This is a genomic window from Saccharothrix sp. ST-888 (genome assembly GCF_000955975.1).
Lineage (GTDB): Bacteria > Actinomycetota > Actinomycetes > Streptomycetales > Streptomycetaceae > Kitasatospora.
In genome coordinates this window covers 1-56718 of record NZ_JYJF01000025.1, presented here as the reverse complement: position 1 = coordinate 56718, position 56718 = coordinate 1, and the positions used below count along the sequence as shown (strand labels likewise).

50 protein-coding genes and 1 tRNA gene (1 of these 51 only partly in view) are annotated in these 56718 nt (G+C 72.9%); 31 read left to right on the top strand and 20 right to left on the bottom strand.

The features are described from left to right. From pheT to UK12_RS11680, 3 genes are all read left to right on the top strand, one after another. On the top strand, positions 1 to 825 hold the 3' portion of the coding sequence (gene pheT, locus UK12_RS11690; protein ID WP_045302595.1) for a phenylalanine--tRNA ligase subunit beta. It extends 1671 nt beyond the left edge of the window; only the last 825 of its 2496 coding nucleotides appear in the window; its start codon lies beyond the left edge, outside the window; it ends in the stop codon at positions 823 to 825. A 357-nt stretch (positions 826 to 1182) separates the two neighbouring features. Beyond that, complete coding sequence (locus tag UK12_RS11685) at positions 1183 to 2019, top strand: chitosanase (RefSeq protein WP_045302593.1); 837 nt, start codon at positions 1183 to 1185, stop codon at positions 2017 to 2019. Positions 2020 to 2216: 197 nt separating this feature from the next. Further along, on the top strand, positions 2217 to 3008 hold the full coding sequence (locus UK12_RS11680) for a DUF4328 domain-containing protein (protein WP_197084763.1): 792 nt from the start codon (positions 2217 to 2219) through the stop codon (positions 3006 to 3008). 64 nt (positions 3009 to 3072) lie between these two features. On the opposite strand, the gene UK12_RS11675 is transcribed toward UK12_RS11680, so the two are convergent. The 3 genes from UK12_RS11675 to UK12_RS11665 all read right to left on the bottom strand — a co-directional run bounded on the left by UK12_RS11675 (position 3073) and on the right by UK12_RS11665 (position 6002). Next, entirely contained in the window at positions 3073 to 4071 is a 999-nt protein-coding gene (locus UK12_RS11675; RefSeq protein WP_045302591.1) for a phospholipase D-like domain-containing protein, read from the bottom strand. A 265-nt stretch (positions 4072 to 4336) separates the two neighbouring features. Continuing rightward, the gene (locus UK12_RS11670) at positions 4337 to 4894 is read right to left on the bottom strand and encodes a DoxX family protein (protein ID WP_045302590.1); all 558 of its coding nucleotides are present in this window, start codon (positions 4892 to 4894) and stop codon (positions 4337 to 4339) included. A gap of 238 nt (positions 4895 to 5132) precedes the next feature. Beyond that, on the bottom strand, positions 5133 to 6002 hold the full coding sequence (locus tag UK12_RS11665) for a 3-hydroxybutyryl-CoA dehydrogenase (protein WP_045302589.1): 870 nt from the start codon (positions 6000 to 6002) through the stop codon (positions 5133 to 5135). A 338-nt stretch (positions 6003 to 6340) separates the two neighbouring features. Here UK12_RS11665 and UK12_RS11660 point away from each other — a divergent pair, with 338 nt between their 5' ends. Beyond that, a complete protein-coding gene (locus tag UK12_RS11660) occupies positions 6341 to 7159 on the top strand; it encodes an SDR family NAD(P)-dependent oxidoreductase (protein ID WP_045302587.1) in 819 nt (272 codons plus the stop codon). Between the two features lie 7 nt (positions 7160 to 7166). Here the strand turns inward: UK12_RS11660 and UK12_RS11655 are convergent, their stop codons facing one another. Then, positions 7167 to 8117 (bottom strand): LysR substrate-binding domain-containing protein, encoded by a 951-nt coding sequence (locus UK12_RS11655; protein WP_197084762.1) that lies wholly within the window; start codon positions 8115 to 8117, stop codon positions 7167 to 7169. 75 nt (positions 8118 to 8192) lie between these two features. On the opposite strand from UK12_RS11655, the gene UK12_RS11650 reads away from it, so the two are divergent. Continuing rightward, a complete protein-coding gene (locus tag UK12_RS11650) occupies positions 8193 to 9695 on the top strand; it encodes an aminotransferase class I/II-fold pyridoxal phosphate-dependent enzyme (RefSeq protein WP_045302581.1) in 1503 nt (500 codons plus the stop codon). Between the two features lie 35 nt (positions 9696 to 9730). On the opposite strand, the gene UK12_RS11645 is transcribed toward UK12_RS11650, so the two are convergent. The 7 genes from UK12_RS11645 to UK12_RS11615 all read right to left on the bottom strand — a co-directional run bounded on the left by UK12_RS11645 (position 9731) and on the right by UK12_RS11615 (position 17002). Continuing rightward, positions 9731 to 10741 carry a ketopantoate reductase family protein gene (locus tag UK12_RS11645; protein WP_045302579.1) on the bottom strand — a complete coding sequence of 337 codons (1011 nt, stop codon included), beginning with the start codon at positions 10739 to 10741 and terminating at the stop codon, positions 9731 to 9733. A gap of 40 nt (positions 10742 to 10781) precedes the next feature. Next, positions 10782 to 11627: a polysaccharide deacetylase family protein gene (locus tag UK12_RS11640; protein ID WP_082119517.1), complete on the bottom strand. Its 846-nt coding sequence runs from the start codon at positions 11625 to 11627 to the stop codon at positions 10782 to 10784. A 613-nt stretch (positions 11628 to 12240) separates the two neighbouring features. After that, positions 12241 to 13005: an alpha/beta fold hydrolase gene (locus UK12_RS11635; protein WP_045302578.1), complete on the bottom strand. Its 765-nt coding sequence runs from the start codon at positions 13003 to 13005 to the stop codon at positions 12241 to 12243. Then, complete coding sequence (locus UK12_RS11630; protein WP_045302576.1) at positions 12998 to 13855, bottom strand: arylamine N-acetyltransferase family protein; 858 nt, start codon at positions 13853 to 13855, stop codon at positions 12998 to 13000. The genes UK12_RS11635 and UK12_RS11630 overlap by 8 nt, the downstream gene beginning before the upstream one ends. 198 nt (positions 13856 to 14053) lie before the next feature. Beyond that, positions 14054 to 14461, bottom strand: a complete 408-nt coding sequence (locus UK12_RS11625) for a nucleotidyltransferase domain-containing protein (protein WP_052681808.1) — start codon at positions 14459 to 14461, stop codon at positions 14054 to 14056. A 58-nt stretch (positions 14462 to 14519) separates the two neighbouring features. After that, positions 14520 to 16007 (bottom strand): alpha/beta hydrolase, encoded by a 1488-nt coding sequence (locus UK12_RS11620; RefSeq protein ID WP_045302572.1) that lies wholly within the window; start codon positions 16005 to 16007, stop codon positions 14520 to 14522. Positions 16008 to 16078: 71 nt separating this feature from the next. Continuing rightward, positions 16079 to 17002, bottom strand: coding sequence for a DMT family transporter (locus tag UK12_RS11615; RefSeq protein ID WP_052681807.1), 924 nt, complete (start codon positions 17000 to 17002; stop codon positions 16079 to 16081). 311 nt (positions 17003 to 17313) lie between these two features. On the opposite strand from UK12_RS11615, the gene pdxR reads away from it, so the two are divergent. Next, positions 17314 to 18696, top strand: coding sequence for a MocR-like pyridoxine biosynthesis transcription factor PdxR (gene pdxR / locus UK12_RS11610; RefSeq protein WP_045302570.1), 1383 nt, complete (start codon positions 17314 to 17316; stop codon positions 18694 to 18696). Positions 18697 to 18729: 33 nt separating this feature from the next. On the opposite strand, the gene UK12_RS11605 is transcribed toward pdxR, so the two are convergent. Continuing rightward, the gene (locus UK12_RS11605) at positions 18730 to 19260 is read right to left on the bottom strand and encodes a GNAT family N-acetyltransferase (protein ID WP_045302569.1); all 531 of its coding nucleotides are present in this window, start codon (positions 19258 to 19260) and stop codon (positions 18730 to 18732) included. Between the two features lie 71 nt (positions 19261 to 19331). After that, positions 19332 to 19748, bottom strand: coding sequence for a VOC family protein (locus UK12_RS11600; protein WP_045302567.1), 417 nt, complete (start codon positions 19746 to 19748; stop codon positions 19332 to 19334). Positions 19749 to 19950: 202 nt separating this feature from the next. Between UK12_RS11600 and UK12_RS39600 the strand changes: the two genes are divergently transcribed. Together UK12_RS39600 and UK12_RS44355 are read left to right on the top strand one after the other, a co-directional pair. Next, positions 19951 to 20178 carry a hypothetical protein gene (locus UK12_RS39600; protein ID WP_156178668.1) on the top strand — a complete coding sequence of 76 codons (228 nt, stop codon included), beginning with the start codon at positions 19951 to 19953 and terminating at the stop codon, positions 20176 to 20178. 8 nt (positions 20179 to 20186) lie between these two features. Continuing rightward, positions 20187 to 20318 (top strand): hypothetical protein, encoded by a 132-nt coding sequence (locus UK12_RS44355; protein ID WP_269432009.1) that lies wholly within the window; start codon positions 20187 to 20189, stop codon positions 20316 to 20318. Between the two features lie 24 nt (positions 20319 to 20342). Here UK12_RS44355 and UK12_RS11595 read toward each other — a convergent pair whose 3' ends face one another. Further along, complete coding sequence (locus tag UK12_RS11595) at positions 20343 to 20726, bottom strand: hypothetical protein (protein ID WP_045302565.1); 384 nt, start codon at positions 20724 to 20726, stop codon at positions 20343 to 20345. 197 nt (positions 20727 to 20923) lie between these two features. On the opposite strand from UK12_RS11595, the gene UK12_RS11590 reads away from it, so the two are divergent. Next, a complete protein-coding gene (locus UK12_RS11590) occupies positions 20924 to 22078 on the top strand; it encodes a methyltransferase (protein ID WP_045302563.1) in 1155 nt (384 codons plus the stop codon). 79 nt (positions 22079 to 22157) lie between these two features. Here the strand turns inward: UK12_RS11590 and UK12_RS39595 are convergent, their stop codons facing one another. From UK12_RS39595 to UK12_RS11575, 3 genes are all read right to left on the bottom strand, one after another. Next, a complete protein-coding gene (locus tag UK12_RS39595) occupies positions 22158 to 22544 on the bottom strand; it encodes a hypothetical protein (RefSeq protein ID WP_045302559.1) in 387 nt (128 codons plus the stop codon). A gap of 271 nt (positions 22545 to 22815) precedes the next feature. Then, positions 22816 to 24039, bottom strand: coding sequence for a beta-ketoacyl-[acyl-carrier-protein] synthase family protein (locus UK12_RS11580; protein ID WP_045302557.1), 1224 nt, complete (start codon positions 24037 to 24039; stop codon positions 22816 to 22818). A gap of 290 nt (positions 24040 to 24329) precedes the next feature. Continuing rightward, positions 24330 to 24863, bottom strand: a complete 534-nt coding sequence (locus UK12_RS11575; RefSeq protein WP_045302624.1) for a GNAT family N-acetyltransferase — start codon at positions 24861 to 24863, stop codon at positions 24330 to 24332. Positions 24864 to 24988: 125 nt separating this feature from the next. On the opposite strand from UK12_RS11575, the gene UK12_RS11570 reads away from it, so the two are divergent. Next, the gene (locus UK12_RS11570) at positions 24989 to 25663 is read left to right on the top strand and encodes a TetR/AcrR family transcriptional regulator (protein WP_045302556.1); all 675 of its coding nucleotides are present in this window, start codon (positions 24989 to 24991) and stop codon (positions 25661 to 25663) included. Further along, positions 25660 to 27162, top strand: a complete 1503-nt coding sequence (locus tag UK12_RS11565; protein WP_197084760.1) for an MFS transporter — start codon at positions 25660 to 25662, stop codon at positions 27160 to 27162. Before UK12_RS11570 ends, UK12_RS11565 begins: the two co-directional genes overlap by 4 nt. Before the next feature lie 722 nt (positions 27163 to 27884). Here the strand turns inward: UK12_RS11565 and UK12_RS11560 are convergent. Continuing rightward, positions 27885 to 28607 (bottom strand): dienelactone hydrolase family protein, encoded by a 723-nt coding sequence (locus UK12_RS11560; RefSeq protein WP_045302555.1) that lies wholly within the window; start codon positions 28605 to 28607, stop codon positions 27885 to 27887. Between the two features lie 196 nt (positions 28608 to 28803). Here UK12_RS11560 and UK12_RS11555 point away from each other — a divergent pair, with 196 nt between their 5' ends. From UK12_RS11555 to UK12_RS11465, 19 genes are all read left to right on the top strand, one after another. After that, positions 28804 to 29496, top strand: a complete 693-nt coding sequence (locus UK12_RS11555; RefSeq protein WP_231591156.1) for an Lrp/AsnC family transcriptional regulator — start codon at positions 28804 to 28806, stop codon at positions 29494 to 29496. 384 nt (positions 29497 to 29880) lie between these two features. Further along, positions 29881 to 30909 (top strand): N-acetyl-gamma-glutamyl-phosphate reductase, encoded by a 1029-nt coding sequence (argC, locus tag UK12_RS11550; RefSeq protein WP_045302554.1) that lies wholly within the window; start codon positions 29881 to 29883, stop codon positions 30907 to 30909. After that, positions 30906 to 32075 carry a bifunctional glutamate N-acetyltransferase/amino-acid acetyltransferase ArgJ gene (argJ, locus tag UK12_RS11545; RefSeq protein WP_231591155.1) on the top strand — a complete coding sequence of 390 codons (1170 nt, stop codon included), beginning with the start codon at positions 30906 to 30908 and terminating at the stop codon, positions 32073 to 32075. Before argC ends, argJ begins: the two co-directional genes overlap by 4 nt. Before the next feature lie 76 nt (positions 32076 to 32151). Further along, a complete protein-coding gene (argB, locus tag UK12_RS11540) occupies positions 32152 to 33027 on the top strand; it encodes an acetylglutamate kinase (protein ID WP_045302619.1) in 876 nt (291 codons plus the stop codon). Then, on the top strand, positions 33024 to 34247 hold the full coding sequence (locus UK12_RS11535; RefSeq protein WP_045302550.1) for an acetylornithine transaminase: 1224 nt from the start codon (positions 33024 to 33026) through the stop codon (positions 34245 to 34247). The genes argB and UK12_RS11535 overlap by 4 nt, the downstream gene beginning before the upstream one ends. Before the next feature lie 18 nt (positions 34248 to 34265). After that, positions 34266 to 34814 carry an arginine repressor gene (locus UK12_RS11530; RefSeq protein ID WP_045302548.1) on the top strand — a complete coding sequence of 183 codons (549 nt, stop codon included), beginning with the start codon at positions 34266 to 34268 and terminating at the stop codon, positions 34812 to 34814. A 266-nt stretch (positions 34815 to 35080) separates the two neighbouring features. Then, complete coding sequence (locus tag UK12_RS11525; RefSeq protein ID WP_045302546.1) at positions 35081 to 36274, top strand: argininosuccinate synthase; 1194 nt, start codon at positions 35081 to 35083, stop codon at positions 36272 to 36274. A gap of 90 nt (positions 36275 to 36364) precedes the next feature. Continuing rightward, on the top strand, positions 36365 to 37789 hold the full coding sequence (gene argH, locus UK12_RS11520) for an argininosuccinate lyase (protein ID WP_045302544.1): 1425 nt from the start codon (positions 36365 to 36367) through the stop codon (positions 37787 to 37789). 387 nt (positions 37790 to 38176) lie between these two features. Next, a complete protein-coding gene (locus UK12_RS11515; protein ID WP_045302543.1) occupies positions 38177 to 39559 on the top strand; it encodes an FAD-binding oxidoreductase in 1383 nt (460 codons plus the stop codon). A 4-nt stretch (positions 39560 to 39563) separates the two neighbouring features. Then, on the top strand, positions 39564 to 40139 hold the full coding sequence (locus UK12_RS11510; protein ID WP_231591154.1) for an RNA polymerase sigma factor: 576 nt from the start codon (positions 39564 to 39566) through the stop codon (positions 40137 to 40139). A 231-nt stretch (positions 40140 to 40370) separates the two neighbouring features. Beyond that, positions 40371 to 40865, top strand: a complete 495-nt coding sequence (locus UK12_RS11505; RefSeq protein ID WP_197084759.1) for a GNAT family N-acetyltransferase — start codon at positions 40371 to 40373, stop codon at positions 40863 to 40865. Between the two features lie 495 nt (positions 40866 to 41360). Beyond that, complete coding sequence (locus UK12_RS11500) at positions 41361 to 42386, top strand: methionine ABC transporter ATP-binding protein (RefSeq protein WP_045302537.1); 1026 nt, start codon at positions 41361 to 41363, stop codon at positions 42384 to 42386. Next, the gene (locus UK12_RS11495; protein ID WP_045302536.1) at positions 42383 to 43123 is read left to right on the top strand and encodes a methionine ABC transporter permease; all 741 of its coding nucleotides are present in this window, start codon (positions 42383 to 42385) and stop codon (positions 43121 to 43123) included. Before UK12_RS11500 ends, UK12_RS11495 begins: the two co-directional genes overlap by 4 nt. Positions 43124 to 43220: 97 nt before the next feature. Continuing rightward, a complete protein-coding gene (locus UK12_RS11490; RefSeq protein WP_045302534.1) occupies positions 43221 to 44057 on the top strand; it encodes a MetQ/NlpA family ABC transporter substrate-binding protein in 837 nt (278 codons plus the stop codon). Between the two features lie 187 nt (positions 44058 to 44244). Continuing rightward, on the top strand, positions 44245 to 44901 hold the full coding sequence (locus UK12_RS11485; protein WP_045302532.1) for a GNAT family N-acetyltransferase: 657 nt from the start codon (positions 44245 to 44247) through the stop codon (positions 44899 to 44901). Between the two features lie 163 nt (positions 44902 to 45064). Next, a complete protein-coding gene (cbiE, locus tag UK12_RS11480; RefSeq protein WP_045302530.1) occupies positions 45065 to 46324 on the top strand; it encodes a precorrin-6y C5,15-methyltransferase (decarboxylating) subunit CbiE in 1260 nt (419 codons plus the stop codon). Between the two features lie 510 nt (positions 46325 to 46834). Beyond that, the gene (cobT, locus tag UK12_RS43170) at positions 46835 to 51034 is read left to right on the top strand and encodes a nicotinate-nucleotide--dimethylbenzimidazole phosphoribosyltransferase (protein WP_052681806.1); all 4200 of its coding nucleotides are present in this window, start codon (positions 46835 to 46837) and stop codon (positions 51032 to 51034) included. Between the two features lie 292 nt (positions 51035 to 51326). Next, positions 51327 to 52568 carry a uroporphyrinogen-III C-methyltransferase gene (cobA, locus tag UK12_RS11470; RefSeq protein WP_045302528.1) on the top strand — a complete coding sequence of 414 codons (1242 nt, stop codon included), beginning with the start codon at positions 51327 to 51329 and terminating at the stop codon, positions 52566 to 52568. Positions 52569 to 52820: 252 nt separating this feature from the next. Further along, positions 52821 to 53630: a TrmH family RNA methyltransferase gene (locus tag UK12_RS11465; protein WP_045302527.1), complete on the top strand. Its 810-nt coding sequence runs from the start codon at positions 52821 to 52823 to the stop codon at positions 53628 to 53630. A 71-nt stretch (positions 53631 to 53701) separates the two neighbouring features. Here the strand turns inward: UK12_RS11465 and UK12_RS11460 are convergent, their stop codons facing one another. Further along, positions 53702 to 55702, bottom strand: a complete 2001-nt coding sequence (locus UK12_RS11460; RefSeq protein WP_197084758.1) for a serine/threonine-protein kinase — start codon at positions 55700 to 55702, stop codon at positions 53702 to 53704. 471 nt (positions 55703 to 56173) lie between these two features. Between UK12_RS11460 and UK12_RS41155 the strand changes: the two genes are divergently transcribed. Next, positions 56174 to 56350 carry a hypothetical protein gene (locus tag UK12_RS41155; RefSeq protein ID WP_197084757.1) on the top strand — a complete coding sequence of 59 codons (177 nt, stop codon included), beginning with the start codon at positions 56174 to 56176 and terminating at the stop codon, positions 56348 to 56350. A 270-nt stretch (positions 56351 to 56620) separates the two neighbouring features. On the opposite strand, the gene UK12_RS11455 is transcribed toward UK12_RS41155, so the two are convergent. Beyond that, positions 56621 to 56692: transfer RNA gene (locus UK12_RS11455), tRNA-Val, on the bottom strand. Positions 56693 to 56718 lie beyond the last annotated feature (26 nt).

Sequence of the window (56718 nt, the reverse complement as noted above, 5' to 3'; positions counted from 1 at the left end):
CTGCGGACCTCGCTGCTGCCCGGTCTGCTGGGCGCGCTGCGCCGCAACGTCGGCCGGGGCAACACCGACCTGGCGCTGTTCGAGCTGGGCACGGTCTTCCTGCCCAGGGCGGAGCCGAAGGTCGCGCCGCGCCTGCCGGTCGACCGCCGTCCGACCGACGAGGAGCTCGCCGCCCTCGACGCCGCGCTGCCCGACCAGCCGCGCCGCGTGGCGGTGGCGCTCGCCGGCGAGCGGCTGCCGTCCGGCTGGTGGGGCAAGGGCGGTGCCGCCTCCTGGGCGGACGCCGTCGAGGCCGCCCGCACGGTCGCGGCCGCGGCCAACGCCGAGCTGACGGTCCGGCAGGCCCAGCGGGCCCCCTGGCACCCGGGCCGCTGCGCCGAACTGGCCGTCGGCGACCGGGTGGTGGGCTACGCGGGTGAGCTGCACCCGCGCGTCATCAAGGCGCTGAACCTGCCCGAGCGCACCAGCGTGATGGAGCTCGACCTGGACCTGCTGTTCGCCGACGGCGGGCGGCGGGTGAGCGGTCCGGCCGTGTCCTCGTACCCGGTGGCCACCCAGGACGTCGCCCTGATCGTGGACGCCGCCGTCCCGGCCGCCGAGGTGGAGGCCGCGCTGCGCCAGGGGGCGGGCGAACTGCTGGAGTCCATCCGGCTGTTCGACGTCTTCACCGGCGAGCAGGCGGGCGAGGGCAAGAAGTCGCTGGCGTACTCGCTGCGCTTCCGCGCCGCCGACCGGACGCTGACGGCCGACGAGGCCTCGGCAGCGCGCGAGTCGGCCGTGGCGGCCGCCTCGGCCCGTACGGGCGCGGTACTGCGCGGCGCTTGATGCGCAGGCACAGCGCCTGATGCGCCGATGCGGCGCCTGATCGGGTGTCGTCACGCCGAAGGGCCCCCGGAGCTTTCCGCTCCGGGGGCCCTTCGGCGTTCTCCGGCGCGGTGGCGCCAGAGCGGGTGCGGCGGGGTGCGAAGTGGCCCGACGGAGCCGGTGTGACCTGCGAACTCGCCATCTCCCAGGGGGTGTTGAGCCGGGGTGTCGACCGGTGCGGGCCAGCGGACGCGTTCGGATTCGATATGTCGTGCCCCTTGCGGTGAGCGCGTCAATCGGCGTAGAAATCCGTTAGGAAAGTTTCCTAATCCTCTCCTCGGGTACCCCTGTGCCCGGCGACAGAAGACGGAGTGTCATATGCACTCGCAGCACCGGGTCGGCCGTATCGCTCTCGCAGTCGCGCTTGCCGTGATCCCCGCATCGCTCGCCACCGCCGGGGTCGGGCACGCCGCGACTCCCGCCGCCGCGACGGTGAAGGCCGGGGTCGGCCTCGAAGACGCGCACAAGAAGGACATCGCCATGCAGCTGGTGTCCAGCGCCGAGAACTCCTCGCTGGACTGGAAGGCGCAGTACAAGTACATCGAGGACATCGGTGACGGCCGCGGCTACACCGCGGGGATCATCGGCTTCTGTTCGGGGACCGGTGACATGCTCGACCTGGTCCAGCACTACACCGACCTGAAGCCGGGCAACATCCTCGCCAAGTACCTGCCCGCGCTGAAGAAGGTCAACGGCTCGGACTCGCACTCCGGCCTCGGCACCGCGTTCACCAAGGACTGGGCCACCGCCGCCAAGGACACCGTCTTCCAGCAGGCGCAGAACGACGAGCGCGACCGCGTCTACTTCGACCCGGCCGTCAAGCAGGCCAAGGCGGACGGACTGCGCGCGCTCGGGCAGTTCATCTACTACGACGCCATGGTGATGCACGGTCCCGGCAACGACTCGGACAGCTTCGGCGGTATCCGCGCCGCCGCCATGAAGAAGGCCAGGACGCCGGCCCAGGGCGGCGACGAGGCCACCTACCTCAACGCCTACCTGGATGCCCGCAAGGTCGTCATGAAGAAGGAGGAGGCGCACAGCGACACCAGCCGGGTCGACACCGAGCAGCGGGTCTTCCTCAACGCCAAGAACTTCGACCTGAACCCGCCGCTGAAGTGGAAGGTCTACGGCGACCCGTACAGCATCAACAGCTGATCCGGGCCGGGCAAAGCGGTATCCAAGTCGGGTGGGATGATGACAATTCATCATCCCACCCGATGTGCTTCCCGGTTGGGAGAAATAATCAGCAGGCAAGACCATTGATGACTGTCATACTGTCCTCCTTTGTGCCCCTCCGATCCGGGGGGAATGAGCGGATCCGCTCACCTGTCCGTCCATGGGAGTTCACCACCGTGTTGTGCTCGAACTGCAGCACCGCGCCTGCCCTGCCGCACGGCCGCTGCCAGCCCTGCGCCGCCGGCTACCCGCCCGCGCCGGGGAACCGGCCGCAGCCGCCGTCCACCGCCGGGCTCAAGTCCCCGCGCGGGATCGGTATCGCGGCCTCGGTACTGCTGGGCGGCTGCGGTTTCGCCGCGCTGCTCGCGCTGCTCGCGGCGTTCAGCCTCTACCGGCAGGCGGACACCGACCGGCGCGACCTGGCCGAGGCGGCCGTGGTCATGACCGGCGGCCTGCAGCTGCTCATGATGGCGGCCACCGCAGTGGTGTTCATCATCTGGTTCTACCGGGTCAGGGTGAACGCCGAGATCTTCGACCCGGCCGGTCACCGCCGCGGCCGCGGCTGGAGCATCGGCGCCTGGTTCACGCCCGTGGTACTCCTCTGGTTCCCCCGCCAGATCGCCGGTGACACCTGGCAGGCGAGCGCCCCGGCCGACCGACAGGGCACCCGGGCGCTCATCTCGCAGGCTCCGGTCAGCCTCTGGTGGTCGGCCTGGATCGCAAGCGCGGCGGTGGGCCGGATCTCCGACCGGCTGTACGGCCGGGCGCTGACCCCGGGCGACTTCCGGGGCGCGGCCGGGATGATGGCGGCGGAAGCCGTTCTCGACCTCACCGCGGCGGTGCTGGCGATCCTCTTCGTCCGCAAGCTGACCGCCCTGCAGGAGGCCCGGATCACGGAGCGCTCCGCCTGGTACCACGGGGCGCCGCCTGCCGTCGGCAGCGCCCCGCAGCCGGGCCTGCCGGTCTAGAGCCGACCGGAGGTCGGGGGCCCCGCCTTCACCCCCATGTACCGGTCGGTCCAGCCCGACCGGCTCAGTACGCGGTGCCGTTCGCGAAGTCGTTCGCGAAGGTGCTCTCGACACTGCTGAGCACGGCCTGGTCGTCGATGATCAGGCCGAGCTCGCGGTTGTTGTTGAGCGAGTTGTCGGAGAAGTTCTCCGAACCGGCGAAGACCTTGGCGGTGGCGGTGCCGTAGTCCGCGACGATGGCCTTGGCGTGGATGTACAGGCCGGTGGTGGAGGAGTAGGTGACCACCGAGCCGCCGGCCGAGGTCACCTGGTCGAAGTTGCCGCCGTAGCTGCTCGGGTCCATGCCGACCACCCGGACGGTCACCCCGCGCTGTTCGGCCGCCACGATCGCGTTCACCAGGTCGGTGTCGCCGAACTCCAACTCCTGGACGTCCAGGGACTGCTGGGCGCCGTTGATCAGGTCGAGCAGCCGGCTCTCCGAGTCGGTCGGGGACCACACCAGGTGGTCGCCGTCGGCCGGGGTGACCGAGGTCTTGGCGTAGTCCGCGGCGAAGACCCGCTCGATCGCCGCGACATCGGCCGAGTCGTCGTCGAAGACCCCGTAGTCGCGGCTGGAGGAGTAGTACGTGGAGTCCAGGTTCCCGGTCAGGATCAGGGACTTGGCGCCGTCCACCGTGATCGTCTTCTGGTGCGTGTAGACGTACGCGGAGGAGGAGTACGTCACGCCGACACCAGCGGCCTTGAGGGCCTTGTAGGCCGAGCCGTTCACCGAGGTGTGCTTGGCGTCCAGGATCACCCGGACCTTCACCCCGGCCTTCTCGCGTTCCACCAGGGCGTTCACCGCGCTGGTGTCGCGCAGCTCGTACATGGTCACGTCGACCGAGCTGGTGGCCGAGTCGATGAAGCTGTAGACCGCGCTGTGGTCCTGGTCCGGGAAGGTGAGCAGCGCGTACGTCCCGCTCGCCGCGGATGCCTGGCCGGCACCCGTGAGCAGGGACATCGCGGACAGCAGCGCGGTACCGGCGAGAGCGCAGGACCGACGGGCGAGACCGAATCTGGACATGCTGAACTCCGGCTCCGGGAAAGGGGGATGGACCCCTGACGGTGGGGGCGTTGGGCCTTCTTGACGGTGCTCAGCCATGGTGGGGCCGTCGGAGTTTACGCGGGTAGATGCGGGAGGTTAATTTCTGACGGCGCGTAGGATCGGGGCCTTTGGGGAGCTCTTTAGCCGGGGCCGTCCGCCCGCCGCTCGACCCATCGGTCCGCCAAATCCGCGACGGCCGCCCGGGAGGATTCCCGAACGGCCGTCAGTGTGCCTGTGCTGCAGGTCAGTTGCGCAGCAGCAGAATGATCGCCGCGGTCACCAGGCCGAGCACCACGGCGGCGGCGCCGTACGCCAGCCGGTGCGAGCGCAGGACCGGCAGGAACCGGTCGACGGCTATCCGGCCGGGGCCGGTCAGGGCGAGTGCGGCGGCGCCGGCGGTCAGCAGCAGCTCGTACTCCACGCCCTTGGGGGCGAAGAATCCGCCGCCCCAGGTGACGGCGAGCGCGTTGACCATCGTGCCGACGACCGCCGCGCCCGCGAGCGGGGTGAGCAGGCCGACGGCCAGGCCGAGCCCGCCGCAGACCTCGGTGAGACCGGCGACCACGGCCATCGCCTTGCCGGCCGGGTAGCCGCTCATGGTGAAGAAGGCGCCGGTGCCGTCGATGCCGCCGCCACCGAACCAGCCGAACAGCTTCTGGCTGCCGTGGGCCGCCATGGTCAGGCCCAGGGCGAGCCGGAGCAGCAGCAGTCCGACGTCGTGCGCGTGCGGGGAGGTCGGCGACCGCCAGTCGGTCTCCCGGTCGGTGCGGGCGGCGGAAGCGGGGGCAGTCGGGTTCGGCATGCGTGTCTCCAGCGCTCGGGGGAATGATTCAAATTTGAACCAAGGGGAGGTTCGACCGTACCTGATGATTCAAATTGGAACAAATTCCGCACGTTGCCGCCGGAGAACTGCCGATCCGTCAGATCAACCTCGGTGGAAGGCCCTTGTCCGGTGCCTACACCGCTCCGGAGGCGAAAACACCACCGCCCGGACCGGAGAACCGGGCCGGGCGGCGGGAGGGGACTGCGGGGTCGGGAGGTCAGGCGCTCGCGGTGTAGTCGTAGAAGCCACGGCCGGACTTGCGGCCGAGCAGGCCCGCGTCGACCATCCGGGAGAGCAGCGGGGGAGCGGCGTACAGCGGCTCCTTGTACTCGTCGTACATCGACTCGGCGATGGAGACGATGGTGTCCAGGCCGATCAGGTCGCACAGGCGCAGCGGGCCCATCGGGTGGGCGCAGCCGGCCTCCATGCCCTTGTCGATGTCGGAGGCGGTGGCCACGCCCGACTCGAACATCCGGACCGCCGAGAGCAGGTACGGGACCAGCAGCGCGTTGACCACGAAGCCGGCCCGGTCGCGGGCCCGGATCGGCTCCTTGCCGAGGACCTGCACGGCGAAGGCCTCGATCCGCGCGGTGGTCTCGGCCGAGGTGGTGAGGGTGGGGATGACCTCGACCAGCTTCTGCACCGGCGCCGGGTTGAAGAAGTGCAGCCCGATGACCTGCTCCGGGCGCGAGGTCGCGGCGGCGAGCTTGACGATCGGGATCGAGGAGGTGTTGGAGGCCAGAATGGCGTCCCGGCGCTCGACGACCTGGTCCAGGGTCTGGAAGATCTGGATCTTGATGTCCTCGCGTTCGGCGACCGCCTCGACCACCAGGTCGCGGTCGGCGAAGTCGGCGAGGTCGGTGGTGAAGGAGAGCCGGGCGAGGGCCTCGTCGCGCTGCTCCTCGGTCAGCTTGCCGCGCCGGAGGGCGGTCTCCAGGGAGTTGGTCAGCCGGGTGCGGCCCAGTTCGAGGGCCTCGCCAGTGGCCTCGGAGACCAGGACCTCCAGGCCCGAGCGGGCGAAGACCTCAGCGATGCCCGACCCCATGAGGCCGCAGCCGATCACTCCGACGCGCGCGATGTCACTCACTCAGTTGCCCTTCATGGTGATGCTGGGGGTGACCCAGCGAGGTGCTGTGTTCAGCGGGCGGCGCACCCGGCCTGGTGGGCCGGGCACATCGCCTCGACGACGGTACTACTTGTGCTAACGCTCGTTCGCGTCCGGGCGTCCTCCGACGGGGCTGGGCCGATCGGATGAGATGCGCCACGTTCGCCCCAGCGGTGCGGTCGGCCGCCCGGCGGGGCTGGGCCGATCGGATGAGATGCGCCACGTTCGCCCCAGCGGTGCGGTCGGCCGCCCGGCGGGGCCGCCGCCCTCCCGCCAGAATCCAGGGGTCGAACCAACCGAAGCTGGAGCGGGGAGCAGGGATGCCGACAGGATCGCTCACAGGACAGGTCGCCCTGGTCACCGGGGCGGGGCGCGGTATCGGCCGGGAGATCGCGATCGGCCTGGCCGCCGAGGGCATGGCCGTCGGCTTGATCGGCCGCACCCACCAGACCCTGATCGACACCCTCAAGGAGTGCGTGCGCCACGGCGCGCGCGGCATCGCGGTGACCGCCGACGTGTGCCACCCGGGCGCCGTCCGCGAAGCCGTCCGGGCGGTGGAGCGGGACCTCGGCCCGGTCGACTTCCTGGTCAACAACGCCGGCCAGGTCGACCGCACCGAGGCGCCGCTGTGGGAGGTGGACGCGAACCAGTGGTGGCAGGTGGTGGAGACCAACCTGCGCGGCCCGTTCAACCTGATGCGCTGCGTGCTCCCCGCCATGGTCGAACGGCGCCGCGGCCGGGTGCTCAACCTCAACTCCGGCTTCGCACTGCGCCCGGACGGCCACTACACCGCGTACGCCACCTCCAAGGGCGCGCTGCTCCAGCTCTCCGACAACATCGCCGACTCGCTGGCCGCCCACCAGATCGTGGTGCTCGACATCAGCCCCGGCGCCGTGGCCACCGACATGACCGCCGGGATGCCGATGTTCGCGGACACGACGGAGTGGGAGAGCATCCCGTACATGGTCGCCGTCGCGGTGGACGCCGCCCGGGGGCGCTTCGACGGACTGCACGGCCGGTTCCTCCACGCGGGCCGGGACGACCTGGAGGAACTTCTCTCCCGGGCCGAGGCGATCCGCGAGGCGGACGCCCGTACGCTGCGGCTGCGCCCGTACGGCCCCGACGACCCGATGGCCTGACACCGGGTCAGCCGTTCCGCCCGGTGAGCCGGATCCGCCCGGCCTCCACCCGCAGCTCCGCGAGCAGCTGGTCGGCACTGCCCGCCGTGGTGGTCCTGAGCATCGCGACGCCGATCTGCCGGGCCAGCGCCGGGCCGTCGACCGGGCGGACGGCGAGGTCCTCCCGGGGGCTGCCCAGGCCCAGCCGGGGCACCAGCGCCACCCCGATCCCGGCGGCGACGAAGCCCTGCAGGACGCCGTAGTCGTCGGTGCGCATGACGTGCACCGGCTCGAAGCCCTCCTGTGCGCAGGCCCAGACCAGCAGGCGGTCGCACGGGTCCCAGTCGGTGGTGCCCATGATCCAGCCGTCCTCGCGCAGCGCGGCGAGCGGCACCCGGTCCAGCCCGGCCTGGGGGTGGTCGGCGGGCAGCACCAGCAGCAGCGGATCCTCCAGCAGCGGATGGACGACGAAGTCCTCCTCCAGATCGAGCCGGTCGCCCGGCTGGGAGAACACCAGAGCCAGGTGCAGCTCCCGGGAGCGCAGGCCGGCCAGCAGGGTCGGCAGCTCGCCCTCCCGCAGGGTGACGTGCACCCCGCGCTGGTGCAGGCGCCGGACCGCCGGCGGGAGCAGCAGCGCGCCGGCGGTGGGAAAGGTGCCGACCCGCAGGGTCGCGCTGCCGCGCCGCACCAGCCCGCGCACCTCCCGCTGCGCCAGGCTGACGCGCTCCAGCACCGCCTCGGCGTGCGGCAGCAGCGCCTCGCCGACCTCGGTGAGGGTGGTCCCGCGCGGTCCCCGGTGGAACAGCGGTGCGCCGAAGTGCGACTCCAGTGTGGCGAGGTGGTAGGTGACGGTCGGCTGGGTGTAGCGCAGCGCCCGCGCGGCGGCGGCGAGCGAACCCTCGCGCGCGACGGCGCGCAGGACCTGGAAGTGACGCAGTTCGAGCACCTGGGCTCCCGGCTCCACCTGGAGAGAAACCACCTATAGAGAATCTCTGGAGCCACCCATGGAAACAGAGTATTCCTCTGGCCGTCGCCGACTGCGACGCTGCTGCCTGTGACCGACCGAACCCCCGTGACCACCCGGGACGCCGCCCACCGCGCGGCGCACCACACCGCCCCCTACGCCGAGGCCGTCAGCGCCTGCGCCCGCCAGGACTGGCTCCGGCTGAACGTACCCGGGCACGCCGCCGACCCGGTCCGCTCCGACGCCCTCGCCCGGCTCGTCGGCGAGGCGCCGCTGCGCCTGGACGTACCGCCGCTGCTGGAGGGCATCGACCTGGGTGCGGGCAATCCGATGGACCAGGCGCTCGGCCTGGCCGCGCACGCCTGGGGCGCACGCCGGACCTGGTTCCTCACCAACGGCGCCTCCCAGGGCAACCGCATCGCGGCGCTGGTCGCCCGGGCACTCGGCGAGACCCTGATCGTCCAGCGCAGCATCCACTCCAGCGTGGTCGACGGCCTGGTCCTCTCCGGGCAGCGCGCGGCCTTCGTCCTGCCGTCGGTCGACGCCGCCCTCGGCATCGCGCACGGCGTCACCGCCGCCGATCTCGCCGAGACGATCGCCGCGCACCCGGACGCGGCCGCCGCCTACGTGGTGACGCCCAGCTACTTCGGCGCGGTCGCCGACGTACGCGCCCTCGCCGAGGTCGCCCACGCCGCCGGTATCCCGCTCATCGTCGACGAGGCCTGGGGGTCGCACTTCGGCTTCCATCCCGAACTGCCCGCGAACGCGCTCGCCCAGGGCGCCGACCTCGTGGTCTCCAGTACCCACAAGCTCGGCGGCAGCCTCACCCAGTCGGCCATGCTGCACCTCGGTGAAGGGCCCTTCGGCGACACCCTGGAGCCCCTGGTCCAGCGCGTCTTCCACCTGACCCAGTCGACCAGCGCCAGCGCACTGCTCCTGGCCTCGCTCGACGTGGCCCGCCGGACCCTGGTGAACGGCCGGGACCGGATCGCCGCCGCCCTGGACGCGGCGGACAAGATACGCTCCGCCGTCCGTGCCGTCGGCCGGTTCGCCCTGGTCGGCGACGGCTTCGACCGCTTCCCCGACATCGTCGCCGCCGATCCGCTGCGGGTGCCGATCGACACCAGGGCCGGTGGCATCTCGGGCCACGAGGCCCGGCGCAGGCTGATGCACGAGCACCGGATCCTGGTCGAGGTCGCCACCGACTCGGCGGTCGTCGCCGTGATCGGCGCGGGCGCCCAGCCGGACACCGACCGTTTCGTCGAGGCCCTGCACGCCCTGCCGGTGCCCCTCGGCGAGCAGGCCCCGCCGAGCCGGCTGCGGCTGCCCGAGCCCGGCCCGGTCGAACTGACCACCCGTCAGGCCTTCCTCGCCCCCTGCCTGGTCCTCCCGGCGTACCGGGCCGTCGGACGGATCTCCGCCGACACCCTCGCCGCCTACCCGCCGGGAATCCCCAACCTGCTGCCCGGCGAGGTCGTCACCGCCGAACTCGTCGACTTCTTCCACCGGACGGCGGCCGCACCGGGCGGCCACGTCCGAGGCGCGGCGGACCCGGCCGTGACGACCCTGCGCGTCGTGGACGAGAGCGCCTGAACCGCGCCGACGGCAGCGGCCGATCGGGCCCCGGCCTACCCGAGCGCCGCCAGCTCCTCCGCCGACAGGCTGCCGGGCGGGCGGCCGGTGCGGGCGAACTCGTCGGCCAGCCGTTGCAGGGCCTCGTTGACCGGCGTCGGGACGCCGTGCAGCCGCCCGAGCAGCACCACCTCGCCGTTCAGGTAGTCCGTCTCGATGCTCCCGCTGCCCCGGATCAGGCTCTGGGCCGACGACCCGCCGACCCGCCCCTCGCCCGCCACCGGTTGCAGCTCGACCCGATCGCCCCGGTCGGCCGTCTGCTCCTCCACGGTCGCGTACGGGATCCCGGCGGCCTCCAGCACCGCCTCGTACTCCTGCCGGGCCCGCCGGTAGAGCGCCGTCCGCTCCTCCCCGGTGACCGGTCCGGCGACGGCCTCCAGCGCGTTGCCCACGTTGCCGAGGAGCTTGCCGTACTTCCAGCGCATCACGTCCTCGCTGACGGGGGCGGCGAAGACCGACTTCTCCAGGTCGGCCGCGATCCGCCGGGCGTTGTCGTCGCTGCCGCAGGGGTAGCGCCCGAGGCGCAGGACGCCGCTCAGCGGTGCGCCGGAGGCGGACACCCGGCCCGGCTCCAGGTGACTGGTGGGCATCCAGACGTACATCCCGTAGACGTGGCGGAAGCGGCGCAGGGCGATCCGCTCGTTCTCCACGCCGTTCTGGGCGCAGACCACGGGCAGCAGCTCGGCGGCCGTGCGGCCGCCCGCCGGATCACCCTCGTCGGTGGCGACCGGGCGGGGGGCCCACTCGGCCAGTACCCCTTCGGTGTGCTGGGTCTTCACCGCCAGGACCAGGACGTCGTCGGGCCGCAGCCCGATCTCGCCCGGACTCGTGACCGTCGGGATGGGCAGTGCCCGTACGCCCTCCGGGGTGGCGAACCGCAGCCCGCCGGTCCGCAGCGCGGCGGCGTGCGCTCCGCGCGCGACCAGCACCACCTCGAACCCGTTCTCGTACAGCCGTCCGCCGATCGTGCCGCCGATGGCGCCGGCGCCGATGATGATGTAGCGCATGGCCAGCAGCCAAGCACAGCAGCCAAGTTGAGGACAGGTGTTACGCGCAGAGCTGACTGGTGGTCACGGCGCTCAGGCCGGCCTCGGCCAGGCCCGTCAGGATGGCCGGCAGGGCCTCGACGGTGCCCCGGTGCCCCATGTGCAGGGCGATCACCGAGCCGCCGATGGCCGCCTTGAGCACCCGGCGCTGCACCACCTCGGCGCCCGGGTCGGTGTAGTCGCGTGGGTCGACGTCGTAGGAGAGGCAGTGCTCGTAGCCGACCAGCCGGGCCTGGGCGCGGACCATCGGGGTGGCGTACTGGGCGGAAGAGGGCCGGAACCAGCGGCCGATCGAGCCGGTGAGCCGCCGCAGCCGGTCGGCGCACTGCTGCACTTCGGCGCGGGCCTGGGCGGCCGGCATCCGGGAGATGTCCAGGTGGTTCTGGGTGTGGTTGCCGAGCTCGTGGCCGCCGTCCAGGATCCGGCGGGCCAGCTGCGGCTGCTGGTCCAGCCAGACGCCCACGGCCAGGATGGTGAGCCGGGCGCCGTGCTGTTCGGCAGCGGCGAGCAGGGCGAGCGCGAGCGCCGGGTCGCCCTGGCCGTGGAAGGTGAGCGCCACCTGCGGCCGGTCGCGCGGACCGTTGACCACCTCGATGGGGGTGGTGGGGGAGAGCGGCGGCAGACTCGGCGCGACGGTCGGACTCGGGGTGGCCGCAGCCGGGCTGTCGGCAGGGGTGGCCGGTGCGCTCGGCCAGGGGGCGGCGGTGCCGGTGGACTGCTCCGGCCCCGGGTCGGTCCGCACCGGTGTGTCACCGCTGTCGCCGCAGGCGGTGGTGACCCCGGCGGCGGCGCCGAGGGCGGCCAGCCGGGCCGTGGAACGCAGCACGGTGCGGCGGTCGACAGTCATCAGGAGCCAGCCTAAGCAGCGCTGAAAGCCCGTGCGATTCGGGCGCGCAGGGCAACCGGGTGGACTTCCTTCGGTCCGGGCAACCGCCCGGGCGGACCTTCGGAACCGGGACCTGTGAGGGCCGGTTGGCTTCGAATGCGGCCCTGCGGCCCTGCGGCCCTGCGGCCCTGCGGCCCTGTGACACGGTCGGAGGGCGAAGGCAGCACCGTGTCCGCCGGTCGGCGTGTGATCCGGTCTCCTTTTCTGACCGCGCGAGCGAGGAGGTGATTCGGGGTGAGTCCCGAAGGAAGTCGTTGCACGCGGCGCGCGACCAGCTGATCGTCCTGATCACCGACTGACGGTCCCGCACCGTCGCCACCGGTCGTCCAGCGCTGCACGCGTGCGGCCGGACACCTCCACCTCCTCCGCCGAGCTCTCCACCACGGCCTTCGCAAGCCGCCGGGACGCTGCTCGGGTACTGCCTGCTCACCCAGGTGGTGAAGACCTGGCGCATCCGGCGCTTCGACAGCTGGCTCTGACGCTCGGTCGACCGGCGGGCGCCCGTCAACGGTCGGACGCCCGCCAGTGGTCGGACGCCCGTCAATGGTCTGGCGCCCGACGACCGGCGGCCGAGTCAGGACTCCGCGGCCACGACGGCCCGGGCGAAGGCGTCCGGATTGTCGAGCATCAGGTTGTGGCCGCTGTCGGGAACGGCGACGAGCGAGACCCCGGCCTCGGCGAGCTCGGCCGCGCCCGGCAGCGGGCCGTCGGCGGCCGGGTACAGGAAGGTGCGGGGAATCCCCAGGCCGAGCAGCTGCTCGCGCATCAGCTGCTCGCTGCCCCGGCACAGGTGCACGGCGCTGCGGTGCAGCGCCTCGCGGCCCGCCAGCCGCATGGTGGACCACCAGTGCGGGCCGGCCACCCGCTCGGTCTCCGCCCAGCCGGAGGCCAGGAACTCCTCCTCGGAGTACCAGGCGATCCGGCCGCTGCCCGTCCAGTGGGGGCCGGGCGTGACCGCGTCCAGGTTGGCGTCAAGCAGGACCAGGCTGCGCACCAGGTGCGGGTGGCGGGCGGACAGGACGATCGCCACCGACCCGCCCATGCTGTGCGCGATCAGCTGCGCCCGGCCGACCCCGGCCGCCTCGATCGCCCGGGCCAGGGCGTCGGCGTGCGACTCCAGGGTGTAGTCGAAGTCGGTCGGCCGGTCGCTGACACCGAAGCCCAGCAGGTCGACCAGCAGCGAGCGACGGCCGGCCAGCAGCGGGTGCAGCGCGGCCTCGGTGAAGTACGGGAGCGAGCTCGCGCCCAGCCCGTGGACGTACACCCGGGCCGGCTCGGCGCCGGGCAGTTCGACCCAGCGGATCAGGTCGCCGCCGGGGGTGACAGGAGCACTACGCATGCGTGGCCGTCGCCTCCTTCCAGGCCAGGTGGACCGCGAACACCCGCTGCCAGAGCGCCTCGCGCTCGGCGGGGCCGTACTCGGGCAGGGCCAGGCCGAACCGGTCGGCCAGGGTGGCGTACCACTCGGACGGGTCGGTTATCTCGTGGCGGTGCCGCCCGGCGGCGTCCACCCGGACCAGCATGCAGCCGCGCAGCGCGTCCATGCCGTCGGCGTCCCGGCGGATCGCGCAGGCCACCCGGGCGAACGGGGACTCGGGCGACGTCGAGAGCCAGACGTGCTTGGCCTCGAAGTCGGCCTGCCGGGCGGGCGCGGAGAGGAAGTCCATCCCGAGGAACGAGCCCTGCGGGTCGTGCTCGAGGCGCCAGTCGCCGACCTCGGCCTCCGAGGCTGTCAGCCGGTAGGTGAACGGCCCCTGCCGGTACTCCCCCTCGCGCAGCGGCAGCGGCTCGTACAGGCCGTCGCCGAGGCCGACGTCCACCAGCCAGCGCCGGCCCTCGCAGTCCACCGTGAGTACCAGGTGATCCCCGTCGGCCCCGGCCTCGGCCGTGGGGGACTGGTCCTGCACGCCGCCGACATGCCACTCCACCTGGAATCCGAGCGCCGCCAGCAGCGTGCCGAAGGCGCCGTTGAGATGGAAGCAGTACCCGCCCCGGCCCCGGAGGATCCGGGCCGCCGAATCGGCCGGGTCGATCGTCGTCGGACGGTCGAGCTGGATGTCCAGCGTCTCGTACGGCACCCGCTCGACATGGGCCCGGTGCAGGGCGAAGAGCGCCGCCACCGACGGAGCGGCGGGTTCAGGCAGGCCGAGCCGCCCCAGATACTGTTCGATCACCGTACGGTTCAGCATGCGGACACCCTAGCCCCCGCCACCGACAGCCCCCTGAGCACCGGTCAGTTCCTGAGAGCCACCCGACGGCGCGCCCCGAGCCCGCCCGGCCTGCCCGTCCGGCTCACGTCCCGCCTGATGCCCCGCCTGATGTCCCGCCGCAGCGGGGGACGAATGCGGTGCCTCGCGCCGGTGGGCGGTGGGTACTCGGTCGGGTGTTCACGGTGCTGCGGGGGTGGTCGGTCGCGCAGTTCCCCGCGCAGCTGCGGGTGTTCGGTCCGGCGGGTCGGCGGGGCCGGCCCTGCCGTCCAGGTCCAGCAGGACGGCACCGTGCGCGCACATGAACGACATGATCGGCGCGCCGTTGGCCCGGTCCCAGGCGAACATCGTGCGGACCGAGGCGGCGGTGTGCACGAAGAGCTCGGCCGGTCGGTCCGCCCAGGCGACGGTCTCCCGGTACACCTCGGCGGGCTCGGGCAGGATCACCACGACATCCAGATCGGAGGTGGCGGTGCCCTGCCCCCGGGCGGTCGATCCGCCGAGGAAGGCTGCTACCGCCTCGGGGAATCGTTCCCGCACCAGTGCGGATGCGGCCTCGACCGGTTCGTTCATGGTGTGATTCTGCATGGCGTGATCCTGCCGGACCGGCCGTCCGCCCGCAGCCGATTTCAGGCCGGGGCCCCGCTCAGCGGCAGAGTACGTCCTGGCCTGGGCGGTGACCGTCGAGCAGGAACTCCGTCACCGCCCGGTCCCCGCAGGCGTTTCCGTTGGCGAGGTAGGCGTCGTGGCCGCCGGAGTCCACCGCCACCATCCGTGCCCGCGGGCCGAACGCCGCACGCAGCTTGAGCGCCCCGCTGTACGGGGTCGCGGGGTCGCGCAGGTTCTGCACCAGCAGCACGTTCGACGGACCGTCGGGCGTGATCCGGGTCGGTGCCTCGGCGGGCGGGGTGGGCCAGAACGCGCAGGGCATCACATTGACCGGCATCCCGGCGGTGAGTGGGTGCGCGGCCCGGTCGGCGGTGACCGTACCCTGGTAGTCCGCGGTCGGACCGGGCCAGGAGACGTCGTTGCAGAGCGTCCCGACGGAGGCCGCGACGGTGTTCTGCTGCACGGCGTCCGGCGGCCCGCTCGGCGCGGGCAGGTCCGTGCCGTGGAGCGCGGCCAGCATCAGGGCGGCCAGCCCGGGGAACCCCGCGTCGGAGTACAGGCTCTCCAGCATCGTCTCGCGCAGCACGTTGCCGGTCAGCCGCTCCGGGTTGGCGCGGGGCCGGGGGATCGGCTCGCGGTCGAGGCGGTCCGCGAGGCCGAGGAAGACCTGCCGGACCTCCTGCGGAGTGTCGGCGATCCGGTACGCGCTGCCCGGCGTGGACGCGAAGCGCGCGAAGTCGGGGAAGCGGTCCTCGGCACCGACCGCGAAGTTCGCCAGCCAGCCCCGCTCGACCCGGCTCGGGTCGGGGTCGTCGTTGCTGTCCAGCACCACCCGGTCGGTGTGCTGCGGGAACATCGTCGCGTACACCGCGCCCGCGTAAGTCCCGTACGAGACGCCCCAGGTGGACAGCTTCCGCTCGCCGAGGGCCTGGCGGATCCGGTCGATGTCCCGGGCCTCGTTGCGGGTGCTCATGCTGCGCAGTACCGGCCCGCCGTTGGCCGCACAGGCGGCGGCGATCCGGCGCTCGCTGTCCATGGCACGGGTGATGCCGCCGTCGGGGGCGGGCCACGGGCGGAGGTTGACCATCGCCAGGTCCTCGTGCGCCAGATCGCAGCTGACCGGAGTGGAGCGGCCCACCCCGCGCGGGTCGAAGCTGACGATGTCGTACGCGTCCCGGACCGCCTGCGGCAGCCGCTTCACGGCCTCCGACGGCCCGTTGAGCCCCGAACCGCCCGGCCCGCCCGGGATCATCAGCAGGACGCCACGACGCAGGTCGGGCCGTCCGCTCGCGATACGGGAGACGGCGACCGTGATCTGCTCGCCGTGCGGGCGGCCGTAGTCCAGCGGGACCTGGACGGTGGCGCACCGCTGGCGCGGATCCAGGCCGTCGCTCTGACAACTTCCCCAGGAGACCGCGCTGTTGGCGTCCTGCGTGCCCGGGGTGGCCTGCGCGCTCGGGGCCGTGAGTGACAGGACGGCGGTGGCGGCGGCCAGCGCGGCCGCCGTACGGTTGATGATCGGCATGCCGAGCAGTCTTCTGCACCGGACCGGATCCACCCATCCGGTCAGCAGGCCGGTGTGGGGTGGGGATAGCCCTACTGCTCTGCCACCAATTGTTTCTGACTTGTCGTCGGCAGGGCTCGACGGCGTGGGCGGGCCGCTCCCAGGCAGACTCCGAGGCCGACCAGGGCGGCTCCGGCGAGCTGGCCCGCCTGCAGGGCGCCGGTCCCGAGGACCGCACCCGACAGTGCGGCCGTCACCGGGATCAACCCCGCGAACAGCCCGGCCCGTTCGGGCCCGAGCCGGGCCAGGGCGGCGTACCAGAGCAGGAACGCGACACAGGTCAGCAGCACCGCCAGATACAGCAGCGCGGCCAGCTCCGGGCCCGTCGGCCGGCGCAGCAGTGCGGTGCCGTCCACGGCCAGACCGGCGAGCGCGAACATCGGCACCGCGAGCACGGTGGCGTACGCCGAGGTCCGGACCGGCCCGAGCCGCGGCAGCAGCGGCACGGCGACCAGCGAGAACGCCGCCTCGCAGCCGAGCGTCCCCAGCGCGTACAGGAACCCGGCTGTGCTCCCGGTGCCGAACCCCTGCGCGACCGCCGCGCCGAGCACCACCACCCCGGCCGCCGCGACCAGCCGCAGCCGCGGGCGGCGCCGTTCGAGCAGCGGGCCGAGCACCGCCATCAGCAGCGGTGCACAGCCGACCAGGCTGCCCACCGCCGCCGGATCGGTGTGCCGCAGCGCCTGCACCATCAGCACGTTGAAGCCGAACAGCCCGGTCGCCGCCAGCACCGTGAGCCGTCCCAGTTCGCGCAGGTCCGGGCGGGGTGCCGGGCGGCCGGCGCTCGGCCGCGCGGCGACGGGCAGCAGGATCAGGGCGGCCAGCAGATAGCGGACGGCCTGGCCGCCGAAGAGCGGGTAGTCGGCGAGCCGGGCGGTGACCCCGGTCGAGCAGCCGAGCACGGTCATGGCGGTCGCGGCGCGCAGCGTGCCGCCGGGGGAGGGAGAAGCGGGCATGTCTGTCACGCTAGGAGCGCAGGTGGTCCGGCGGACAGGTCCACTCGACAGGCCCTGCAGAGGACCACTTCCGCTCCGGGCGACCCCCGGGGCGGGGAGCCCGCCCGATCGGCCGCCCACGCGGAACGGGAGACACCCGTGCCGTGCCGGCCGTCCGGTGCGCAGGCCGCCGCGCCCCACCCGGGTTCGCGCACGCGGCCGATCGGGTAGCGCCCCGGTGCCCCGAGAGCCCGGTGCCCCGAGAGCCCGGTCCCGGAGAGGGTGCGCGACCCACCGATCTTCCGAAGCCGTCCCGCCGTAGGAGTCCTTGCATGCGCGATCTGCTCGTCACCGTCGACCACGCCGCCGGCGACCTCACCGGGCAGCTGACCCGCGCCCTGCGGCAGGCCGTCCGCGACGGCCGGCTCGCCGCCGGCACACCGCTGCCCGCGACCCGTGCGCTCGCCGCCGACCTCGGGATCTCACGCGGCGTGGCCGTCGAGGCGTACGCCCAACTCGTGGCCGAGGGCTACCTGGTGAGCCGGCACGGCTCCGGTACCCGGGTCGCGCCCGGTATCGCCGTGCCCACTGCGCGGACCGCGCCCGCGCCGCGCCGTCCCGCCCCCGCCTACGACCTCAAACCCGGGACCCCCGACCTCGCGGCCTTCCCCCGCACCGCCTGGCTGACCGCCACCCGGCAGGCCCTCACCGAGATCCGGCACGCCGACCTCGGCTACGGCGACCCGGCCGGACTGCCGCAGCTCCGCGCCGAACTGGCCTCCTACCTCGGCCGGGTCCGGGCGGCGGCGGTGCAACCGGAGCAGGTGATGATCGTCAGCGGCGTCGCCCAGGGCCTCACCCTGCTCATCGGGATGCTCGCAGCCAGGGGGCACCGCAGGGTGGCGGTCGAGGACCCGTGCTCGCCCGGCGCGCTGGAACTGCTCCGGGCCCACGGCGCCGAACCCGTCGGCATCCCGGTCGACGACCAGGGCATCGACGTCGACGCGCTCGCCGCGAGCGGTGCGCACGCCGTCCTGGTCACCCCGGCGCACCAGTACCCGACCGGCGTCGTGCTCTCCCCGGCCCGCCGCTCAGCCCTGGTCAGGTGGGCCCGTGAGCAGGACGGACTGGTCCTGGAGGACGACTACGACGCCGAGTTCCTCCCCAGCCTCCGGCCGGGAGGCGCCCCGGTCGGCTGCGTGCAGGGGCTGGCCCCCGACCGGGTGGTGCACCTGGGCTCGCTGAGCAAGTCCCTGGCACCGGGACTGCGGCTCGGCTGGGCGATCGTCCCGGCCGCGCTCGCGGCGGACTTCCGCGCGGCCAAGCGGTACGCCGACCTCGGCACCGGCGTCCTCGACCAACTCGCTTTCGCCGGACTGCTCGCCACCGGCTCCTACGACCGCCACCTGCGCACTCTCCGCCCCCGCTACCGCAGCCGCCGCGACGCGCTGGCGACCGCGCTGCGCCGCACGCTCCCCACCGCCGAGGTGCGCGGAGTCGCCGCCGGACTCCACCTCTACCTGGACCTCCCGGACGGCGTCTCGGAGGCGGCCGTGGTCGCGGGCGCGGCCGCGCGCGGCGTACGGGTCGAACCGGTGGCCCGCATGCGGCTGAGCCCAGGCGGCCCCGCACTGGCCCTCGGCTACGCGGGCCTGACCGAAGGACGGCTGACCGAGGCCGTCGAACTCCTCGCGGCGGCGGTGGCCTCCTCGTAGCGGCCGGTCGGGGGCGCTCAGGTGAGTGGCGGCTCAGGTGAGCGGGGGATCCTCGGTCAGCTCGTCCGCGAGGAGGTCCATCAGCAGTCCGTCGTGCCAGCTGCCGTCGGAGGCACGTTCGTAGCGCCGCATGACGCCGACCGGCCGGAAGCCCACCTTGCGGTAGCAGGCGATGGCCGCCGCGTTGTCGGCCGCCGGGTCGATCACCAGCCGGTGGAAGCCGTGCTCGGTGACCAGATGGCGGGCCAGCGTCCGGACGGCGTCCGTTCCGAGGCCGTGGCCGTGCACCTCAGGGGCGAGGAAGACGTCGATCCCCGCGTGCCGGTAGTCCGGTTCGTTCTCGGCGTGCCACTGGATCGCGCCGACCACCCGCCCCCGGTACTCGACCGCGAGCGTGACGGTGCCCGGATCGGCGAGCGCCTCGGCCACCTCGCCCACGAGGTCCGTGCCGCCGCGCCAGCGCGCGAACACCTCGGGGGTCGCCCGGATCTCGGCGAGCAGCGGGATGTCCTCGTCGGTGGCGGGGCGCAGCGTGACAGCCGTGCCGTACAGGGTCCTCTGCATACCCGGAGGCTACCCGCCCGGCCCGCCGCGCCGGTGGGGCCCGGGGCCCGGGCCGGAGCTGCGCTGCCTCCTCAGCCCGCGCCGCCCGCCGGTTCCGGACGCTCCTGCACGGCCCAGCTGTTGCCGTCCGGGTCGTCGAAGAAGATGAACGAGTTCCAGGGGCCGCCGTGCCCGTCCTGCTGGACGCCGTCCGCGAAGTGCTTGACCGCGCTGACCTCCACGCCGCGTTCGGCCAGCTGGGCCCTGGCGGCCTCGACGTCGGTGACCACCAGTTGCAGGCCCTTGAGCGAGCCGGGTACGCCCTGCGGCAGCCCGGTGCCCACCGTGATCGAGCAGCCCGAGCCGGGCGGTGTCAGCTGGACGACGCGGAATTCCGGGCCGAGCTGAGTGTCGATGTCCACGTTGAACCCGACCTGCTCGCTGTAGAACCGCTTGGCCCGGTCCACGTCCGAGACGGGCACCACCACCACTTCCAGCTTCCAGTCCATGCTGCATCGCCCTCTCTGCGGGCACCCGAGGATGCCCGGCCGCCCGGGTCGGTCGAGTTCTCGGCCAGTATCGGTCCGGGAGGCGGGACCCGCCCCTCAAACACCCGAGTACGGCTGTCCCGGAGCGGGCGGCTTCGGTGGCGCCGCCCACCCCTGAAGCGTGAGGTCACGCCAACTAGCGTCAAAGTCAAGGTAGTTGTACGTGGAAAGCGCGAGCTTGCCGATCACGGCGAAGGGCTACGGTGTGTATCCGAACGCCTATGCATCCTGGGGAGTTGCCGTGCGCTTCAGTCCGTTCCCGCCCGCCGTGATCGCCATCGCCGCCCTTGCCGCCGCCAGCGCGCGCCACCGGCGTGGTCCGCCCCGGCCGCGCCCGGCGACTCCCGGCCGCTCATCGCCCGGCTGGGTGCGGGCGAGCGTGATCGACTGAGCGATCTGATGCAGCGTCAACTCTTGGCGGGCGACGGTCGGCCGCAGGGGCTGTGGGAGGAGCGTCCGAAGACCATGTCGGCGTACGTGGGCGACGCCTTCGACGGCCGGGCCGACTTCTTCCGGGCCTGTCTGCCCTGACGGGCCCGTCCGCCCTGACGGGACTCACGTGGTGGTCGGGTCGAGGGCGGGCTCCGCGCCGTCTGCCGCGAGGTCGGCGGCCGGGTCGGCGGCCGGGTCTGCGGGCGGGTCGTCCGCCGGGGCCGGGCTCGGGTCCGCGCTCGGGGTCGCGGCGGCGCTCCGGTCGGTGCTCGCGGAGGGGGATTCGGAGTCGGGCGGGGAGATGGGCGGCGAGGCGGAGGGCGCGGCCGAGGGGGACTCCGTCGGGACCTCCGTCACCCGCTCGACCGGTGCCGTCGGGTACCTTCCGTCCGCGCTGCCGAACCGGGGCCAGTGCCCGGCGCCGACGAGGTAGCCCGAGAGGAACACGGCTACGGCAAGCGCCAGCCCGAGGACGGCGGCGGCAACGACGGTGAATCGCGTGCTCATGCCCACATGCTAGGGATGCTCACCGTAATCGCCCGACAACTAACCGTGAGACCTCCCGAGTCGGGGGCTCTGTCCCCCCACGTGCGCCCGGCGCGCGCAACTTCCGCCCCCCTCGCCGCCAGTTTGAAGCCGGCCCGACTGCGGTCACCTGCCGCGATTCCCGGGCGCGCGGGGGACTCGGATAGCCTGAGGGCACGATGAACTGCTTCACAACGCCATGGGGTGAGTTCGACCTCACCCGCTTCCCCGAGGACCCCCGCGACCGGCTTCGTGCCTGGGACGCCGCCGACGAGTACCTGCTGCGGCACCTCAAGGGGATCGATGGCGAACCCGTCGACCTGACCGGAACCGTGGTCGCCGTCGGCGACCGGTGGGGCGCGCTGGTCACCGCGCTCGCCGAGCACCGGCCGGTGCAGATCGCCGACTCCTTCCTCGGCCAGCAGGCGACCCGGGCGAACCTCGCCCGCAACGGGGTCGACGCGGACGCCGTACGTCTGCTGTCGACCAGGGACACCCCGCCGGACCGGATCGACGTCCTGCTGGTCCGCGTCCCCAAGAGCCTCGCGCTCCTGGAGGACCAGCTGCACCGCCTCGCGCCGCACATCCACCAGGGCACGGTCGTGGTCGGCACCGGCATGGTCACCGAGATCCACACCTCCACGCTCCAGCTGTTCGAGCGCATCATCGGCCCCACCCGCACCTCGCTCGCGGCGAAGAAGGCGCGCCTCGTCCTCTGCACGCCGGACCCGGAACTCCGTCCTGCCGCCAGCCCCTGGCCGAGCAGCTACGCGCTGCCCGCCGATCTCGGTCCGGCCTCCGGGCTGACGGTCACCAACCACGCGGGCATCTTCTGCGCGGAACGCCTCGACATCGGTACCAGGTTCTTCCTGCGCAACCTGCCGCAGCGCCACGGCCACGAGCACGTCGTGGACCTCGGCTGCGGCAACGGCGTGGTCGGGACGGCCGCCGCGCTGGCCAACCCGCAGGCCGAACTGACCTTCATCGACGAGTCGTTCCAGGCCGTGGCCTCGGCCGAGGACACCTTCAGGGCGAACGTCCACGGGGACACCAAGGCGCAGTTCCTGGTCGGTGACGCCCTCTCCGCCGTACCGGCGGGCACGGTCGACCTGGTCCTGAACAACCCGCCCTTCCACTCCCACCAGGCGACCACCGACGCCACCGCCTGGCGGATGTTCACCGGTTCCCGCCGCGCGCTCCGCCCCGGCGGCGAACTCTGGGTCATCGGCAACCGTCACCTCGGCTACCACGTCAAGCTCCGCAGGCTCTTCGGCAACTGCCGAGTCGTCGCCAGCGACCCGAAGTTCGTCATCCTCCGCGCCGTCAGGAACTGACCGCCCGTCCGGCCGCCCGGGCCGCCCGCCCCCGCCGGACCGCCCGCAGCGGTGCGCGGCCCGGCCGGGGGGGGAGGGTCTACCGCCTGTTGGCAGGGTTCGACCGGAGTACGGCGAACGCGAGGGTGGCCACCGCCAGACATGCCGTCATCGTCGGCCAGGAGCCCCGCAGGGCCGCCACCGCGGTGAGCGCCGAGTGCCCGGCGGCCACCGCCACCAGGTGCCGGGGCCACCCGCCCGTCCTGGACCGCGACGGGCGGACGGCCGCAACGGCGGCCCAGCCGCACAGCCCGGCCCAGACGAGGAACGCGCCCGCCCACACCGCGCGCGCCACCCGGGACGGGGAACTCCCCTCCAACTCCCCGAACAGGCCGCCGAGCGCGGCGAGCACGACGGTGACCCACAGGACGGCAACCGCCTCGATGCCCAGCACTGCTCGCAGTGAGCCGAGTGCCGACTTGCGCATCACGATCCCTCGTTCTCTTCCCGTACCGCGGATGGTTCGGCCCGCTCCGTCGGGGCGCCTCCACCAGGCCCACTCCGCCTGCACAATCCGGTCGAACTCAAGCACACTCGACCAAACTTCGGCCAAATGTGACGCCAATTTTTCTATGGCCTGACCGAGATCTGTCCGAACGATCCGCCCTCACCAGTCCGGCCTCGCCTCCGGATGCAAGGGCCGGTCGTTCGGCGGCAGCGCGGGCCACCGCCACCGTGGCCGTCACCGTGAGTCCGGATCAGGGCGCCGGGGTGAACACGAGTGAGGCGTTGTGGCCGCCGAAGCCGAACGAGTTCGTCAGCGCGGCGGTCAGCCGGCCCCGCCGGGGCTCGCCCGTGACGATGTCCAACTTCACCTGCGGATCGAGAGCGTCGAGGTTCACGGTCGCGGGGATGACGCCGTCGCGGAGCGAGAGGATCGCGGAGAGGGCGCCCATCGCCCCGGCGGCGCCGAAGAGGTGACCGGTCATCGACTTGGTCGCGGTGACGGCCGGGTGCAGGCCGATGGCCTCGGTGATCGACTCGGCCTCGGTGAGATCGCCCATGGGGGTGGAGGTCGCGTGGGCGTGGACGTGCTCGACGGCGAGCGGGGACAGGGCTGCGGAGGACAGTGCCAGCCGCATGGCGCGGATCTGGCCGTCGGGGTGCGCGGCGGTGATGTGGTGGGCGTCCGAGGTGACGCCGGCCCCGGCGAGGGTCGCGTGGGCGCGGGCGGCCCGTGCGGCGGCGAACCCGGCGCGCTCCAGGACGACCACCACGGCCCCCTCGCCGATGACGAAGCCGTCGCGGTCGACATCGAAGGGCCGGGAGGCCTGCTGGGGCGCGTCGTTGCGGGTCGAGTGCGCCCTGGCCTGGGCGAACCCGGCCAGTGGCAGCGGGCAGATGCAGGCTTCGGTGCCACCCGCCACGACCACGTCCGCCCGGCCGAGCCGGATCAGGTCGAGGCCCATCGCGATCGCCTCCGCGCCCGACGCACAGGCACTGACCGGGGTGTGGGCGCCGCCGCGAGCCCCGAGGTCGATGCTGACCCACGCGGCGGGACCGTTGGCCATCAGCATCGGGACGGTGTGCGGGGAGACCCGCCGCACGCCGGACGATTCGAGCACGTCGTCCTGGCCGAGCATGGTCAGCGCGCCCCCGGTCCCCGTACCGATCACCACGGCCAGCCGCTCCGGATCGACGCCGGGCGACCCCGCGTCGGCCCACGCCTCGCGGGCGGCGACCAGCGCGATCTGCTCGCAACGGTCCATCCGGCGGGCCTGCACCCGGTCGAGGACCTCGCTCGGCTCGACCTTGAGCCTGCCCGCGATCCGTACGGGCAGATCGGCCGCCCACTCCTCCTCGATCGCACTGATCCCGGACTGCCCGGCGAGCAGCGCGGACCAGGTCGAGGCGACGTCTCCGCCGAGCGGTGTCGTGGCCCCGAGACCGGTGACCACCACGTTGTCGGAATCCGCACTCATCGGTGAACCCCCTTTGTGTGAGATGTACAACTCCCCGCACCGAAGGTTGGGCGGGGATGTCGGCTCGTCCGCCACTCTGTCAGGGGATTGATGGGGGATCAGGTGCTGACCTCCACGGAGTCGGGCGCTCGGGAATTGTAGGGTTTCGCCATTCATCGTCGAGTCCGCTTCTGCGATACCTCGCCCCGCCGGGGGTTTCTGAGGCAGGGCGTCCCGAGTGGTCATGCCGCGAGAGTGGCGCAGCCGTCGTGCCCGGCGCTTCGGCCGACGGGCCGCGCGGCCCGTCGTGGCTACGGGGCGTCAGCCGGGGCGACCTCGTCGCGCAGCACGCTGTACCGCACGACGTCCCGCCACCGCCCGTCCCGGAACGCGATGCTGCGCAGCACGCCCTCCCTGGTGAACCCGGACTTCTCCAGTGCGCGCTGCTCGGCGAGGTTCGCCGTCTCGGTGTCCGCCTCGATCCTGACCACCGGGGTGTGCGCGAACAGGTACCGGACCAGCAACTGCTGGGCCCGCGTGCCGATACCGCGTCCGCGCGCCTGCGGCAGCAGTTGGGCTCCGACGTTCCAGCAGTACGAGTTCCGCGAGGTCGCGATCCGCCGCCACGCCACGAAGCCGTGCACCTCCGCGCCGCTCACCACCATCAGCCGGCCGTCGTCGTCCGACAGCAGTCCGTTCTCCGCCCACTGGCGCCGCCAGCGGCCCGGATCCGACCAGCCGTACCACTGGAACGGCCCGGTCGCCGTCGGATCCAGCAGGAACTGTTCGAGTATCGGCAGGTCGTCCTCGTGCACCGGACGCAGCATCACGGAATCATCGCTCACCGGCATCACCCTAGCGCCCAACTCCATTCGCCGGGGCCGTGGTTGAGGGAGAGTTCGCGGGTCGTCCACGGGCTCCGCAGGCGAAGGTTTAGACAGTGTCTACTGCCGCCTGGTAGACAGTGTCTATGGAACCTGAGAACTCCCTGCGGGAGCGGCTGGTCGACGTCGGGGTGGACCTCGTGATGAGCGAGGGAGCCGCCTCCCTGGGGCTGCGCGAGATCGCCCGCAGGGCAGGGGTGTCGCACGGCGCCCCCCGCCGGTACTTCCCCACCCATCACGCCCTGCTCTCCGCGATCGCCCACCGGGGATTCGCGGACCTCGGGGCCCGCTTCGCGGCGGCAGCCGACGCCACGGCCCCGCCGCGCGCCCAACTGCAGGCTATCGGGCGGGTGTACGTCGGCTACGCGCTGGAACACCGGGGCATGTTCGAGCTGATGTTCCGCCACGATCTGCTCGACAGCGAGCGGCACGGATCGGACCGGCCACGGCTCCGGGAGTCGACGCTCCCGCTCTTCGAGCTCCTCGTCGGGCTCGTCACCCGCCACCGGGCGGAGCGGGATGCCGCACACCGGCCCGGCCAGGACGCTGCCGCCGAGCCACCGCCGGCCGTGACGGTCGCCGCCCTCTGGTCGAACCTGCACGGCATCGCCCAGCTCTGGGCCTGGGGCAGCCTCCAGCTCGTCCTGGATTCCGCGCCGTCGGACGGTGCACCGGTTGCCACCCGGCCGGGCCCGGCCGACCGGCTCGACCAGCTCGTCACGGCGGTACTCGACACCCATCTCGGCCCGGTGCACGCGTGACCGCAACTACCCGGCGGCGCCTGGCACTTCTGGTCAGCGTGGCCGGTGCGATGCTCGTCGCGCTGGACGGCACGGTACTGAGCGTGGCGCAGCCCAGCCTGCAACGCGACCTCGGCGCGAGCACGGCGCAGGTCCAGTGGACCAGCACCGGCTACCTGCTGGCGGTGGCCGCACTGCTGGTCATCGCCGGACGCCTCGGCGACCGGTACGGGCACCGGCGGCTGCTGTTCACCGGCGTACTGGGCTTCGCGGCAGCCTCGGCCGGTATCGCGCTCGCGCCCGGAGCAGGCTGGGTGATCGCCCTGCGCGCCGTCCAGGGCGTGTTCGGCGCACTCCTCCAGCCCGCGACCCTCGCGCTGCTGCGACTGACGTACCCGGCGGACCGGCTCGGTGCGCCGGTCGCCATCCGTACCGGCGCGATCGGGGTGGCCGCAGCGGCGGGCCCGCTGCTCGGGGGTGTCCTCGTCGCGCACCTGGGCTGGCGTTCCGTCTTCATGGTCAACGTCCCGGTGGCGTTCGTGATCGCCGCGCTCACCCTTGCCGTACGGACGCCGGCTCCGCCGAGGGACGGATCCCGGCAGCTCGACCTCGCCGGCGCGGCACTGCTCGCCACCGTGCTCGCGTTCCTGGTGCACACCCTGGCCGACGTACCGGAGCGCGGCTGGACCGGCGCACCGACGCTGCTCGGACTGGCCGCCACCGCAGGTCTCGCGGCGGTGCTGGTGATGCACGAAAGCCGTGCCGAGCACCCGATCGTGCCGTCCGCCGTGGCACGGTCGGTACCGGTGACGGCGTCGATGGCACTCCTGCTGGTCACCACGGGTGGCATGTTCGGCGCACTGTTCGTGGCCACGTTCTTCCTGCAGGACGTCCTGGGGCTGGACCCGACCGGCACCGGCCTGCGGGTGCTTCCGCTGACCGCGCTGATGGTGCTCGGCGCGCCGGTGGCCGGTGTCGCGCTGCGCCGGTACGGTCCGCGCCGCACCGCGACCACCGGTACGGTCCTGGTCGTCCTCGGTATCGCGACACTGTCCCGGCTCGGCCCGACCAGCGGCTGGCCGGCGATCGGGGTGGCCTTCGCCCTGCTCGGCGCGGGGTTCGGCACCGTGATGGTGACCGCCACCGGAACCGTCGTCGGCGACGCGCCGCCGGGCTACGAAGGGATGGTCGGCGGGCTCAAGCAGACCGCCATGAACGTCGGCCCGACCTTCGGCATCGCCGTCGCCGCCGGTCTGACGGTGCTCGGGCCGTCCGCCGCCGGCTCCCCGGCCACATCGATCCCGGGCATGGGCACCGCCCTGCTGGCCCTCGCCGGACTCGCCGCCCTCGGCCTCCTCCCGGCGCTGCTGCTGCCCCGAGGCCGGACCGCCGGGCAACAGGCCCGACGAGACACCGTCTCTGACGCAGCGTCAGCTGGTGCTCCGCAGGCGTCGGCCGACTGCTCCCGGACCGGACTTCGGGCCCCGGTCGCGGGCGAGGCTGTCCGTCCGGACCTGTGAGGGTGCCCAGCTCGCGCCGACAGCCCCTCCGATCGACCGGCGACGAGGGCTCCGCGACGCGAAGGTCAGCGCGAGCACGATCGGACCCCACGGCATCGCCCCACTCGTGCACACCCGGGACAGTGCCAGCCACCAGCCGTTGCGGTACGCGACCTCCTCGACCTGTGCCTGTTTCGCGTGGCGGGTGAACCTCAGCTCTTGACGGCCTCTGCGATCTGGAGGGCGGTCTGGGCGGGCGTGAGGTGTGTGGTGCCGACGACCTCGGCCTCGCTGTGCAGCCACGTGCGGGCCGCCTCGGCGTAGGGCTCGAGGTATTTGAGACGGAATGGGGAGGGGCCAGGAAGAGTGTCGCCCTCGATGCGCCCGCGGAGGGTGTCCTGGTCGGCGTGGAGGACGAAGTGCCGTACCGGAATGGCATGTTGCGCGAGACCCGTGCTGATCTCGCGTCAGTACTGCTCGACCAGGACAGTCATGGGCATCACCAGAGTGCCGCCGGTGTAGTCGAGTTGGGTGTCTGCCTACCACTCACGACACCGTCGTGACCGCGCCGGATCCGTGATCGTTGCCGCCCCGACCGAGGCCGGTACCGCCGATGGCCGGTACCGCCGCGATCGGGGCGGTCGTGCATCTGCCGGCCACCGCCATCGAGGAGGGACCTGTCCTCGATGGCGGTGGCCAGGCCGAGAGCGCCTACCGTCTGCTGCTGGCCTGACGGCCCGGCCTCACTTCAGGTGCCGGCCGAAGAACCGGTCCCCGTCCTCCTTCTCGAACCACGGGGTACCGACGTGTCCGCCGAGATTGGCGTGCAGCGTCTTCTCCTTGGTGCCGAAGGCGTCGAACAGGTCCAGGGCCCGCTGCCGGGGGTTCCCTTCGTCGTCCCACTGCAGCAGGAACAGCAGCGGAATGGTGACCTGCCGGGCCTCCTCGCGCTGGGCGCGGGGCACGTAACCCCCGGCGAAGAAGCCGGCGGCCGCGATGCGCGGCTCGACCACCGCCAGCCCGATGCCGACGGCGGTCCACCCCGCGTACCCGACCGGGCCGCCGATCTCGGGCAGCGAAAGGAGGGCGTCCAGGGTGGTCCGCCATTCCGGTACCGCCTTTTCGACCAGCGGGCCGATGAAGGACTCGAAGATCTCATCGACCGGCTCGCCGGCCTGCATCGCCCGGCGGAGGTCGGCGCGGGCCTGTTCGTCGGCGGCGGAACGGGGCCGGCCACCGCACCCGGGGGCGTCGATGGAGGCCACCGCGTAGCCGTTCGCCGCGGAGTGCCGGGCCCGGGCCACCAGCCGGGATTCCCCCTTGGGCAGGCCGTTGTTGTGGGCCATCAGGATCAGCGGGGCCGGTGCGGCGGATCGAGGCGTCCACAGGGTGCCGGGGATCTCGCCGAGGGTGAATTCGCGTTCGAGGACGCCGTCGTCGAGACGCTGTTCGGAGGTGAATCGCATGGTCGTGCCTTTCGGGAGTGCTCTTGAACGGCGCTCCCGGACGACCTATCGCCCGACCGTGACCCCGGAGGGGAGCACCCATGTCGATACTGCGTTCACGGGTACCACCTCCTCGTTCTCTCGCACGGCCTCCGGGAAAACTAGCAGTGGTCGCCGTGGTCCGCCAACAGGTTTTCGCGGAGGCTCCTGGGCCCGTGTGACGGGAGAGCTGCTCGGCCGCCGGCTCCCCCGTACCGCCGCCGTGCTCGACCTACAGGCGTCGGTGCTGCTCCGCCAGTTCGTCGGCGGACGCGGGCACTACTGGGCCGCACTCGCCGGAACCCTGACCCCCGAGCAGGAGTCCGCCCTGGGGCCCGGCGGCAACCCGTTCGCCGAACGGCCGGTCGTACGGAATCAGCCATCGCGGCTCAGCGCCCAGGACGAGAAGCTGTTCGCGGCCCTCGCCGCCGACGGACGGGCCAGTCTCGTCCACCTCGCAGCCGCGGCCGACCTCACGCCGGGCCGAGTATCACGACGTCTGCACGCGCTGCTTTCCGGCGGAGTGGTCCACATCGACGTGGAGATCGCACCGATGGCCCTGGGATACCGGGCCCGAGCGAACCTGTGGATGCGAACCCACCCGGGCAAGATCAAGGCTGTCGGGCGGGCCATGGCGCAGATGCCCGAGGTGGGATTCGCCGCCGCGGTATCCGGACCGTACAACCTCCATGCCGTCGTACAGTGCCGTGATCTCGACGAGCTGTTCGAGTTCACCACCGACCGCGTCGGAATCCTGCCCGGTGTCGAAGGCATGGAGATCAGCCCCGTCTTCTGCCAGATCAAGCAGGCCGGAACCCGAGTCGACGGTGACCGCCTGACCGACCCGTCGAGTGAACGCAGCCGCCGCTGACACCCGCGACAGGGAGACGCTCCGGGCGCGCTCTGCAACCACATCCCCGACCTCCGGGCACTCCGGGCGGGCACGGTGCCCCGCCGGCTCGAAGCCCGGACCAGATCGCGAAGAAGATCGACGCGAGCAGCCACGGTGCTTGGTGAGCGGAACAGAGATCGATAGCAACCCGATCCGCCGGTTCCCCTATGCGTGGCCGGGTACCAACTATCGCGTCCCAGCTCAGCCCGCCGCGAAGGCGGTCACGCTCAACCCGCCAACTCACCTGCTCATCTGCCAGCTGAAGCGCTCAGTCACGCAGCGCCGCAAGCGCCGCCGTCCGGCCTTGTTGCATGAATGTTCCGCAATGCGTATATTCATGCCAAGTAGCTGAGGAGGTACGTCATGGTTTTGCGCGTCGCCGTCGCCGGCGCCAGCGGGTACGCGGGTGGTGAGGTGCTGCGCCTCCTGCTCGGGCATCCGGAGGTCGAGATCGGAGCGCTGACCGGCGGGTCGAACGCCGGGGTGCGGTTCGGGGAGCTGCAGCCGCATCTGCTGCCGCTGGCCGACCGGGTGCTGGAGCCGACCACGCCCGAGGTGCTGGCCGGGCACGACGTGGTCTTCCTCGGGCTGCCGCACGGCCAGTCGGCGGCGGTCGCCGAGGCGCTCGGCGAGGACGTGCTGGTGGTGGACTGCGGTGCGGACTTCCGGCTGAAGGACGCCGCGGTGTGGGAGCGGTTCTACGGCTCCCCGCACGCCGGCACCTGGCCGTACGGGCTGCCCGAGCTGCCGGGTCACCGCGAGGCGCTCAAGGGCACCAGGCGGATCGCCGTCCCCGGGTGCTACCCGACGGCCGTTTCGCTGGCGCTGTTCCCGGCGTACGCCGCGAAGCTGGCCGAGCCGGAGGCGGTGGTGGTCGCCGCCTCCGGGACGTCCGGCGCGGGCAAGGCGGTCAAGGCGCACCTGCTCGGCAGCGAGGTGATGGGCTCGATGGCCCCGTACGGGGTCGGCGGCGGGCACCGGCACACGCCGGAGATGGCGCAGAACCTCGGTCCGATCGCGCAGGAGCCGGTCGTCGTCTCGTTCACGCCGACCCTAGCCCCGATGCCGCGCGGCATCCTGGCCACCTGCTCGGCCAAGGCCAGGCCGGGCACCACGGCCGCCCGGCTGCGCGAGGCGTACGCGACGGCGTTCGCGGGTGAGCCCTTCGTCCGGCTGCTGCCCGAGGGGCAGTGGCCGCAGACCAGTTCGGTCTACGGTTCCAACGCCGCGCTGATCCAGGTCGCGCTGGACGAGCACGCCGGGCGGATCATCGCGATCAGCGCGATCGACAACCTGGTGAAGGGCACCGCCGGCGGCGCGGTGCAGAGCATGAACATCGCCCTCGGCCTGCCTGAAGAGCTCGGCCTTCCCGTGAACGGAGTCGCACCGTGACAAGCAGTCGAAGCGCAGGCGTGACGGCGGCGAAGGGCTTCCGTGCCGCCGGGGTCACCGCCGGGATCAAGGCCTCCGGCACCCCCGATCTGGCGCTGGTGGTCAACGACGGCCCCTCGTTCGCCGCGGCCGGCGTCTTCACCTCCAACCGGGTCAAGGCCGCCCCGGTGCTCTGGTCCGAGCAGGTCCTGAAGGGGGGTCAGGTCTCCGCGGTCATCCTCAACTCCGGTGGTGCCAACGCCTGCACGGGCCCGCTCGGCTTCCAGGACACCCACGCGACGGCCGAGAAGGTCGCCGAGGAGCTGAAGCTCAACGCGGGTGAGGTCGCCGTCGCCTCGACCGGTCTGATCGGCGAGCGGCTGCCGATGGACATCCTGCTGCCCGGTGTCGAGCTGGCCGCCGAGTCGCTCAGCGAGGACGGCGGCGAGGCCGCGGCCATCGCCATCAAGACCACCGACACGGTGCACAAGACGGCGCAGTACGCCGGCGACGGCTGGACGGTCGGCGGCATGGCCAAGGGCGCGGGCATGCTCGCCCCCGGTCTCGCCACCATGCTGGTGGTGCTCACCACCGACGCCGCCGTGGACAGCCGGGGCCTGGACGCGGCGCTGCGCTCCGCGACCCGCACCACCTTCGACCGGGTGGACTCCGACGGCTGCATGTCCACCAACGACACCGTGCTGCTGCTGTCCTCCGCCGCCTCCCGGATCACCCCGGACGCGGCCGAGTTCGCCGAGGCCGTCCGTACGGTCTGCGACGACCTGGCCCGGCAGCTGATCGGCGACGCCGAGGGCGCCAGCAAGGACATCCGGATCGACATCGTGAACGCCGCCACCGAGCAGGAGGCGGTGGACGTCGCCCGGACCGTCGCCCGCAACAACCTGCTCAAGTGCGCCATCCACGGCGAGGACCCGAACTGGGGCCGGGTGCTGGCCGCGATCGGCACCACCGCCGCCGCCTTCGACCCGGACCGGCTGGACGTCGCCATCAACGGCGTCTGGGTGTGCCGGAACGGCAGTGTCGGCGAGGACCGCGCCCTGGTGAGCATGGCGGGCCGCGAGGTGGTCATCACCGCCGACCTGAACGCCGGCCGGGCCGCCGCCACCGTGTGGACCAACGACCTCACCGCCGACTACGTGCACGAGAACAGCGCCTACTCCACCTGAGCCGGGGGACACGAACACCGTGCAGATCGCACCCAAGGGCGAACAGGCCCGCAACAACACCGCACTGCCCAAGGCGATGACGCTGATCGAGGCGCTGCCCTGGCTGGAGCGCTTCCACGGCAAGACCGTGGTGATCAAGTTCGGCGGCAACGCCATGGTGGACGAGGACCTCAAGTCGGCCTTCGCCCAGGACGTGGTCTTCCTCCGCTACGCCGGGCTGCACCCGGTCGTGGTGCACGGCGGCGGCCCGCAGATCAGCGCGCAGCTGGCGAAGCTGGGCCTGGAGTCCTCCTTCACCAACGGCCTGCGGGTCACCACCCCCGAGACCATGGACGTGGTCCGGATGGTGCTGGCGGGCCAGGTGCAGCGCGAGCTGGTCGGCCTGCTGAACGAGCACGGTCCGTTCGCGGTCGGCATGACCGGCGAGGACGCGCACACCATGACGGCCGTCAAGCGGTACGCGGTGGTGGACGGCGAGCAGGTGGACATCGGTCTGGTCGGGGACATCGTCAACATCGAGGCCGGCGCGGTCAAGGCGCTGATCGCGGACGGCCGGATCCCGGTCATCTCCAGCATCGCGCGCGGTGTCGACGGCCACGTCTACAACATCAACGCCGACACCGCCGCCTCCGCACTCGCGGCCGCGCTCGGCGCGGAGATGCTGGTGGTCCTCACCGACGTCGAGGGCCTCTACTCGGACTGGCCCAACTCGGACGACGTGATCAGCCAGCTCGGCGCCAGCGAGCTGGAGAAGATGCTGCCGGAGCTGGCCAGCGGCATGCTCCCCAAGATGGAGGGCTGTCTGCGGGCGGTGCGCTCGGGTGTGGGGACGGCGCGCGTACTGGACGGGAGGGTGCAGCACTCGCTGCTCCTGGAGATCTTCACCGACGAAGGCATCGGCACCATGGTCGTCCCGGACGACGAGGCGACCGTCCTTGGGGGACTGGCATGACGAACGCGGCGACCTCAGGCAACGCACAGCTCACCCGGCGCTGGCAGCACGCGCTGATGAACAACTACGGCACCCCCAGGATCCCGCTGGTGCGCGGGGCCGGCGCGAAGCTCTGGGACGCCGACGGCAAGGAGTACCTGGACCTGGTCGGCGGCATCGCGGTGAACGCGCTCGGCACCGGCCATCCGGCCGTGGTCGAGGCGGTCACCCGGCAGATCGGGCAGCTCGGGCACATCTCCAACCTGTTCCTGGCCGAGCCGACCGTGCAGCTGGCCGAGCGGCTGCTCGGGCTGTTCGGCCGCGAGGGCCGGGTCTTCTTCTGCAACTCCGGCGCCGAGGCCAACGAGGCCGCCTTCAAGATCAGCCGGCTCACCGGCCGCACCCACCTGGTCTCCGCCCAGGGCGGCTTCCACGGCCGGACCATGGGCGCGCTGGCGCTCACCGCCCAGCCCGCCAAGCAGGATCCGTTCCGGCCGCTGCCCGGGGACGTCACGCACGTCCCCTTCGGCGACGTCGAGGCGCTGCGCGCGGCCGTCACCACGGACACCGCCGCCGTGTTCCTGGAGCCGGTCCAGGGCGAGAACGGCGCGATCCCGCTGCCGCCGGGCTACCTTGCGGCCGCCCGCGAGATCACTCGCGCGAAGGGCGCCCTGCTGGTGCTGGACGAGGTGCAGACCGGTATCGGCCGCACCGGGCACTGGTTCGCGTACCAGGCCGAGGAGGGTGTCGAGCCGGACGTCGTCACCCTCGCCAAGGGCCTCGGCGGCGGGCTGCCGATCGGTGCGACCGTCGCCTTCGGTGCGGCGGCCGAGCTGCTCCAGCCGGGCCACCACGGCACCACTTTCGGTGGGAACCCGGTGGCGGCGGCGGCCGGTCTGGCGGTGCTGGAGACCATCGAGGCCGAGGGTCTGCTGGAGCACGTCCAGAAGATCGGCGAGCGGCTGCGCAGCGGCATCGAGGCGATCGACGACGGGCTGCTCTCCCATGTCCGGGGCGCCGGGCTGCTGCTGGGCATCGTGCTGACCGCGCCGGTCGCCGCGCAGGTCCAGGCGGTGGCGCAGGAGGCCGGGTTCCTGGTGAACGCGGCGGTGGCGGACGCGGTGCGGCTGGTGCCGCCGCTGGTGCTGACCGAGCAGGAGGCGGACAGTTTCCTCGCCGCACTGCCGGAGATCCTGCGCACCGTACGGGCCGCAGCCCCCGACGCGAAGCACGGCGCGTAGTCCGGGAGAATTACCGGTATGACCGTATCCCAACCCGACCAGCCCGCCGCCGGTCCGACGCCGCAGGTTCCGCAGACCCGCACGGCCCGCCACCGGCGGATCGTGGACCTGTTGACCCGTCAGCCCGTCCGCTCGCAGAGCCAACTGGCCAAACTGCTGGCCGACGACGGACTCGTGGTCACCCAGGCCACGCTCTCGCGGGATCTGGACGAACTGGGCGCGGTGAAGATCCGCAACCGGGACGGCGCGCTCATCTACGCCGTCCCGGCCGAGGGCGGCGACCGTACGCCGCGCGCGCCGATGGGGGAGTCGGCCAGCGAGGGCCGGATGGCCCGGCTGGCCGGTGAGCTGATGGTCTCCGCGACCGCCTCCGGCAACCTGGTCGTGCTGCGGACCCCGCCGGGTGCGGCGCAGTTCCTGGCCTCGTCGATCGACCAGGCGGAGGTGTTCGAGATCATCGGCACCATCGCGGGCGACGACACCGTGCTGCTGATCAGCCGCGACCCGGCCGGCGGCCAGGCGCTGGCCGACCATCTGATGCAACTGGCCCAGTCCAAGACCCAGTAGTACCCGGACGGCGCCGGACGGGCAGCGCCTCAGGGGCGCGAGGACCCGTCCGATCCACTGCGTGCGCGGGAGACCCCGCAGCCACCCGGTGGATCGGACGGGCCTCGCGCCCCTGAGTGTTTTCCGCCTCCTGGTCCATCCCTCGGAACGGATGGCCGAGCAGGTTTTGATTTCCATACGCCGTCATGCATACTTATACTCATCGCCGTATGGGACACGCATACCGCTGACCCACCCCTGTTCGCACTGTTGTGAAGGAGAAAGCCGTGACCGAGCGCGTCGTACTCGCCTACTCGGGCGGTCTGGACACGTCCGTCTGCATCGGCTGGATCGCCGAGGAGACGGGCGCCGAGGTCATCGCCGTCGCCGTCGACGTCGGCCAGGGCGGCGAGGACCTCGACGTCATCCGTCAGCGCGCGCTGGACTGCGGTGCCGTCGAGGCCGAGGTCGCGGACGCCCGCGAGGAGTTCGCCGACGAGTACTGCCTTCCCGCCCTCAAGGCCAACGCCCTGTACCAGGGCCAGTACCCGCTGGTCTCCGCGCTCTCCCGGCCGGTGATCGTCAAGCACCTGGTCGCCGCCGCGCAGAAGCACGGCGCCACCACCGTCGCCCACGGCTGCACCGGCAAGGGCAACGACCAGGTCCGCTTCGAGGTCGGCATCAACTCCCTTGCCCCCGGCCTGAAGTGCATCGCCCCGGTGCGCGACTACGCGATGACCCGGGACAAGGCGATCGCCTTCGCCGAGTCCAAGGGCCTGCCGATCGCGACCACCAAGAAGTCGCCGTACTCGATCGACCAGAACGTCTTCGGGCGGGCCGTCGAGACCGGCTTCCTGGAGGACATCTGGAACGCCCCGATCGAGGACGTCTACGAGTACACCCAGAACCCGGCCACCCCGCGCGAGGCCGACGAGGTCGTCATCACCTTCGAGGCGGGCGTCCCGGTCGCCGTCGACGGCAAGAAGGTGACGGTCCTCCAGGCCATCGAGGAGCTCAACAAGCGGGCCGGCGCCCAGGGCATCGGCCGGCTCGACATGGTCGAGGACCGCCTCGTCGGCATCAAGTCCCGGGAGATCTACGAGGCCCCCGGCGCGATCGCCCTGATCACCGCCCACCAGGCCCTGGAGAACGTCACCGTCGAGCGCGAACTCGCCCGCTACAAGCGGCAGGTGGAGCAGCGCTGGGCCGAACTCGTCTACGACGGCCTGTGGTTCTCCCCGCTCAAGCGGGCGCTGGACGGCTTCGTCAACGAGGCCAACCAGGTCGTCTCCGGCGAGATCCGGATGGTGCTGCACGGCGGCCGCGCGGTGGTCAACGGCCGCAAGTCCGACCAGTCGCTGTACGACTTCAACCTCGCCACCTACGACACCGGCGACACCTTCGACCAGTCGATGTCCAAGGGCTTCATCGAGATCTTCGGCATGTCCTCGAAGATCGCCGCCCGCCGCGACCTGGCCTGATCCACCCCGCTCAGCGGTCCCGGCTGCACCCCCTCGCAGCCGGGGCCGCCCCGCAAGGCACCCCCCTACCGCGCAAAGGAGCCACCCGCGATGCCGTCAGACCAGAAAGCAGATGTCCGTCTCTGGGGCGCACGCTTCGCCGACGGCCCCTCCGAGGCGCTGGCCAGGCTCTCCGCCTCCGTGCACTTCGACTGGCGGCTCGCGCCGTACGACATCGCGGGCTCCAAGGCGCACGCCCGGGTGCTGCACAAGGCGGAGCTGCTGACCGACGACGAGCTGACCGCCATGCTCGCGGGGCTCGACCGGCTGCTCGCCGACGTCGAGTCGGGGGCCTTCACCGGTACGGTCGCCGACGAGGACGTGCACACCGCCCTGGAGCGCGGCCTGCTCGAACGGCTCGGCGCCGACCTCGGCGGAAAGCTCCGGGCCGGCCGCTCGCGCAACGACCAGATCGCCACCCTGTTCCGGATGTACCTGCGGGACCACGCGAAGATCATCGGCGAGCTGGTCCTGGACCTCCAGTACGCCCTGGTCGGCCTCGCCGAGGCCCACCCGGACACCGCGATGCCGGGCCGCACCCACCTCCAGCACGCGCAGCCCGTCCTCTTCGCCCACCACGTCCTCGCGCACGTGCAGGCCCTCGGCCGGGACGCCGAGCGGCTGCGCCAGTGGGACGCCCGCACCGCCGTCTCCCCGTACGGCTCCGGCGCGCTCGCCGGGTCCTCGCTGGGCCTGGATCCGCAGGCGGTCGCCGCCGAGCTCGGCTTCGAGGGCGGTTCGGTGGCCAACTCCATCGACGGCACCGCCTCGCGCGACTTCGTCGCCGAGTTCGCCTTCGTCACCGCCATGATCGGGATCAACCTCTCCCGGATCGCGGAGGAGGTGATCATCTGGAACACCAAGGAGTTCGGCTTCATCACGCTGCACGACGCCTTCTCCACCGGCTCCTCGATCATGCCGCAGAAGAAGAACCCGGACATCGCCGAGCTGGCCCGGGGCAAGTCCGGCCGGCTGATCGGCAACCTGACGGGGCTCCTGGCGACCCTGAAGGCCCTGCCGCTCGCCTACAACCGCGACCTCCAGGAGGACAAGGAGCCGGTCTTCGACTCCTGCGACACCCTTGAGGTCCTGCTGCCCGCCTTCACCGGCATGATGGCCACCCTCACCGTGCACCGCGAGCGTCTGGAGGAGTTGGCCCCGGCCGGGTTCTCGCTGGCCACCGACATCGCGGAGTGGCTGGTCAGGCAGGGCGTGCCGTTCCGGGTCGCGCACGAGGTGGCCGGCGCCTGCGTCAAGGCCTGCGAGTCCCGGGGCATCGAGCTCGCCGACCTGACGGACGCCCAGTTCGCCGAGATCTCCGAGCACCTCACCCCCGAGGTCCGCTCCGTCCTCACCGTCCACGGCGCCATCGCCTCCCGCAACGGCCGGGGCGGCACCGCCCCCGCCGCCGTGGCCGCCCAGCTCGCCGACCTCAAGGCCGACCTCGCCGCCCAGCAGGCCTGGCTCAAGGCCTGAAGCCCCTCAGGGGCGGTGGGGTAACTCCTCAGGGGCGGTTGGGTAGCTCTTCAGGGGCGCGGGACTCTGCTCGACGAACCGCGTGCGCGAAGCGGAAGGTACGGCGCCGCACCCGGCCTCGGTGACCAACGTGCACCTCGTCGCTCTGGTAGGGCGGTGCACGTTGCTCCCCGCAGGAATCGTGCGGCGCCGTACCTCCCGTCTCGCGCAGTTCCCCGCGCCCCCAATAGTGCAACCAGCCCTCCGTGGGCACAGTGCAGCCCCCGTTCCTCCCGCTTCGCGCACGCGGTTCGTCAAGCAGAGCCCCGCGCCCCTGGTGCCTGCTCCACCCGCCCGGCAGGCCCGGTTGCCCGAGCCGGGCGGGGCGGTCCGGCCGATACTGGTGGCATGGGCGCCAGAGCCGCCGCCGCACTCCGCAGAGGGTTCCGAGGCCAGCTGATCACCCCGGGCGACCCGGAGTACGACGCCGCCCGGACCGTGTGGAACGGTGCGATCGACCGTCGGCCCGCCCTGATCGCCCGCTGCACCGGCACCCCGGACGTCCTGCTGGCCGTCGAGGTGGCCCGGGAGTACGGGCTCCCGCCCACCGTCCGGGGCGGCGGCCACAGCATCGCGGGTCATGCGGTCTGCGACGGCGGCCTGATGATCGACCTCTCGCCGATGCGCAGCGTCCGGGTGGACTCCGCCCGCCGGACCGCCCACGCACGGCCGGGCGCCAGCTGGGCCGAGTTCGACCGGGAGACCCAGCGCTACGGCCTGGCGACCCCGGGCGGACTGATGTCCGCCACCGGGATCGCCGGCACCACCCTCGGCGGAGGCTTCGGCTGGCTCAGCCGCGCGTACGGGCTGACCTGCGACAACCTGCTGGAGGCCGAGCTGGTGACGGCCGACGGACGGGTGGTCACGGCCAGCGCGGCCCAGCACCCGGACCTGTTCTGGGGCATCCGGGGCGGCGGCGGGAACTTCGGCGTCGTCACCTCACTCTCCTACCGGCTGCACCCGGTCGGCCCGCAGGTGCTCTGCGGCGAGCTGTACTTCCCCGCCGACCGGGCGCCGCAGGTGCTCAGGGCCGTCCGCGGCCACCTGCGCGGCGCCCCCGACCAGCTGTTCGCCGTCTGCCTGCTCGGCATCGCCCCGGCGCTGCCCCAGCTGCCCGCCGACCTGCCCGGCACCCCGGTCGTGCGGATCGCGATGTGCCACGTCGGACGGCCCGAACGCGCGCGGGGCGCGATGGCGCCGCTGCGCGCCCTGCCGGGCGTGCTCGCGGACACGGTCCAGCTGCGCCCCTACACCGCCTGGCAGCAGATGTTCGACCCCGGCTGGGGGCCGGGGGCCCGCAACTACTGGAAGGCCGAGTACCTGTCCACCCTGGACGACCGCGCCATCGCCACCCTCACCAGGCACCTCGCGGGCATCACCTCACCGCTCTCCGACATCCGGCTCGCCTTCCTCGGCGGAGCCATCGCCCGGGTCGGCCCGGACGACACCGCCTACACCCACCGCTCGGCCCCCTACCTGCTCAGCATCAACTCCCGCTGGGAGCAGCCCGCCGAGGACGCCGAGCACACCGGATGGGCCAGGGAGCTGTGGAGCGCCATGCGGGCCTTCTCCTCCGGCGGCGTGTACGTCAACTTCCTCGGCCAGGAGGGCTCGGGACGGGTCCTGGAGGCGTACGGTCCGGTGAAGTACCGGCGGCTCACCGCGCTGAAGGACGGCTACGACCCCGGCAACCTGTTCCGCGTCAACCAGAACATCCCGCCCAGCTCCTGACCGGGTGAGTGGCCGTCACCTGCGGGGGCGGACGGCGGTCATACCGGGCGTGATCCCCGTCGCCGAGCTGCGCCCCGCCTTCGCCCCGCTCGCCGCCGCGCTGGCGTACCGGCACCGCCTCGACCCGCAGGACCTGGAGCAGGACGTCTGGCTGCGGGTGCTGGAACGGGCCGCCGAGGGCACCCTGCCGCGCGACCGGGTCTCCTGGGTCAGGGCGCTGACGATCCAGCTGACCGCTCAGCACGGCACCCGGCAGCCCGCCGGGCAGCTCGCCGGCCAGCCCGGCGAGCCCCGGCGGCAGCACCCGCCGGTACCCTCCGCCGAGGAGCAGCTGCTGACCGCCTACCGCCACCGCGCGGTACGGCGGGCGCTGGCCCGGCTGCCGGGACGCTGCCCCGAGCTGCTAGCCGTGCTGTCCGAGTCACCCGAACTGACGTACCGGCAGGTGGCCGAACGTCTGCGGCTGCCCAGGGGCAGCATCGGGCCCACCCGATCGCGCTGCCTGGGCTGTCTGCGGGCCCTGCTGTACAGCCACCGGCCGCCGAGTGACACGCACCACGTCGGGAGTCCGGAAGGTTGAGACCGGGGGAAGCCGGGGTAGAGCGGTGGCTAACGTCCCCCTTGACGGTGGCAGAGGCGGCCGGATACTGAGCGTGAGCGAGGGTCGGGCTCCGGAGACCACCGGGGTGCGGCGCTGCGCTACCCCCGGTCAGGGCCGATCCCCGTCCGGGCACACCTCCGGCAGAGCAACCGGCGCCGCACCCAGACCGGGTGCCGGGAACCAACGATGGGGAGGCCCCCGCACATGGGCATGAGCGTGATCATTTCGGTGGCGACCGAGGAGGACGCGGAGCAGATCCTCAAGCTCCAGTACCTCGGCTACCAGAGTGAGGCCGAGCTGTACGGCGACTGGGGCATCGAGCCGCTGACGCAGACGCTGGAGAGCCTGCGGGCCGAGCTCGCGGAGCGGCACGTGCTGGTGGCCCGGCTCGGTGACGAGGTCGTCGGCACCGTCCGGGGCCGGGTGGACGACAGCGGCGTGGCCCGGGTCGGCCGCCTGGTGGTCCACCCCCGGATGCAGCGCCACGGCCTGGGCGGCCGACTGCTGGACGCCGTCGAGCGGCAGCTGCTGGACGGGCACCGGGTGCGTTCCTTCGAGCTCTTCACCGGTCACCGCAGCCTCGGCAACCTCCGCCTGTACGCCCGGCACGGCTACCAGCAGCGGGAGGTGCGCGAGGTGAGCCGCCGGCTGAGCATGGTGACACTGGAGAAGCCGGTTCACGCCGAGCTCGCCGCCACCGCCTGAGACGCTTCCCATCGGCGCCCGGTCCACTCGGACCGGGCGCTTCTGCTTGGGCCGCCCGGATCCTTCGCCCCGCGACGACCGGGTCGTGTCCGCAATGCGGACACCTGATCCTGGTAATTGGGACCCTCCCTATTCGTCTGATTTACTTGCTCCCATGACTTCGACAACGACTTGCACCCCCTCCGGCGCCGCGCCGGCAGGTGAGCGCTGCATGTGCTGTCGAATGTGTCACCGCTGAGGGCCACCGCCCCCGCTCGCGCCCCGAAGCGAGCCCACTGAGCGGCTCGGCAGATCCGTACCAGGACGCCGTTCCGCACCCTCCCGGATCCCGGACCCGTAAGGGCCACGCCCACGCGCGTCCCCGCTCCCCAGCGGCCACGATCGAGGTATGGCAGCGGGACCCGACCCCCCTTCACAGGCGTGCCTTCAGCACGCCGCTCACCGCCACCGGTGCGGCGGCCACAAGCCGTCCGCCCCCGACCAACGGAAGCAGCTGTGATCACCACCAAGGACCTGACGAAGGTCTACCGTTCCAGGGGCCGCGAGGTCACCGCTCTCGACGGGGTCGACCTGCACGTGCGGGAGGGCGAGGTCTACGGCGTCGTCGGCACCAGCGGCGCGGGCAAGAGCACCCTCATCCGCTGCGTGAACATGCTGGAGCGCCCCACCTCCGGCAGCATCGTCGTGGACGGCCTCGACCTCACCACGCTGCCCGGCCAGGAACACCGGGCCGGCCGCGACCTGCGTACCGCCCGCCGCCGGATCGGCATGGTGTTCCAGCACTTCAACCTGCTCTCCTCGCGGACCGTCCAGCAGAACATCGAGCTCCCGCTGGAGATCGTCGGCCTGGACCGCACCCAGCGCCGCCGCAAGGCCGCCGAGCTGCTCGACCTGGTCGGCCTCGCTGACAAGGCCCGCAGCTACCCAGGCCAGCTCTCCGGCGGCCAGAAGCAGCGCGTCGGCATCGCCCGCGCACTGGCCGGCGACCCCAAGGTGCTGCTCTCCGACGAGGCCACCTCCGCGCTGGACCCGGAGACCACCCGCTCCATCCTGGCCCTGCTGCGTGACCTCAACCGGCAGCTCGGCCTCACCGTCCTGCTGATCACCCACGAGATGGACGTCATCAAGTCCGTCTGCGACTCCGCCGCCCTGATGCGCGGCGGCAAGGTGGTCGAGTCCGGCGAGCTCACCGAACTGCTCGCCACCGAGAACTCCGAACTGGCCCGCGAACTCTTCCCGCTCGGCGAGTTCGGCCACGGCAGGCCGGGCAACACCGTGCTGGAGATCACCTTCCAGGGCGACACCTCCGCCCAGCCGTTCGTCTCCCAGCTGGCCCGCACCTACCAGATCGACATCAACATCCTCGGCGCGGCGGTGGAACACATCTCCGGCCGGATGGTCGGCCGGATGCGGGTCGAACTGCCCGGCGTCCACCAGGAGAACGTGGTCCCGATCGGCTTCCTGCGCGAGCAGGGCCTGCAGGTGGACGTACTGAACGAGGCGAACGGAGCGCTCGCATGACCTGGGACCAGATGCAGGAACTGCTGTGGCCCGCCACCGCCGAGACCTTCCAGATGGTCGGCGTCGCCACCGTGGCCACCATCCTGCTCGGCCTGCCGCTGGGCCTGCTGCTGGTGCTCACCGACAAGGGCGGCGCACTGCAGAACCTCCCGGTCAACCGGGTGATCGGCGCCGTCGTCAACATCGGCCGCTCGCTGCCGTTCATCATCCTCATGGTCGCCCTGCAGACCTTCACCAAATCCCTGGTCGGCACCACCATCGGCTGGCAGGCCGCGGCCGTGCCGCTCACCATCGGCGCCATCCCGTTCTTCGCCCGCCTGGTGGAGACCTCCGTCCGGGAGGTGGACGGCGGCCTGCTGGAGGCCGTCCACGCGATGGGCGGCGGCACCTGGACCGCCATCCGCAAGGTGCTGCTCCCCGAGTCGCTGCCCGCGCTGGTCTCCTCCGCCACCACCACGGTCATCGCGCTGATCGGCTTCTCCGCGATGGCCGGCACGGTCGGCGGCGGGGGCCTGGGCACCCTCGCCGTCAACTACGGCTACCAGCGCTTCGAGACCACCTTCATGTGGGTCATCGTCGCCGAGCTGGTGGTGATCGTGATGATCATCCAGCTGATCAGCGACTTCATCGTCCGGCGCCTGGCCGACCGCGGCAGCTTCGGCGGCACCACCCGCCTGCTGCGCTCGCGCCGGACCGAGATCACCGAGGAAGAAGAAGAGCTCGCTCTGCCTCACTGACCACGCCGCCGACCCGACCCCGGGCAGGCAGCGAGTCCCAGGGCCACCGGACCAACCACCCGGTGGGCCGTCCGCTCCATGGAGAAAGGCACTTTTCGTGCGTAACGTCCTGAAGTCCACCGCCATCGTCGCCACCGCGGGCCTCGCCCTCACGCTGACCGCCTGCGGCAGCAGCGGCTCCTCGTCCGGCGGTTCCGCCGCCTCGGCCGACAAGCCGCTCACCGTGATCGCCAGCCCCACCCCGCACGCCCAGATCCTGGACTACGTGAAGAAGAACCTGGCCGACAAGGCCGGGCTGAAGCTGGACGTCAAGGTGGTCACCGACTACGTGACCCCGAACACGGCCGTCCAGGACGGCTCGGCCGACGCCAACTACTTCCAGCACGTCCCGTACCTGGAGGACTTCAACAAGAAGCACGGCACGAACATCGTGTCCGTGGAGCCGGTCCACCTGGAGCCGCTCGGCCTCTACTCCAAGAAGGTCAAGTCCGCCGCCGACCTGCCGAACGGCGCCACCGTCGGCCTGCCCAACGACGTCACCAACGAGGGCCGCGCGCTCAAGCTGCTGGCCGACAACAAGGTCATCAAGCTGAAGGACGGCGCGGGCACCTCGGCGACCCCGGGCGACGTCGTGGAGAACCCGAAGAACCTGAAGTGGAAGGAGCTGGACGCCGCCCAGCTGCCCCGCTCCCTCGGCGACCTGGACGCCGCGGTCATCAACGGCAACTACGCGATCGACTCGGGTCTGACCCCGGCCAAGGACGCCGTCCTGCTGGAGAGGGCCGAGGGCAACCCCTACGCCAACATCCTCGCGGTGAAGAAGGGGCACGAGAGCGACCCGCGGGTGGTGAAGCTGGCCCAGCTGCTGCACTCCGACGAGGTCAAGAAGTACATCGACGACACCTTCAAGGGCTCGGTCATCCCCGCCTTCTGACGAGTCGTGCACACTGCCCGACCGGACCCCCGCACGTGAGGTGCGGGAGGCCGGTCGGGCAGTATGCACGGGGGACGGCCGCAGGGCTCAGGATCTGACGGGCCGTCGCCGGATTTGCCGGTACGCTGACACGGCCGAGTACGGCTGGGGCGTACGGTGTGTCCACGACCCGGCGAGGAGAGACGGCATGGCAGCGAGCTTCCCCGAGACCGCGATCAGCACCGAGAGGCTGCTGCTGCGACCCCTTGCGGACGTGGATGCCCCGGGCCTGGTCGCGATGATGGACGACGAGCCCGTGCACACCTGGACGGCCATCCCGCAGCCCTTCACCGAGGCCCACGCCAGGGACTGGATCCACACCCTCGCCCCCGCCCGCCGTGCCGAGGGGCGCGGAATCGTTTTCGCCGTCACCGAGCACCTGACCCGGCGTCTGGTCGGCGTGGTCGAACTGCGCGGCACCGACTGGCGGCTGCTCTCCACCGAGGCCAGCTGTGTCACCGCGGCCTGGGCGCGCGGCGAGGGCTATGCCCCCGAGGCACTGCTCGGTGTGGCCCAGTGGCTCTTCGAGGACCGCGGCTTCCTCCGCCTGGAACTGCGCACCGCCGCCGGGAACACCGCCGCCCAGCAGGTCGCCCAGAAGATCGGCTGCATCAGCGAGGGCGTGCTGCGCAGCGCCTGGATAGTGCGCGGCAGCGACTGGACGGCCTCGGCCCGGCAGCCGGCCGACGCCGGCCCGGACGGCGAGAGCCGCAGCGACCTGATCCTGTGGAGCCTGCTGCCCGAGGACCTGGAGAGCGCCCAGGACGACAGCTGGGCCGAGCAGCGCTACGTGCTCCGCGACTGACATCCTGGTCACGGCTCGGACGCGCACAGCTGTGCGGGTCGGCGGCACCGGGCGGACCGCACCCGGTAGCCTCTGCACCGGGATCAACCATGGATGGTCCGGACCAGTGGGTGTGGGGCGGACAGCGCCGCGGGGCGGAACAGGCGAGGGAGAAAAGCCGCAGATGGCTGACCGGATCACGGTCATCGGGTGGGACGGTACGCCGCTGACGGAGGCGGCTGCCTCGGCACTGGCAGGGGCGACCCTGGTCGCCGGAGCGCCCTATCAACTGGCAGAGCTGCCGGTACCGGCGGACGCCGAGCGGATCGTGCTCGGCAGTATCGCGGCGGCGGCCCGGAGGATCGCCGAACACCGCGGCACCGCCGTCGTGGTCGCCGAGGGCGACCCGGGGTACTTCGGCGTTGTCCGGGCCCTGCGCAGCCCCGAGTACGGCCTGGAGCTCGAAGTGCTGCCCGCCGTCTCCTCGGTGGCCGCCGCCTTCGCCAGGGCGGGGATGCCCTGGGAGGACGCCCAGGTGGTCTCCACCCACGGCGGACGGCTGCGCCGGGCGGCCAACGTCTGCCGGGCCCACCCCAAGGTCGCCGTGCTCACGACCGCCGACGCGGGCCCGAGCGAGCTGGCCCTGATGCTCCGCGGGGTGCACCGCACCTTCGTGGTCTGCGAGGCGCTCGGCACCCCGGACGAGGACGTCACCGTCCTCACCTCAGAGCGGGTGCCCGACCACGTCTGGCGCGACCCGTCGGTGGTGCTGGTGATCGGCGGCGGGAGCCAGGTCAACGCCGTCGGAGAGGCCGCCGGCTGGCTGGCCGGACGGCCGATGGGATTCCCCGGACCGGTGCGCGGCTGGGCCCTGCCCGCCGACGCGTACGCGGGCGTGGAGCGCGGCGCATCCGCGGCGGACGCCGGCGGGCGTGCGCTGCCCCCGCACCTCCGTGCGCTGGCGGTGGCGCGGTTGGGCCCGGTCCCGGGCGACCTGATCTGGGCGGTCGGGGCCGCGAGCGGCGCGCTGGCCGTCGAGATCGCGCGCTTCGGCGCGGCCGTGGTCGCCGTCGAGGCGGACCGCTCGGCCTGCGCCCAGATCGCGGTCAACGCCCGCCGGTACGGGGTCGAGGTGGAGGCCGTCCACGGCGTCGGCCACGAGGTCCTGGGCGGCCTGCCCGAACCGGACGCCGCGGTGGTGGAGGCGGGCGGCGCCGAGGCCGTCCGCGCCGTGGTCGCCCGCCGTCCCGGGCGCCTGGTCGCGGTGGCCCACACGCTCGCCGAGGCCGAGGAGGTCCACGAGGTCCTCACCGGCGCGGGCTACCGGGTGGACGGCGCACTTCTGCAGTCCGCGCCGCTCGCCAGCGGACGCGGCGCGGCGGCCGGCCTGTCGATCGGCGCGGGGGAGCAGGGCCTGATGCTCTGGGGCGAGCAGGGTTCCTGACCCTTCGTACCCCACACTCTCCACGCTCTTCACACGGTTCGTGCGCGCCTCGCTCCGCGTGCGGTGATTCCCATCGCATCCGGACAGGGATTCGAGAGCGTGTCAGCCGTGGCCGGTAGGGTGGCGTCCTGGCTGTGCCCGATGATCGGTGGGTCGTGCCCTATCCGGTACGTTTGTCACCTTTTTGACGTGGTGCAAGCCACATCGGTACAGAGCGCGGACATTCGACGTGGCGCGTGCCGGGCCGGAAGAATGCCGTAGGGTCCGGTGCGGTCGTGCCGCATGCCTCCGGTTGTCGTTGTTTCTGATGGTGCACCACCCCTGACGGAGTGGTGCACAGGCCCGGGGTGGCGCGTCGCGTCGGCGAGGTTCGCCGCCGCGCGCCGATGTGGCGGACGCCAGTAGGTGGACGGGCGGGCCGGAGCGCGGTCCGCCCCGAGCGGAGTTGGGCGCTGCGGTCGGCGGATCGCGTCGCCAAGGGCGCGGAAGCGGCCTGGAAGGAGCTTTGACATGACCGATGGCGGCCACGTCCCCAACGAGGGACTGCCGGAGCACCTGCTCGGCGGGGCTGACCCGCTCGGCCGGCCGGAGGGCGTCGCCGTACCGGGTGTCGCCGTGCCAGGTGCTGCCGTACCCGGAGTCCCGTCCGCCGAGGCGGGGGTGCCCGGTGCGCCCTTGCACGGCGTACCCGGTATGCCCGTGCCGGGCATGCCGATGACGGGTATGCCGATGACCGGTATGGAGGGCCTGCCGATGGCGGGCGCACCGATGCCGGGGGTCACCGTTCCCGCGCAGGGCGGCGAGGGCTGGGCGGTCGAGCACCGTCCCGCGTTCACCTTCCTCGACCAGCCTGACCAGCTGGAGGACGAGGACGACGTCCTGCTGATGCCCGGTCCGCAGGGCTCCTGGGGCGAGGCGGTCGTGCACGGCCCGGTCGAGACGGTGCTGGTCGCCGACTACCCCGAGACCGCCATGCCCGGTGGCGTCCAGTCGGCTCCGGTCGCCATGGCCGACACCATGGCGCTGCGCACGCTGGACGAGAACGCCCTGCCGCCGCTGCCCACCCAGAACACCGGTACGCCGGTCGAGCCCTCCTGGCCGCCGCTCGCGCCGCCGGTGCCGACCGCCGGGGAGGTAACCGGCCAGGGTGCCGCGGGTTTCCCGGGCATGCCGGGAGTCCAGGGTGCGCCGGAGCAGCCGGGCGTCCCGGTGGTGCCGGTCGTACCGCAGGCCGCTGCCGCCGCCGCGCCGACGGCGCCTCAGCCGCAACGGCGTCCGCTGCACGCCGGGCCGCCGATCCCGGACCCGTCGCTGATGACCGGCCAGGTGCCGGTGCGCTCGCTCGCGGACCGCGGCCCGTCCGGCCAGCTCGACCCGCAGGCCTTCGCCGGCCGCCAGGTGCCGCAGGGCAGCACGCCCGCGCACGGCGTGCCGGTCGTCGTACCGCCGGCCGCGGCCGAGCCGCAGCCGGTCGCGGCGACTCCGGTACAGCTCCCGGCCCAGGAGCAGGTACCGGCGCGGGCGCCTGAGCAGGTCCAGGAGCAGGAGCAGGTGCAGGTTCAGGCCGAGGAACAGCCGGTGGCCGTCGAGCCGGTGGCCGAAGCGCCCTCGGTGGACGTGCCGCTGGAGCCCGCGGCCGTCGCCGTGACCCCGCTGGAGGCCGTTCCCGCAGCCGAAGCGCCGGCGGAGACCGCCCCGGCGGACGCTGCCCCGGCCGAGGCCGGACCGGCGGCTGCCGATGCTGCGGACGTACTTTCAGACGTACTTTCAGCGGACGCCGCCCCCGCAGAGGCTCCGGCGGTGGAACCGTCGGCCGCCCCGGAGGTTGCCGAGGTGCCCGCCGCCGAGACCGTGGCGGTGGAGGCGCAGCCCGAGGAGACCCCGGCCGCCGCCGACGCCGCTCCGACCCCGGACGCACCCGCGGCCGAGGCACCAGTCGCCGAGACACCCGCAGCCGAGGCACCGGTCGCGGAGGCTTCCGTCCCGGTCGAGCCCGCCCCTGACGCACCGGCAGCCGATGCGCCGGTCACCACTGCACTGGTCACCGATGCGCCGGTTTCCGAGGCACCGACCAGTGAGGACACTTCCGTCGACACGCAGTCCGAGCAGGCCCAGCCCACCGAGGCACCTGCGGCACAGCTCCCGGCCCAGCCGGAGCCCCAGCCCCAGGAAGCCCCGGCCGCCGAGGCGCCCGCAGTGACCGAGGCACAGCCTGCGGAGGCCGCCGAGGCCACCCCGGCCACCGAGGCACCGGCCACCGAGGCACCGGCCACCGAGGCGGTGGCCACCGAGGCCGCCGCCGACGAGGCTGCGGCGCCTGCACCCGCCGCCCCCGAGGCCGCTGCCGGTGTCGACGGGACCCCGGCCGTGGACGTGGCCACCGAGGCGGTGGTCGCCGAGGCCGCCGCCGTCGAACCGTCAGCCACCGTCGAGGCACCGGCCGCCGACCTGCCGACCCCCGAGGCGCCCGCCGCCGAAGCCGCACCCGCCGACGCACCGGCGCCCGCTGCTCCGCCGGCGGCCGTCCCGGCCCAGCCGGTGGCACCGAGCCAGCCTCCCCGTCGTATTGCCGCGTTCCTCGCCGACCCGGCCCCGCACGGTCTGCCGACGGTCGAGGCCGCACCGCCCGCCGAGGCCGCTGTCGCACCCGGGCAGACCGCCGACGCTGCCCAGGAGTCGGCTGCCGAGCCGACCCCCGAGACCGTCGCGGGAACCGGTGACGTCCCGTCCGTCCAGACCGTCCAGACCGTCCAGACCGTCGAGGCCCCGGCCCAGCCGGAGCCGCAGGCCGCGCCCGTCCCGGAGTCCGAGGCCCAGCCGACCCAGGACCCCGCCGAGACCGAGGCCGTGATCGTGGCCGAGACCGAGACCGACGAGCCCACCGGCACCGCCGCTGCGACCGACGCTCCCGAGGCCGCAGCCGACGCAGCCGCAGCCGTCGAGGAGATCGACCGCGGCCCCGCCGCACCCGGTTACGACGTCGCCGGTCGCGACGCCGTCCACCAGGTGATCCGCGAGCGCCGGGACATCCGCAACGGCTTCCGCCCGGACCCGATTCCGCACGAGGTGCTGATCCGCGTCCTGGAGGCCGCCCACACCGCGCCCAGCGTCGGGTACTCCCAGCCGTGGGACTTCGTGGTGATCCGCTCCACGAAGACCCGGCGGAAGATGCACGCGCTGGCGGAGCGTCAGCGCGACGCGTACGCGGAGTCGCTGCCAAAGGGCCGGGCGAAGCAGTTCAAGGAAATCAAGATCGAGGCCATCCTCGAGACCCCGGTGAACATCGTGGTCACCGCCGACCGCACCCGTGGCGGCCGGCACACCCTGGGGCGTCACACCCAGCCGCAGATGGCGCCGTACTCGGCCGCCCTCGCGGTCGAGAACCTCTGGCTGGCCGCCCGCGCGGAGGGCCTGGGCGTCGGCTGGGTGAGCTTCTTCGACGAGGAGGAGATGGTCCGAGAGCTCGGCCTGCCCGAGCACCTGGACGTGGTGGCGTACCTGTGCGTCGGGTTCGTCGACTCCTTCCCGGACGAGCCCGAGCTGCAGCAGCAGGGCTGGGCGAAGAAGCGCCCGCTGTCCTGGGTGGTGCACGAGGAGCAGTACGGCAACCGCGCCCTGCCCGGCGAGGAGCCGCACAGCGTGCTCTCCGAGACCCTGCGCGGCATCCGGCCGCTGGACGCCAAGGCGCTCGGCGAGGCGTGGGACCGGCAGAAGCGGATGACCAAGCCGGCCGGTTCGCTCGGCCTGCTGGAGATCATCGCGGCGCAGCTGAGCGGCCTGAGCCGCAAGTGCCCGCCGCCGATCCCGGAGCCGGGCTGTGTGGCGATCTTCGCGGGTGACCACGGCGTGCACGCCCAGGGCGTCACCCCGTGGCCGCAGGAGGTCACCGCGCAGATGGTGTCCAACTTCCTGGCCGGGGGAGCGGTGGTCAACGCCTTCGCCGCCCAGGTCGGCGCCGAGGTCTGCGTGGTGGACGTGGGCGTCAAGTCCGAGCTGCCGGACGCGATCCAGCAGGGCCGCACCACCGGTCTGCTGCCGCGCAAGGTGAAGCCGGGCACCGACGACATGACCCAGGGCCCGGCGATGAGCCGGGAGGAGGCGCTCAAGGCGATCGAGGTCGGTATCGAGACCGCCCGCGACCTGGTCGCAGCCGGGAACAAGGTGCTGATCACCGGTGACATGGGCATCGCCAACACCACCGCCTCCGCCGCTCTGATCTCGGTCTTCACCGGCATCGACCCGGCCGAGGTGACCGGTCGCGGCACCGGCATCGACGACGCGACCCACCAGCACAAGGTCGAGGTCGTCCGGCAGGCGCTCGCCCTGCACCGGCCCGACCCGGCCGACCCGATCGGCGTACTGTCCGCCGTCGGCGGCCTGGAGCACGCGGCCATCGCGGGCTTCCTGCTCGGTGCGGCAAGCCTGCGCACGCCGGTCATCCTGGACGGCGTGATCGCGGGTTCGGCCGCGCTGGTCGCCAAGGCCATCGCGCCCGAGGTCCTCGCCGCCTGCATCGCGGGCCACCGCTCGGCGGAGCCCGGCCACGAGGCCGCGCTGACCAAGCTGGGGCTGCGTCCGCTGATCGACCTCGATCTGCGGCTCGGCGAGGGGACGGGTGCGCTGCTGGCCCTCCCGCTGGTGCAGAGTGCCGCCCGCGCGATGCACGATGTAGCCACCTTCGACTCCGCCGGGGTCACCGAGAAGGCGTAGTCCCGGCCCGGCCGGTCCTGCCGGGCGTCGTGACACCGGCCCGCCACCTCGGCGGCCGGCGTCACCGCCCGGCCGGACACCTGCCGAGCCGCCCGCGTACGGCGCAGTACGGGGGCGGCCCGGCCGCCCGTCCGGGTGCCCGCAGCACCGGCCGCCGAGGTCACGGCCGGCGGGCCTGCCGGCCGTGACCTCGGCCCCGCCGACGGTCTCCCCGCCCCGCCCGAGGGCGCGCGGGTACGGGGAGCCCGGTCACACCACTACGAAACTCTCCGCCGATCCAGGAGCCACGCCCATGAGCGCGCCCAGCCCGCACCCCAGCACCGAGGGCCTCACCCCGTACCCGGTCGGACTGCTGCTCACCGGCCGACGCGTCGTCGTGCTCGGCGGCGGCCAGGTCGCCCAGCGGAGGCTGCCCGCGCTGATCGCCGCCGGGGCGGACATCCACCTGATATCGCCCGGCACCACCCCGGCCGTCCAGGCCATGGCCGACGCCGGGGAGCTGACCTGGCACCGGCGCGGCTACCTGGACGGCGACCTCGCCGACAGCTGGTACGCCCTGGTCGCCACCGACGACCCGGACGTCAACGCCGCCGTCAGCGCCGAGGCCGAGCGCCTGCGGGTCTTCTGCGCCCGCAGCGACGACGCCTCCGCCGCCACCGCCTGGACCCCGGCCAGCGGTCACGACGGCGGCGCCACGGTCGCGGTCCTCACCGGCGACCCGCGCCACTCCGCCGCGCTGCGCAACGCGATCGTGGACGGCCTGCGGGACGGCTCGCTGGCGGCCCGCCAGTACCGCTCGCACGGTGCGGGCGTCGCCCTGGTCGGCGGCGGTCCGGGCGACCCGGACCTGATCACGGTGCGCGGCCGCCGCCTGCTCGCCGACGCGGACGTGGTCGTCACCGACCGGCTCGCCCCGCGCGAGCTGCTGGCCGAACTGCCGCCGCACGTCGAGGTGATCGACGCCTCCAAGATCCCGTACGGGCGCTTCATGGCCCAGGAGGCGATCAACCGGACCCTGATCGAGCACGCCAAGGCGGGCAAGTTCGTGGTCCGGCTCAAGGGCGGCGACCCGTACGTCTTCGGCCGCGGCGGCGAGGAGCTGCTGGCCTGCACCGAGGCCGGTCTGCCGGTCACCGTGGTGCCCGGCATCTCCAGCTCGATCAGCGTCCCGGCGGCCGTCGGCATCCCGGTCACCCACCGGGGGATGACCCACGAGTTCACGGTGATCTCCGGCCACGTCGGCCCCGGCGACTCCCGCTCGCTGGTGAACTGGGAGGCCGCCGCGAAGATGAGCGGCACCCTGGTGCTGCTGATGGCCGTGGACAAGATCGGTGCGATCGCCGCCAAGCTCGTCGAGTGCGGACGAGCGGCCGATACCCCGGTCGCCGTCGTCCAGGAGGGCACCACCGCCGCCCAGCGCCGTATCGACGCCACCCTGGCCACCGTCGCCGCTACCGTCGAGGCCGAGGACGTCCGCCCGCCGGCCGTCATCGTCATCGGCGACGTCGTGAACGTCCTGGGCGCGGCCCGCTAGACACGCCAGGCCCTGCCCGACCGCCCGCGGGCGCGAAGCGGCAGGCCACCGCGTCCGGCCCGCACGGCAACCGGCACCCCGCTACCTCCCGTACCTCCGGGTAGCGGGGTGCCGCGTGCTGCTCCGCGACCACCGGGGCACGGGACCCGTCCGCATCGCACGCGCAGCCGGCCGAAGCACGGGCACGTGTCCCGCAGAGCCCCACCGGGCCGCGTTTGGACCGGGGCCACCCGAGCAGGCAAGATCGGGCTCGTGTCCGAACCCCGCACCATCACCGACCCCGCAGACCCGCGCCTGGCCGACTACACCGGCCTGACCGACGTCGAGCTGCGCCGCCGCCGCGAACCCGCCGAGGGCCTGTTCATCGCCGAGGGCGAGAAGGTCATCCGGCGAGCCCTGGACGCCGGGTACCGGATGCGGTCGATGCTGCTGACCCCCAAGTGGCTGGACGTCATGTCGGACGTCATCGCCGACGCCGACGCACCCGTCCACGTGGTCGAACCCGGCCTCGCCGAGGCCGTCACGGGCTACCACGTGCACCGGGGCGCACTCGCCTCGATGGAGCGCAGGCCACTGCCCGAGGCCGCCGAACTGCTCGAAGGCGCCCGCCGGGTGGCCGTCCTGGAGGGCCTGGTCGACCACACCAACCTCGGCGCGATCTTCCGCAGCGCCGCCGCCCTCGGCATGGACGCCGTCCTGCTCTCCCCGGACTGCGCCGACCCGCTCTACCGACGGGCCGTCAAGGTCTCGATGGGTGCCGTCTTCGCCGTCCCGTACGCCCGCCTCGACCCGTGGCCCACCGCGCTCGACACGGTCCGCGCCGCCGGATTCCAGCTGCTCGCCCTCACCCCGGCCGAGTCGGCGGTCGACCTCGCCGAGGCCGCGCCGCACCGGATGCCGAAGGCCGCCCTGATGCTCGGTGCAGAGGGCGACGGTCTCACCCGCCGCGCCCTGGGCGCCGCCGACCGCTGGGTCCGCATCCCGATGTCCCACGGCGTCGACTCCCTCAACGTCGGTGCTGCCGCAGCCGTCGCCTTCTACGCGGTCAACGCCACGGCCTGACCACCCCCGCCCACCGCATGAAAGGGCCACGGACCCGCCGCCCCGTGCGGCGCGGCCCGGCCGGCCCGGGCTCAGCCGGAGGTGCCGCCCGATCCCGTGCCCGGCGTCGGGGTGCCGCCCGTGCCGCCGGTGACCCCCGCGCCCGGCCAGGACTCCTCCAGACCGCCGTCGCCTCGGACCGTGTAGCGGGTGGTCGAGCCGCTGCCGGTCTGCGAGCGCTCCTCGCGTACCAGCGCGCCGTTCTCGATGCGCCAGGCCGTCGCCGCCTGCTGGTCGGCCACCGAGGTCCGCGACGCCAGCAGTACGGGCGTGCCGCCGCTGAACGAGAACAGCTCCACCAGGTCCGACGGGACGGAGCCCTCGGCCCGCCGCAGTACCACCACGGCCGCCGGGGCGTCCCGGTAACGCGCGGGCAGGACGGTGCTCAGCGCGACCTGCGGGCCGTCGGTGGAGCGCCCGTCCCGCAGCCGGATCGCCGGACCGCCTGCCGGGTCGGAGTAGCTGCGGTTCGGCCAGTCGACGGTCGGCACGGTGCCCGTCGCGGGCCCGAGCGTGGTGTCGCCCGTCCCGTGCGCGACGGCGGCGAACGGCGTGGGCGACCGCGGGACACTGTCCGCCGACAACCCGGTCCCGCCGCCGGCCTCGGGCGCGGACGGCGACACCGAGGCCCCGCCCGGACGGTCCTGCCCCTGGTTGCTGTGGTTCTCGCACCCCTGCGCCGCGGCGATCGCCAGCGCCACGCCGACGGTGACGGTCACGAAGACCACCACGCGCTGCCGCAGCAGCCGACGCCGGGCCTCGGACGGCCGCCCGGGCACCGGAGTGTGCTGACGGTCCCTCGGCCGGGCCGGACGCCCCGGCACCGGGGTACGACGCTCCCGCGCCGACTGCGGCTGCTCCCGCCTGGGCCGCCGCTCGCGCAGCTCGGCAGGGACGCCGTCCTGCCCGAGGTCCGGCCGCGGCATCGGCGCGGTCACCGCCTGCACGTCCGCCGGGGCCCCGGCCCGCCGCTGCGCGCCCACCGGACCGCCCACCGGCCCACCGGCCCGCTGCGCGGCAGCCCAGCGTCCGCCATGCTGCTCGGCGGCAGCGGCAGCGGCGGCGGCAGAAGCGGCCCCGCTGTAGCCCCGTCCGTCCCCCGCGACCCGGCCCGCCGACCCGGCCGCCGACCCGATGACCGCGCCGTCCGACCCGTCGGGTGCGCCCGGACCGGCCGCCTGGCCGCCCCAGGACACGCCCTGGTGCAGGGCGGGCGCCGTCCCGCGAGCGGCCAGCTCGGTCAGACGCTCGTGCAGGGCGGCCGCTCCCGGCCGCTCCGTCGGCTCCTTGGCCAGGCAGGCCCGGACCAGCGGAGCCAGCGGCGGCGGCACCTCGGACAGATCGGGATCCTCGTGGACGACCCGGTAGAGCAGCACCTCGGAGGAGGCGCCGGAACCGAACGGCGACTCCCCGGTCAGCGCGTACGCCAGCGTCGCGCCGAAGGCGAAGACGTCCGTCGCGGGGGTGACCGGGGCGCCGCGCACCTGCTCGGGCGCGAGGAAGCCGGGTGAACCGACCGCGGTGCCGACATGGGTGAGCGTGCTCGCCCCGCGCGACCAGGCGATGCCGAAGTCGATGATCCGGGGGCCCTTGGGGGAGAGCAGGATGTTGGACGGCTTGAGATCGCGGTGCACGACCCCGGCCTCGTGCACCTTGACCAGTCCGTCGGCCAGCGCCGCGCCGATCCTGGCCGCCTCGGCCCACGGCATCGGGCCCTCGTCGCTGACCTGCTTGTACAGCGAGGGCCCCGGGACGTACGCGGTGGCCAGCCACGGGCGTTCGGCCTCGATGTCCGAGCCGACCACCCGCGCGGTGCAGCCGCCCCGGATGCGCGAGGCGGCTGCGATCTCCCGGGCGAAGCGGGTGCGGAACTCGGCGTCCCCGGCCAGCTCGGCGCGGATCAGCTTGAGCGCCACCCGCTGCCCCTTGCGGTCCGACCCGAGGTAGACCACGCCCATCCCGCCGGCCCCGAGCCGTCGGTGCAGCCGGTACGGACCGACGATGCGGGGGTCCTCACGCCTCAGCCGCGTCATCGCCATGTCCGTGTTCCCGTTCAGCCTGTGGGGTGACCCCCCGTCGGGTGGGGCACTGTCAGAAATCCTTCTGGCACAGCTTACGGACTGCGTGCTGCGGTGTGCTGATACGCAACACCTGTGGTGCCGGTCGGACTGTCCGACTCACTGCCCGGAGCCCTTCCGGAGGGCCGTCGGAGCCACCCCGCTGACCTGCGGCGGAGCAGCCCCTCGGGGGCGGTCTCGGGGTTCCCTCGGGGATCCGATCGAACCCGTCTCCCCCTGCGGTAGTAGTCCCGGCTGCTCCGCATCATCCTTCGGAAGGCCAGCAGAACGGTACGCGGGCATGACGACTTGGCCGAGCCCCTTGAATACCTTTGGTGTCAGCGGTGGGCGGCCGGCTCGTCCCCCGAGGTAAACCGCCCACCGCGTAAGCCGGGCACACCACTCAGTCGTCCGCAACTGCAGCAACGCACGGGGAGGAGCACGACCATGGCCAGGCAGTCCCGTCTCGGGCGCTCGCCCTCGCCGGAGTCCGGAGGCACCAGGCATCCGGCGGTGGCGATAGCCATGGCCCTGCCCTGCGCCATCCTGCTGCTGGTGCTCTTCGGCGGCTGGGAACAACTGGCGACGCAGACGAAGGCGGTCGCCGATCTGATCGGGCGCTGACCCTTGGGGAAGGGTCTGCGCCTGCCGAGAGCACCACGCACCGCCGGGGACAGACGCGGACGGGCGGAGGCAGTGCGTACAGCTTCTCGGCAGTTCCAGGTGCCGGGTACGGAGGTCGGTGAGGGCCGTCCGTACCCGGCACCTCTTCTTGTCCCCGCACTCCGGTCTTCTTGCCCCAGCACTCCGGGCGACTGACGCACCAGGTCCTGAACAACCGTCGGAGAACGCCGAAAGCCGTGACCCGAAGGATCACGGCTTTCGATCTTGCTGTGCGCGATACTGGGATTGAACCAGTGACCCCTACCGTGTCAAGGTAGTGCTCTCCCGCTGAGCTAATCGCGCCTGATGAGGCGGTACTGCGTCGGACC

Excerpts from the sequence above, each read along its gene's own strand:
- UK12_RS11505 (WP_197084759.1), top strand. The coding sequence starts at position 40,371 with ATGAGCGTGATCATTTCGGTGGCGACCGAGGAGGACGCGGAGCAGATC.
- UK12_RS41155 (WP_197084757.1), top strand. The coding sequence starts at position 56,174 with ATGGCCAGGCAGTCCCGTCTCGGGCGCTCGCCCTCGCCGGAGTCCGGA.
- cbiE (WP_045302530.1), top strand. The coding sequence starts at position 45,065 with ATGGCTGACCGGATCACGGTCATCGGGTGGGACGGTACGCCGCTGACG.
- UK12_RS11635 (WP_045302578.1), bottom strand. The coding sequence starts at position 13,005 with ATGCGTAGTGCTCCTGTCACCCCCGGCGGCGACCTGATCCGCTGGGTC.
- UK12_RS11560 (WP_045302555.1), bottom strand. The coding sequence starts at position 28,607 with ATGCGATTCACCTCCGAACAGCGTCTCGACGACGGCGTCCTCGAACGC.
- UK12_RS11595 (WP_045302565.1), bottom strand. The coding sequence starts at position 20,726 with ATGAGCACGCGATTCACCGTCGTTGCCGCCGCCGTCCTCGGGCTGGCG.
- UK12_RS11605 (WP_045302569.1), bottom strand. The coding sequence starts at position 19,260 with ATGCAGAGGACCCTGTACGGCACGGCTGTCACGCTGCGCCCCGCCACC.
- UK12_RS11685 (WP_045302593.1), top strand. The coding sequence starts at position 1,183 with ATGCACTCGCAGCACCGGGTCGGCCGTATCGCTCTCGCAGTCGCGCTT.
- argH (WP_045302544.1), top strand. The coding sequence starts at position 36,365 with ATGCCGTCAGACCAGAAAGCAGATGTCCGTCTCTGGGGCGCACGCTTC.
- UK12_RS44355 (WP_269432009.1), top strand. The coding sequence starts at position 20,187 with ATGCAGCGTCAACTCTTGGCGGGCGACGGTCGGCCGCAGGGGCTGTGG.
- UK12_RS11515 (WP_045302543.1), top strand. The coding sequence starts at position 38,177 with ATGGGCGCCAGAGCCGCCGCCGCACTCCGCAGAGGGTTCCGAGGCCAG.
- UK12_RS11530 (WP_045302548.1), top strand. The coding sequence starts at position 34,266 with ATGACCGTATCCCAACCCGACCAGCCCGCCGCCGGTCCGACGCCGCAG.
- UK12_RS11675 (WP_045302591.1), bottom strand. The coding sequence starts at position 4,071 with ATGTCCAGATTCGGTCTCGCCCGTCGGTCCTGCGCTCTCGCCGGTACC.
- pdxR (WP_045302570.1), top strand. The coding sequence starts at position 17,314 with ATGCGCGATCTGCTCGTCACCGTCGACCACGCCGCCGGCGACCTCACC.
- UK12_RS11625 (WP_052681808.1), bottom strand. The coding sequence starts at position 14,461 with ATGCAGAATCACACCATGAACGAACCGGTCGAGGCCGCATCCGCACTG.
- UK12_RS11640 (WP_082119517.1), bottom strand. The coding sequence starts at position 11,627 with ATGACTGTCGACCGCCGCACCGTGCTGCGTTCCACGGCCCGGCTGGCC.
- UK12_RS11580 (WP_045302557.1), bottom strand. The coding sequence starts at position 24,039 with ATGAGTGCGGATTCCGACAACGTGGTGGTCACCGGTCTCGGGGCCACG.
- argC (WP_045302554.1), top strand. The coding sequence starts at position 29,881 with ATGGTTTTGCGCGTCGCCGTCGCCGGCGCCAGCGGGTACGCGGGTGGT.
- UK12_RS11660 (WP_045302587.1), top strand. The coding sequence starts at position 6,341 with ATGCCGACAGGATCGCTCACAGGACAGGTCGCCCTGGTCACCGGGGCG.
- UK12_RS11460 (WP_197084758.1), bottom strand. The coding sequence starts at position 55,702 with ATGACGCGGCTGAGGCGTGAGGACCCCCGCATCGTCGGTCCGTACCGG.
- UK12_RS11600 (WP_045302567.1), bottom strand. The coding sequence starts at position 19,748 with ATGGACTGGAAGCTGGAAGTGGTGGTGGTGCCCGTCTCGGACGTGGAC.
- UK12_RS11570 (WP_045302556.1), top strand. The coding sequence starts at position 24,989 with ATGGAACCTGAGAACTCCCTGCGGGAGCGGCTGGTCGACGTCGGGGTG.
- UK12_RS11645 (WP_045302579.1), bottom strand. The coding sequence starts at position 10,741 with ATGCGCTACATCATCATCGGCGCCGGCGCCATCGGCGGCACGATCGGC.
- cobA (WP_045302528.1), top strand. The coding sequence starts at position 51,327 with ATGAGCGCGCCCAGCCCGCACCCCAGCACCGAGGGCCTCACCCCGTAC.
- argB (WP_045302619.1), top strand. The coding sequence starts at position 32,152 with ATGACGCTGATCGAGGCGCTGCCCTGGCTGGAGCGCTTCCACGGCAAG.
- UK12_RS11495 (WP_045302536.1), top strand. The coding sequence starts at position 42,383 with ATGACCTGGGACCAGATGCAGGAACTGCTGTGGCCCGCCACCGCCGAG.
- UK12_RS11485 (WP_045302532.1), top strand. The coding sequence starts at position 44,245 with ATGGCAGCGAGCTTCCCCGAGACCGCGATCAGCACCGAGAGGCTGCTG.
- UK12_RS11630 (WP_045302576.1), bottom strand. The coding sequence starts at position 13,855 with ATGCTGAACCGTACGGTGATCGAACAGTATCTGGGGCGGCTCGGCCTG.
- UK12_RS39595 (WP_045302559.1), bottom strand. The coding sequence starts at position 22,544 with ATGCGCAAGTCGGCACTCGGCTCACTGCGAGCAGTGCTGGGCATCGAG.
- UK12_RS11620 (WP_045302572.1), bottom strand. The coding sequence starts at position 16,007 with ATGCCGATCATCAACCGTACGGCGGCCGCGCTGGCCGCCGCCACCGCC.
- cobT (WP_052681806.1), top strand. The coding sequence starts at position 46,835 with ATGACCGATGGCGGCCACGTCCCCAACGAGGGACTGCCGGAGCACCTG.
- UK12_RS11590 (WP_045302563.1), top strand. The coding sequence starts at position 20,924 with ATGAACTGCTTCACAACGCCATGGGGTGAGTTCGACCTCACCCGCTTC.
- UK12_RS11615 (WP_052681807.1), bottom strand. The coding sequence starts at position 17,002 with ATGCCCGCTTCTCCCTCCCCCGGCGGCACGCTGCGCGCCGCGACCGCC.
- UK12_RS11535 (WP_045302550.1), top strand. The coding sequence starts at position 33,024 with ATGACGAACGCGGCGACCTCAGGCAACGCACAGCTCACCCGGCGCTGG.
- UK12_RS11670 (WP_045302590.1), bottom strand. The coding sequence starts at position 4,894 with ATGCCGAACCCGACTGCCCCCGCTTCCGCCGCCCGCACCGACCGGGAG.